Annotated in this window: 55 protein-coding genes, 4 tRNA genes, 4 rRNA genes and 1 pseudogene (2 of these 64 only partly in view); 43 read left to right on the top strand and 21 right to left on the bottom strand. The window is 50.9% G+C overall.

The features are described from left to right. On the bottom strand, positions 1-747 hold the 5' portion of the coding sequence (locus BN4275_RS06475; RefSeq protein WP_066455687.1) for a TRAP transporter substrate-binding protein. It extends 318 nt beyond the left edge of the window; only the first 747 of its 1065 coding nucleotides appear in the window; it begins with the start codon at positions 745-747; its stop codon lies beyond the left edge, outside the window. A 291-nt stretch (positions 748-1038) separates the two neighbouring features. Between BN4275_RS06475 and BN4275_RS06470 the strand changes: the two genes are divergently transcribed. The 3 genes from BN4275_RS06470 (at position 1039) to BN4275_RS06460 (ending at position 2352) form a co-directional block, all read left to right on the top strand. Further along, positions 1039-1458 carry an HIT family protein gene (locus tag BN4275_RS06470; RefSeq protein WP_066455685.1) on the top strand — a complete coding sequence of 140 codons (420 nt, stop codon included), beginning with the start codon at positions 1039-1041 and terminating at the stop codon, positions 1456-1458. A 268-nt stretch (positions 1459-1726) separates the two neighbouring features. Further along, a complete protein-coding gene (locus tag BN4275_RS17900) occupies positions 1727-1930 on the top strand; it encodes an RNA polymerase sigma factor (protein WP_066455683.1) in 204 nt (67 codons plus the stop codon). 41 nt (positions 1931-1971) lie between these two features. Then, on the top strand, positions 1972-2352 hold the full coding sequence (locus BN4275_RS06460) for a ParB-like helix-turn-helix domain-containing protein (protein WP_066455677.1): 381 nt from the start codon (positions 1972-1974) through the stop codon (positions 2350-2352). A 780-nt stretch (positions 2353-3132) separates the two neighbouring features. Here the strand turns inward: BN4275_RS06460 and BN4275_RS06455 are convergent. The 3 genes from BN4275_RS06455 to BN4275_RS17000 all read right to left on the bottom strand — a co-directional run bounded on the left by BN4275_RS06455 (position 3133) and on the right by BN4275_RS17000 (position 4082). After that, positions 3133-3489 (bottom strand): hypothetical protein, encoded by a 357-nt coding sequence (locus tag BN4275_RS06455; protein WP_066455674.1) that lies wholly within the window; start codon positions 3487-3489, stop codon positions 3133-3135. A 67-nt stretch (positions 3490-3556) separates the two neighbouring features. Then, on the bottom strand, positions 3557-3814 hold the full coding sequence (locus BN4275_RS06450; RefSeq protein WP_066455671.1) for a hypothetical protein: 258 nt from the start codon (positions 3812-3814) through the stop codon (positions 3557-3559). A gap of 82 nt (positions 3815-3896) precedes the next feature. Then, entirely contained in the window at positions 3897-4082 is a 186-nt protein-coding gene (locus tag BN4275_RS17000) for a helix-turn-helix domain-containing protein (protein ID WP_242863583.1), read from the bottom strand. Positions 4083-4469: 387 nt separating this feature from the next. On the opposite strand from BN4275_RS17000, the gene citG reads away from it, so the two are divergent. The 16 genes from citG to BN4275_RS06370 all read left to right on the top strand — a co-directional run bounded on the left by citG (position 4470) and on the right by BN4275_RS06370 (position 20568). Then, entirely contained in the window at positions 4470-5843 is a 1374-nt protein-coding gene (gene citG / locus BN4275_RS06445; RefSeq protein WP_161940187.1) for a triphosphoribosyl-dephospho-CoA synthase CitG, read from the top strand. Between the two features lie 123 nt (positions 5844-5966). Further along, a complete protein-coding gene (locus BN4275_RS06440) occupies positions 5967-6410 on the top strand; it encodes a HutP family protein (protein WP_066455668.1) in 444 nt (147 codons plus the stop codon). Positions 6411-6848: 438 nt separating this feature from the next. After that, on the top strand, positions 6849-8057 hold the full coding sequence (gene madB, locus BN4275_RS06435; protein ID WP_066455665.1) for a Na+-transporting malonate decarboxylase, carboxybiotin decarboxylase subunit: 1209 nt from the start codon (positions 6849-6851) through the stop codon (positions 8055-8057). A 17-nt stretch (positions 8058-8074) separates the two neighbouring features. Continuing rightward, positions 8075-9739 (top strand): malonate decarboxylase subunit alpha, encoded by a 1665-nt coding sequence (mdcA, locus tag BN4275_RS06430; protein WP_066455663.1) that lies wholly within the window; start codon positions 8075-8077, stop codon positions 9737-9739. 12 nt (positions 9740-9751) lie between these two features. Further along, complete coding sequence (mdcC, locus tag BN4275_RS06425) at positions 9752-10075, top strand: malonate decarboxylase acyl carrier protein (protein WP_066455661.1); 324 nt, start codon at positions 9752-9754, stop codon at positions 10073-10075. Beyond that, positions 10075-11037, top strand: coding sequence for a biotin-independent malonate decarboxylase subunit beta (locus BN4275_RS06420; RefSeq protein ID WP_066455658.1), 963 nt, complete (start codon positions 10075-10077; stop codon positions 11035-11037). Before mdcC ends, BN4275_RS06420 begins: the two co-directional genes overlap by 1 nt. A 1-nt stretch (position 11038) precedes the next feature. Further along, positions 11039-11917, top strand: a complete 879-nt coding sequence (gene mdcE / locus BN4275_RS06415; protein ID WP_066455655.1) for a biotin-independent malonate decarboxylase subunit gamma — start codon at positions 11039-11041, stop codon at positions 11915-11917. Beyond that, positions 11914-12993, top strand: coding sequence for a hypothetical protein (locus BN4275_RS06410; RefSeq protein ID WP_066455653.1), 1080 nt, complete (start codon positions 11914-11916; stop codon positions 12991-12993). Before mdcE ends, BN4275_RS06410 begins: the two co-directional genes overlap by 4 nt. Before the next feature lie 2 nt (positions 12994-12995). Next, positions 12996-13667: a malonate decarboxylase holo-[acyl-carrier-protein] synthase gene (gene mdcG / locus BN4275_RS06405; RefSeq protein ID WP_242863703.1), complete on the top strand. Its 672-nt coding sequence runs from the start codon at positions 12996-12998 to the stop codon at positions 13665-13667. Positions 13668-13690: 23 nt separating this feature from the next. Next, a complete protein-coding gene (locus BN4275_RS06400) occupies positions 13691-13900 on the top strand; it encodes a biotin/lipoyl-containing protein (RefSeq protein ID WP_066455648.1) in 210 nt (69 codons plus the stop codon). 408 nt (positions 13901-14308) lie between these two features. Beyond that, a complete protein-coding gene (locus tag BN4275_RS06395; RefSeq protein WP_066460247.1) occupies positions 14309-15415 on the top strand; it encodes a TRAP transporter substrate-binding protein in 1107 nt (368 codons plus the stop codon). Positions 15416-15647: 232 nt separating this feature from the next. Beyond that, the gene (locus BN4275_RS06390) at positions 15648-16142 is read left to right on the top strand and encodes a TRAP transporter small permease (protein ID WP_066455640.1); all 495 of its coding nucleotides are present in this window, start codon (positions 15648-15650) and stop codon (positions 16140-16142) included. Next, positions 16143-17429, top strand: coding sequence for a TRAP transporter large permease (locus BN4275_RS06385; RefSeq protein WP_066455638.1), 1287 nt, complete (start codon positions 16143-16145; stop codon positions 17427-17429). A 37-nt stretch (positions 17430-17466) separates the two neighbouring features. Beyond that, positions 17467-18243: an SGNH/GDSL hydrolase family protein gene (locus tag BN4275_RS06380; protein ID WP_066455631.1), complete on the top strand. Its 777-nt coding sequence runs from the start codon at positions 17467-17469 to the stop codon at positions 18241-18243. A gap of 121 nt (positions 18244-18364) precedes the next feature. Beyond that, complete coding sequence (locus BN4275_RS06375) at positions 18365-19309, top strand: AEC family transporter (RefSeq protein WP_066455626.1); 945 nt, start codon at positions 18365-18367, stop codon at positions 19307-19309. 59 nt (positions 19310-19368) lie between these two features. Continuing rightward, on the top strand, positions 19369-20568 hold the full coding sequence (locus BN4275_RS06370) for a M20/M25/M40 family metallo-hydrolase (RefSeq protein WP_066455618.1): 1200 nt from the start codon (positions 19369-19371) through the stop codon (positions 20566-20568). 165 nt (positions 20569-20733) lie between these two features. Here BN4275_RS06370 and BN4275_RS17245 read toward each other — a convergent pair. Together BN4275_RS17245 and BN4275_RS06365 are read right to left on the bottom strand one after the other, a co-directional pair. Further along, positions 20734-20883 (bottom strand): annotated as a pseudogene (locus BN4275_RS17245) (alpha/beta hydrolase); the annotation flags it as partial. A gap of 517 nt (positions 20884-21400) precedes the next feature. Beyond that, complete coding sequence (locus tag BN4275_RS06365; protein ID WP_066455614.1) at positions 21401-22261, bottom strand: MurR/RpiR family transcriptional regulator; 861 nt, start codon at positions 22259-22261, stop codon at positions 21401-21403. A gap of 293 nt (positions 22262-22554) precedes the next feature. Here BN4275_RS06365 and BN4275_RS06360 point away from each other — a divergent pair, with 293 nt between their 5' ends. The 8 genes from BN4275_RS06360 to BN4275_RS06325 all read left to right on the top strand — a co-directional run bounded on the left by BN4275_RS06360 (position 22555) and on the right by BN4275_RS06325 (position 30633). Continuing rightward, entirely contained in the window at positions 22555-23481 is a 927-nt protein-coding gene (locus BN4275_RS06360) for a dihydrodipicolinate synthase family protein (RefSeq protein WP_066455611.1), read from the top strand. Between the two features lie 15 nt (positions 23482-23496). Further along, complete coding sequence (locus BN4275_RS06355) at positions 23497-23991, top strand: TRAP transporter small permease (RefSeq protein ID WP_066455608.1); 495 nt, start codon at positions 23497-23499, stop codon at positions 23989-23991. Then, positions 23992-25254, top strand: coding sequence for a TRAP transporter large permease (locus BN4275_RS06350; RefSeq protein WP_066455604.1), 1263 nt, complete (start codon positions 23992-23994; stop codon positions 25252-25254). A gap of 11 nt (positions 25255-25265) precedes the next feature. Beyond that, complete coding sequence (locus BN4275_RS06345) at positions 25266-26633, top strand: FGGY family carbohydrate kinase (RefSeq protein WP_066455601.1); 1368 nt, start codon at positions 25266-25268, stop codon at positions 26631-26633. Positions 26634-26683: 50 nt separating this feature from the next. After that, positions 26684-27751, top strand: a complete 1068-nt coding sequence (locus tag BN4275_RS06340) for a DctP family TRAP transporter solute-binding subunit (protein ID WP_066455598.1) — start codon at positions 26684-26686, stop codon at positions 27749-27751. Between the two features lie 94 nt (positions 27752-27845). Next, complete coding sequence (locus tag BN4275_RS06335; RefSeq protein ID WP_066455595.1) at positions 27846-28805, top strand: phosphoglycerate dehydrogenase; 960 nt, start codon at positions 27846-27848, stop codon at positions 28803-28805. Between the two features lie 36 nt (positions 28806-28841). Further along, complete coding sequence (locus BN4275_RS06330) at positions 28842-29855, top strand: zinc-dependent alcohol dehydrogenase (RefSeq protein WP_066460245.1); 1014 nt, start codon at positions 28842-28844, stop codon at positions 29853-29855. 19 nt (positions 29856-29874) lie between these two features. Beyond that, positions 29875-30633 carry an SDR family oxidoreductase gene (locus BN4275_RS06325; protein ID WP_278276519.1) on the top strand — a complete coding sequence of 253 codons (759 nt, stop codon included), beginning with the start codon at positions 29875-29877 and terminating at the stop codon, positions 30631-30633. 174 nt (positions 30634-30807) lie between these two features. Here the strand turns inward: BN4275_RS06325 and BN4275_RS06320 are convergent, their stop codons facing one another. The 4 genes from BN4275_RS06320 to sleB all read right to left on the bottom strand — a co-directional run bounded on the left by BN4275_RS06320 (position 30808) and on the right by sleB (position 34036). Beyond that, positions 30808-31116, bottom strand: a complete 309-nt coding sequence (locus tag BN4275_RS06320; protein WP_066455593.1) for a hypothetical protein — start codon at positions 31114-31116, stop codon at positions 30808-30810. 79 nt (positions 31117-31195) lie between these two features. Then, on the bottom strand, positions 31196-32809 hold the full coding sequence (locus BN4275_RS06315; protein ID WP_079988119.1) for a PH domain-containing protein: 1614 nt from the start codon (positions 32807-32809) through the stop codon (positions 31196-31198). Beyond that, positions 32787-33242: a PH domain-containing protein gene (locus BN4275_RS06310; RefSeq protein ID WP_066455583.1), complete on the bottom strand. Its 456-nt coding sequence runs from the start codon at positions 33240-33242 to the stop codon at positions 32787-32789. Before BN4275_RS06310 ends, BN4275_RS06315 begins: the two co-directional genes overlap by 23 nt. A gap of 128 nt (positions 33243-33370) precedes the next feature. Further along, positions 33371-34036: a spore cortex-lytic enzyme gene (sleB, locus tag BN4275_RS06305; RefSeq protein WP_066460240.1), complete on the bottom strand. Its 666-nt coding sequence runs from the start codon at positions 34034-34036 to the stop codon at positions 33371-33373. A gap of 504 nt (positions 34037-34540) precedes the next feature. Here sleB and BN4275_RS06295 point away from each other — a divergent pair. From BN4275_RS06295 to rrf (BN4275_RS06255), 8 genes are all read left to right on the top strand, one after another. Beyond that, positions 34541-36067: ribosomal RNA gene (locus tag BN4275_RS06295) — 16S ribosomal RNA — on the top strand. A gap of 162 nt (positions 36068-36229) precedes the next feature. Continuing rightward, positions 36230-36305: transfer RNA gene (locus tag BN4275_RS06290), tRNA-Ala, on the top strand. A 143-nt stretch (positions 36306-36448) separates the two neighbouring features. Next, positions 36449-39279, top strand: a 23S ribosomal RNA gene (locus BN4275_RS06285). 213 nt (positions 39280-39492) lie between these two features. Beyond that, a tRNA-Lys gene (locus tag BN4275_RS06275) sits at positions 39493-39568 on the top strand. Positions 39569-39809: 241 nt separating this feature from the next. Continuing rightward, positions 39810-39884, top strand: a tRNA-Glu gene (locus BN4275_RS06270). Positions 39885-39900: 16 nt separating this feature from the next. Beyond that, positions 39901-40017: ribosomal RNA gene (gene rrf, locus BN4275_RS06265) — 5S ribosomal RNA — on the top strand. Between the two features lie 37 nt (positions 40018-40054). Further along, positions 40055-40130, top strand: a tRNA-Asn gene (locus tag BN4275_RS06260). Between the two features lie 3 nt (positions 40131-40133). After that, positions 40134-40250: ribosomal RNA gene (rrf, locus tag BN4275_RS06255) — 5S ribosomal RNA — on the top strand. The 16S, 23S and 5S rRNA genes sit together here with 4 tRNA genes alongside, the layout of an rRNA operon. 36 nt (positions 40251-40286) lie before the next feature. Here the strand turns inward: rrf (BN4275_RS06255) and lexA are convergent. The 9 genes from lexA to BN4275_RS06210 all read right to left on the bottom strand — a co-directional run bounded on the left by lexA (position 40287) and on the right by BN4275_RS06210 (position 47598). Then, complete coding sequence (gene lexA, locus BN4275_RS06250; RefSeq protein ID WP_479722610.1) at positions 40287-40859, bottom strand: transcriptional repressor LexA; 573 nt, start codon at positions 40857-40859, stop codon at positions 40287-40289. 278 nt (positions 40860-41137) lie between these two features. Beyond that, complete coding sequence (locus BN4275_RS06245) at positions 41138-41896, bottom strand: SH3 domain-containing protein (protein WP_066455565.1); 759 nt, start codon at positions 41894-41896, stop codon at positions 41138-41140. 50 nt (positions 41897-41946) lie between these two features. Continuing rightward, complete coding sequence (locus BN4275_RS06240) at positions 41947-42708, bottom strand: heparan-alpha-glucosaminide N-acetyltransferase domain-containing protein (RefSeq protein WP_066455562.1); 762 nt, start codon at positions 42706-42708, stop codon at positions 41947-41949. 491 nt (positions 42709-43199) lie between these two features. Continuing rightward, positions 43200-44369, bottom strand: a complete 1170-nt coding sequence (locus BN4275_RS16995) for a GmrSD restriction endonuclease domain-containing protein (RefSeq protein WP_242863594.1) — start codon at positions 44367-44369, stop codon at positions 43200-43202. Positions 44370-44848: 479 nt separating this feature from the next. Further along, positions 44849-45061 carry a helix-turn-helix domain-containing protein gene (locus BN4275_RS06230; RefSeq protein ID WP_242863592.1) on the bottom strand — a complete coding sequence of 71 codons (213 nt, stop codon included), beginning with the start codon at positions 45059-45061 and terminating at the stop codon, positions 44849-44851. Next, complete coding sequence (locus tag BN4275_RS06225) at positions 45051-45491, bottom strand: RNA polymerase sigma factor (protein WP_066455556.1); 441 nt, start codon at positions 45489-45491, stop codon at positions 45051-45053. The genes BN4275_RS06230 and BN4275_RS06225 overlap by 11 nt, the downstream gene beginning before the upstream one ends. A gap of 371 nt (positions 45492-45862) precedes the next feature. Beyond that, entirely contained in the window at positions 45863-46483 is a 621-nt protein-coding gene (locus tag BN4275_RS06220; RefSeq protein ID WP_066455553.1) for a CatB-related O-acetyltransferase, read from the bottom strand. After that, positions 46480-47199, bottom strand: a complete 720-nt coding sequence (locus BN4275_RS06215) for an Ntn hydrolase family protein (protein WP_066455549.1) — start codon at positions 47197-47199, stop codon at positions 46480-46482. The genes BN4275_RS06220 and BN4275_RS06215 overlap by 4 nt, the downstream gene beginning before the upstream one ends. Positions 47200-47334: 135 nt before the next feature. Beyond that, positions 47335-47598, bottom strand: a complete 264-nt coding sequence (locus BN4275_RS06210) for a CD3324 family protein (RefSeq protein WP_202614985.1) — start codon at positions 47596-47598, stop codon at positions 47335-47337. Positions 47599-47971: 373 nt separating this feature from the next. On the opposite strand from BN4275_RS06210, the gene BN4275_RS06205 reads away from it, so the two are divergent. From BN4275_RS06205 to BN4275_RS06195, 3 genes are all read left to right on the top strand, one after another. Then, positions 47972-48313, top strand: a complete 342-nt coding sequence (locus BN4275_RS06205; RefSeq protein ID WP_066453415.1) for a plasmid mobilization protein — start codon at positions 47972-47974, stop codon at positions 48311-48313. 117 nt (positions 48314-48430) lie between these two features. Continuing rightward, the gene (locus BN4275_RS06200) at positions 48431-48631 is read left to right on the top strand and encodes a hypothetical protein (protein WP_066453412.1); all 201 of its coding nucleotides are present in this window, start codon (positions 48431-48433) and stop codon (positions 48629-48631) included. 76 nt (positions 48632-48707) lie between these two features. Next, positions 48708-50351: a recombinase family protein gene (locus BN4275_RS06195; protein ID WP_066455541.1), complete on the top strand. Its 1644-nt coding sequence runs from the start codon at positions 48708-48710 to the stop codon at positions 50349-50351. Between the two features lie 77 nt (positions 50352-50428). Here the strand turns inward: BN4275_RS06195 and BN4275_RS06190 are convergent, their stop codons facing one another. Continuing rightward, positions 50429-50938 (bottom strand): DUF4358 domain-containing protein, encoded by a 510-nt coding sequence (locus BN4275_RS06190; protein WP_066455539.1) that lies wholly within the window; start codon positions 50936-50938, stop codon positions 50429-50431. Between the two features lie 224 nt (positions 50939-51162). Then, positions 51163-51393 carry a hypothetical protein gene (locus BN4275_RS16990; protein ID WP_079988118.1) on the bottom strand — a complete coding sequence of 77 codons (231 nt, stop codon included), beginning with the start codon at positions 51391-51393 and terminating at the stop codon, positions 51163-51165. Between the two features lie 226 nt (positions 51394-51619). On the opposite strand from BN4275_RS16990, the gene BN4275_RS06175 reads away from it, so the two are divergent. The 5 genes from BN4275_RS06175 to BN4275_RS06155 all read left to right on the top strand — a co-directional run. Further along, on the top strand, positions 51620-52288 hold the full coding sequence (locus BN4275_RS06175) for a nuclease-related domain-containing protein (RefSeq protein WP_066455518.1): 669 nt from the start codon (positions 51620-51622) through the stop codon (positions 52286-52288). A gap of 264 nt (positions 52289-52552) precedes the next feature. Continuing rightward, entirely contained in the window at positions 52553-53638 is a 1086-nt protein-coding gene (gene serC / locus BN4275_RS06170; protein WP_066460237.1) for a 3-phosphoserine/phosphohydroxythreonine transaminase, read from the top strand. Then, positions 53638-54804: a phosphoglycerate dehydrogenase gene (locus tag BN4275_RS06165; RefSeq protein WP_066455515.1), complete on the top strand. Its 1167-nt coding sequence runs from the start codon at positions 53638-53640 to the stop codon at positions 54802-54804. Before serC ends, BN4275_RS06165 begins: the two co-directional genes overlap by 1 nt. Before the next feature lie 182 nt (positions 54805-54986). After that, entirely contained in the window at positions 54987-55946 is a 960-nt protein-coding gene (locus BN4275_RS06160; protein ID WP_066455511.1) for an AAA family ATPase, read from the top strand. After that, positions 55946-56757, top strand: the 5' portion of a protein-coding gene (locus BN4275_RS06155; RefSeq protein ID WP_066455509.1) for a DUF58 domain-containing protein. The gene runs 487 nt beyond the window's last position; only the first 812 of its 1299 coding nucleotides appear in the window; it begins with the start codon at positions 55946-55948; its stop codon lies off the right edge, out of view. The genes BN4275_RS06160 and BN4275_RS06155 overlap by 1 nt, the downstream gene beginning before the upstream one ends.

Below are 56757 nucleotides of genomic sequence, written 5' to 3'. Positions count from 1 at the left end.
GGCAACTTCATACCAACTGTAGGAATAGTAGATGTTTACGTTATTTTCCGCACCGTCCACAACGCCCGTTTGCAACGCGCTGTACACCTCGCTGCCAGAAACTGAAATTGAATTACAGCCAAGTGAATCACACAGCGCCATCATCAGGTCACTGGACTGGACGCGTACCTTCATGTTCTTCATGTCCTCCACACTGTTGATGGGTGTCTTAGAAAAGAAGCAACGACTGCCGTTGTCCATAAATCCGATGCCCTCCATGTTAGCATCACGCAGTTTGTCAAGCATCATGGAGCCAAAATCGCTTTCCAGCACCTTCCACATCTCGGCCTGGCCCTTGAAAATGTAGGGCATGGCGAACACCTGGTAATCGGGCACTATATTCGCCAGAGGAGCGACGCTGATTTTGCAAAAGTCGATTGCGCCGAATGTCAGCTGCTCTAAGTATGCACTTTCATCCCCCAATTGGGAGTTGTCATAGATGTCAATTTTAATGCGGCCTTCGGATTTGTCGAAAACATCGTCGACAAATCCCTGCAATGCGATGCTGGTTGGATAATCTGCCGCAAAGTCGGTCGCCAGACGGAAGACGCGGGTGTTCGCCGAATTTGTGGACGCTGTTTCCGACGCGGAAGCATCAGCGCCTACGCCCCCTGACGAGGAGGCACTACTCCCAGCTGTGGAGCCTGAACAACCAGATATACTGATGATGAGTGTAATTGCCAGCAAAATGGGTAACAACTTTTTCATATTGCTTCTCCTTTGACAATGATTTTTTAGTGCCTGTGCCAACAACTTGTATGACGTGTGTGGTGATATTATTTTTGAACAAAAGAAAGCAAATGTCAATATCATATAAAAATTTTGTATAAAATACTAAATTTAAAAATAAATATATATCAATTTATCCAAAAAACAATTAAATAAACAATAATATAATATTTTTACTTGATTTTTTTAAACTTTACTTTACAATATAACTTGTATGATGTGTTTGGTTTTTCGAATCAGCTTGCTACATACATGAGGAGGAATATTCAGATGAGCCAGGCAGCCTGTCCCTATTGTAAGAAAGATGAATCTCTTGAAAAGTTTGCGATTGAAATTACTCAGATGCGTGTGTCCACACTTTATCTATTCAAAGAGCAAAGCCACAAAGGTCGGATCGTCGTGGCATATAATGGGCATGTCGGTGATTTGACGGAGTTGAACGAATCTGAGCGCAACGATTTTTTCGCGGATGTGGCACAAGCTTCTACTGCCATTCAAAAGGCATTTGCACCCGACAAAGTGAACTATGGTGCCTATGGGGACACCATGCATCATTTGCATTTCCATCTTGTACCTAAATATCAAAATGAATATGAGTGGGGTGGTTGCTTTGAAGGGAATCCGGGCCTTGTATATTTGTCCGAAAGTAAATATCACGATTTGATTAAAACACTTTTATTATATCTTTGAATTTGTTGGGTTAAGGTCTATCCAAAACGTATCCATATCGAGTGTAAGACTTATTAGGAAGAAAAGATTTTGCTTTGTTTAGTTACTGAATGATATGATAGCGGCGGTAACCAACTAAAAATATAAATGTTAACAAAGCGTAAATACCAATTCGCTTGATATTTCTTTACCAGGCCGGGAGGATGACGGAATCACATTGCTTGACGCGCTGGAAAGCCCGGAGCCGTCACCGGCTAAACGGATAGAAAACGGTGAATTGTAGGAGCAGTTGAGGGCAGCGATAGGCACATTATCCCCACGGCAGAAAGAGATCATCCGGCTGCGGTACATAGACGGGATGAAGCTGCGCGAGATAGCCGAGCGGATAGGGATATCCCATCAGGGAGTGCTCAGCGCGGAGCGTCACGCATTGGAGAAGCTGAGAAAATCTTTGCGGGCCGCGCCTCCATCGAATGCAATCAGGTTGACCTAAAGGGTCTACAGACCGAGCTTGCGGAGATCGACGAGAACCTTGTGCGACACAACCTGAACCACATCGACGAAGCAGATCAGCTTTTGCGGCGCAAGGAGATTTACGAAGAGCTGCATCCAGAGACAAGGCAGACAAACCAAGGAGGGGCATTCCGAGGAAACCAATATACAAAAGTGGTCACGGAAACCGCTTCCGGGACCAAATCATTTTCAGTGGATACGGCTGCAAAGACCGGAATTACAGAGAGGGCCGTTAGAGGCAAAATTCAGGTCGCAAAGAACCTGACCCCGGAGGTTAAAGAGGTCATTCGGGATAAGGACATCAGCGAACGAAACGCGGCGAAGCTTGCGCGGATCAAAGACGAGGACAAGCAGAAAGAGGCGGCGAAAAGGCCCTTCCAACCTTGTTGTTTCCACTTTTGATAAAGGTTACGGCCAGACCGCCTAAAGGCCGCTACGCGGGCTTGCAAGCCGTCCACGCGCTAAGATATGGCTTTGTCACAACCGAAAACATATATTTGGCAGAGAGTTTTTATCTGATGGACACTGTAAGCCTGTCTTACCCCGTCGTGGGATGACAAAATGTTACCTCATCGATTCAAGCTGAAGATCACACCATCACCGGCTAACCGGGACAAAATCGGTATTTCTATTGCCCTCAGCTTATCAGTGCGACCGACACGATGTCGCCCGCATAACGAATTCCTTTGGCGTGGATTATGCCCCGGTCATTTTTGCCCCCCTTAAACAACGGTAACAGTTGCCGTTGTTCAAGGTTCGACCGACACGGTATCGCCCGAAGGTTATTCGATTAAAACGAAACCGTTTCGTTCTGATATTCTGGTGGGCTCTGCTCCTTGTGGCAGAAAGTCTCTTTGTGGGCACGCCCGTCATTTTTGGCGAGCGTCACCGATGCGGTTTCGCTCACGCTGATAGCAGGAGCGAACAACCGACAATCTGTCGTCTATTCCCGGTGCAGCAGTTCGACGGCAACAGTTGCCGCCGAATTACAGCGACGAACCCGGATTCCGCTGCGACCGAAAAATTTTCGTTTGCATGGTTAAGTGACATCGTGTCGGTTGAGCAGCATGTGAGAGAACCCGTTTCGACGGCATCTGGCGTGTCTCTGTCGCAACGGCAACTGTCGCCGCATACCCAAAATATAAAAACAACGGGCAACCCACGGAGGGAAGCCCGCTTTCTTTAATTCCTAGGAAGATTAAGCACACAGACGGCACGAGATTCACACATGGAAAAAAGTATGGGAACCCGTCGGGAAAGATTGATCCCGCTGATAATCACATTGTGAGAATCCAAAAGCAGTTTATCGATAAATCCACAGAGCATTTTTTGTGTAGCTGTACGACCTTTCAAAAAATCGATATCTTCAATGACCACGTTTTTAGCATTAAGTCTCTCGCATGACTTCCGGCCCAATAGGTAATCAATAACAGATTCTGATGTCAAAAACAGTGTGTCGGCTTTCTTGTAGCTGGACGCTATCAGCCGCGTTTTTCCACTACTGCTTTTTCCCTGAATAAATGTCAACTGACCTTTCATTTTGATACCTCACAACAGATAATAAGGCGAAAAATGGCGCTAAGATCATCACCTAGCGCCATCTGCTTTATTGAGCCTTTTTATACAATGGAATCTTGACTTCGATCTGTGCATCCTCTGCCCAGTCCAGCAGGGTATTAACAGATGCGCGTGTGACTTTGGTATCCTCTTTCAAAATTTCTAAATCCTCTTGCATTTTGTCAAGTCTAGCGTCTACTTGGTCGAACCGTGCGTCAACGGAATCTAAGCGCTTGTTAGTTGCCTCTTGCCCTTCTTTTAAGGATTTCAATTCCAAAAGGATCTGCTGAAAAATATCCTGCTCCATAATTTTAACCTCCTACCTGTGAATCTGATTATACCACGTTAAGGATTAGCCCACAATGGGCGATATTGCCAAAAGAAAACGGTTATTCTTCCGGTTCATATTCGAGAATATCTCCCGGTTGGCAGTTCAACAGTTTGCAGATTTTGGACACATTATCAAGTGAAATCATCCGGCCATCTCTCAAGGCCTGAATGACCCCTTCGGAAAGCAGTTTCTCTCGACGTAACTTTGTGGTATTAAATCCGTTTTCTTTAAGTGCAGCCAACACATTGATTTTGTACCGAATGGGTATTGTCTCCACATCCTTTCTATTTGGGAATTTTTATTAGGGCTTTCTTTTCCACTGTAGAGAGTATAACATAGCATTACACGTATTTCAGTGTAAAACATGGACTAAATAGCACATGGATAATTGTGTAATAAATCAATAGAAATTATTACACAGAAAGTGCGGGGCTTTTGACACTGCCGGACTTCATTGCATCATGGCCCGCGCTGGAAATGATCTTTGAAGCATTCTCCCGATAGTATTGTTGAATTCATCCAGACAGGTTATAATAAAGGTGTCCTATAGGGATGGAACTGTAGAAAAAGCTGTCCTGGGAAGCGTAAAACTGCAAATCCAATGCGCCTCAAAAATCGAGGAGGGAAATGTGTGAATTCAAAACAAATTTCTGAATATTCCGGGGGAAGCTTAGGCCCGGAGACATCCGAACAGCAAGTCCGTGCGGTACGGCAAAGGGCTTTGCTGCGCCAAGGCGGGAAATGCCTATTAACTTTCACTCTGAACATTCCTGAGTCGAATAAATGCTCTCCTCTGGCGAAAAAGGGGATCGAAGAAGGGATTCGGGAAATTGAGATCGCACTGGACCCTCGGGTAATCTTGAAGCAAAAGCGTTATGAAACGGCAGCGGGATATGAAGCTGATCTTCTATTGGACATGCCGGCTTCCGAGGTAAAGCGGCGGATGGTTTGTCTGGAGGACCGACACCCAATCGGCGATCTGTTCCATCTGGAGGTATTCGAAAACAATGGGGAGCTGTGTACCCGCAAAAAATTGGGGCTGCCGCAGCGAAAACGCCTGCCGTGCAGTTTGCCTGCCAGTGACTGCACTGGAAACCACACCTATGCTTCGGAAACCTCGCGGCGGGAGACGGCTTGCCTTTTGGCGGGATATTTCCAGAAAAAATGGGCAAATCAAATTGCCGCATGTGCCACACGGGCACTTTTATATGAGGTGGGAACAACGCCCAAGCCCGGCTTGGTAGACCGAAATAATTCCGGTTCGCACATCGATATGGATATCTTCACCTTTTTTGACAGCAGCGCCGCACTGACTCCTTGGTTTCAGGCTTTTGCCGAACTCGGCTTGCAGTGGTGCGACTGTCCGCCACACACGGTCTTTTTGCAGGCAAGGTACATAGGCGAACGGGCGGAGCGTGCCATGTTTGCGGCCACCGGAGGGGTCAATACGCACAAGGGGTTGATCTTTTCCCTGGGCCTATTGTGTACAGCTGCAGGGATGCTCTGCGGCAGAGGAGGGACGCGGGATTCGGAAACGCTTACGGCTCTGTGCGGACAGCTAGCGAAAGGGGCTTTAGATGACTTCTCCGAATTGCCTCAAAAAGGGGGGCTCTCACATGGGGAACGCATTTATCAGACCCACCGCATTACCGGTGCACGCGGGGAAGCCGCAGCGGCATTTCCCTCCGTGCGGCATTATGGCCTTCCGGCACTTAAAAAGGCGCTGCGCGAGAATTTCTCCATCAACGATGCAGCCGTCATCACGCTGATGACATTGATTGCAAATGTGCAGGACACCAATATGATCGCCCGATCTGACATCCAGACACAGGAACAGGTCCAGAGGGAGATCAAAGCACTTCTGGACACGCTGGATAGAGAACATTTGAACGCGCAGATAGCAAGACTTGATCAAGCCTTTATCGAAAAGCACCTCAGCCCGGGTGGGTGCGCGGACCTTTTAACCATCACACTGATGCTCCATTTTTGGGAGGAATGCAGTTGAATTTCCATTCTCTTGTGTTGTGTGGGAATGCCTGCCATTCCCTGGTGTGTAAAATCTAGGATTGCTCATCAGGCGGCAACTATGATATACTGTTACTATTCAAACACAGTAAGGAGGGGGCCTATGGAAGAACAGGTATACCAGCCATCAAATGACGACTATGACGGCATCGGTTATTATGCCCTTCGGCTTGCAATGACGCGCACATTGGCAGAAGAAATGGCGCTCAAACAGGAATACCTCACGGGCGGTCTGAGTGTCGTTGTTACGGAGGCCGGCGGCAGCACCAAAAAGGATTTCCAGCAGAAAACAAGCCGCGCCGTGCTGGGCGCGGCGATGAACGCGGGGCTGGTTAAAAAATCTTCCTACGAAATCCATGCCCTGCTCCACGCGACCGAGGAGGCAAAGCGCGGAGCGATTATCAATACGTCTTCGGAGGCGAATTTAGCGGTAAAAATTGCAATCGTACGCAAATCTCATTGGATTGCCGTGGCAATCTTTGGAGAGTCCGCCATTCATCCCATGACAAGTCACGAACGTTGTGGCCTGGGTGTGATGAATATCTGAGCGTTCTGCACACCTTACAATGAAGCGTCGGATTTTTTGTCTTTTTCGTCAATTTTCAAGCTTCCTCTTGACTTCCTTTTCCACATGCTGTATGATGTGGAAAAAGACAGAGTGTCTTTTATGAGAGTAATAGTTTCTAAGTGAATTTTAAGAGGACATCCAGCGCTCATCCGATAAAGAACAGGTTTTTATCTGTGAAATAGAGAGTTTGAGAGAACAGAAATTTTTTCTGTTCTCTCTTTTTTTGAGATCGGTGCGGCAGCTGTCAGCCATTTTTGTCGTATCACAATATTACAGAATGGAGAGATTGTATGAATCCGGTTTCTTATGCTTTGTTCGCCTATGTTTTGACTGCGGTCATTTCTTTTGTAGTCACTGGAATTATTGTGGTTATCAACCACGTGATGAGCCACAGTGATAGGTCGGAGGAGAATTGATATGGAATGGTTACTGTCACTCTTCCCAGGCATTGGAACATTTTTTGCAGTGGAACCTGCGATTGCTGTTGCGCGGATCTTTCTTATCTGTTTTGGCTTTCTTCTCGCATATATGGGCTTCCAGCGGAAATTGGAGCCTCTGATTATGGTCCCGATGGGGATCGGTATGATCTGCGTCAACGCGGGCGTTTTGTTTCTGGACGGCGGAGTGATCGGTACGCTGATTCTCGACCCGCTTGTCAGCGAACCCAGTGCGTTAATCAACATCCTGCAGATCAATTGCCTGCAGCCAATCTATAACCTGATGTTTTCCAACGGTCTGATCGCATGCCTTGTATTCATGGGCATCGGTGCTCGCAGCGAAATCAGTTTCCTGCTCGCCCGGCCCTGGACCAGCATCACAATCGCCCTTTTTGCTGAACTGGGCACTTTCGTCTCCTTTATCGCAGGTACACTCTTTTTGGGATTGGGCGCCGGGCAAGCGGCGGCGATTGCCACGATCGGCGGAGCCGACGGACCGATGGTGCTGTTTTCCTCCCTTATTATGGCCCCGGAACTATTTGTTCCCATCTCGATTATCGCCTATTTGTATCTGAGCCTCACCTATGGAGGATATCCCTACCTCATCCGCCTGTTGGTCCCCAAGAAATATCGGGGAATTGATGTTGAGGTCTATCCGCCCGAGGTGCCGCAAAAAACAAAGTTCATTTTTATCGTCACAATCTGTGCTGTGCTTTGTCTGCTGCTTCCGATGGCCGCTCCGCTCATTATGTCTTTCTTTATCGGGGTGGCAATCAAAGAGGCGGAAATCGGTCCCTATCAGGAGATGCTGGAAAATGGGATCACCTATGTTTCCACATTCTTTTTGGGACTGACGCTGGGAGCGCTCTGCGAAGCGTCCACTATTCTGAACCCCGTAGTTATCAAAATATTAATCCTGGGGATTCTTGCCCTTTTGATATCCGGTATCGGCGGGCTCCTGGGCGGCTGGGTCTTTTATAAAATCAACAAGGGTAACTTTAATCCTGTCATTGGAATCGCAGGAGTCTCCTGCGTCCCCACCACGGCAAAGCTGGCGCAGCACGCAGCGGAAGAGGAGAACCCCTTTGCGATGATCCTACCCCTGGCCATGGGCGCCAATATCAGCGGCGTGATTACAAGCGCGATTGCCGCGGGTGTATTTATCACAACCATTTCGCTGGTCATTTGACAGAGAGGAGAATTTCTATGCAGGAAGCAGGTTCCTGGGATCAGATCCAGCAGGACACCTTGGCGCGGCTGCAGTGTGCAAGGCAGGTGGCGGGTAAAGAAAAGGTGGTTGCCGCGCGCGACACCGTCCGTCTTTTAGAAGCTGTGCTGCGTCCCGGCGATAAAGTGAATCTGGAAGGGAACAATCAGAAACAGGCGGACTTTCTCGCAGAGCAGCTCTGCCGGGTCGATCCCAAGAAGGTATACGGCTTACATATGGTGCAGTCCTCTATTTCCCTGGACAGCCATATCAAGCTGTTTCAAAAAGGGATTGCGGAAAAGATCGATTTTTCCTATGCGGGTGCTCAGGCGGGACAGCTCGCGGAAGCAATCAAAAGCGGACTGGTAAAGTTGGGGGATATCCACACCTATCTGGAGCTTTTCGGCCGGTATTTTATGGATTTGATTCCGCGAGTTTCCCTAACCGCTGCCTATCAGGCCGACAGGGAAGGTAATTTATATACCGGCTCCAATACGGAGGATACACCCGTAATCGTAGAGGCGACAAAGTTCCGGCAAGGCATCGTTATCGTGCAGGTGAATGAAATCGTGGATCACCTGCCCCGAGTTGATATTCCTGCAGATTGGGTGGATTTTGTAATCCAGTCGCCGCGTCCGTTCTATCTGGAACCTCTGTTCACACGTGACCCAGCACTCATCACAGAGGCCCAGATCCTGCGCGCCATGATGGCCATCAAGGGCATTTATGCTGAATACGGCGTACAGACGGTCAATCACGGCATCGGCTTTGACACCGCCGCTATCGAGTTGTTGCTACCTACCTATGGAGAACAGCTCGGGCTAAAGGGAAAGATCTGTTCCGCCTTTTCACTGAACCCCCACCCCACCCTAATCCCCGCGATCGAAAGCGGCTGGGTAAAAAACATCTACTGTTTCGGTGGCGAACTCGGCATGGAAGAATATGTGAAAGCGCGTCCCGATATTTTTTTTGTCGGTCCCGACGGATCCCCCCGCTCCAACCGTACCTACGCGCAGATCGCGGGCCACTATGCCGTGGATATGTTTATCGGAGGGACGCTGCAGATCGATGAGGACGGCAACAGCTCCACTGCCACGGCAAACCGCATCGCCGGCTTTGGGGGCGCTCCGAATATGGGATGTGATCCGAAAGGCCGCCGTCACGCCTCTAAAGCGTGGCTGAAATGCGGAGAAGAAAGCGGTATGCGCGAACAGCTTATCGGACAGATGCCGCGGGGAAAACGGCTGGTTGTACAGCTTCAGGAAACCTTCCGAGAAAAAATGGCCCCCGGCTTTGTGGAACGGCTTGACGCGTGGGATCTCATGAAGAACGCCGGTCTTTCGGCGCCGCCTGTCATGATCTATGGCGACGACTTGACCCACATTGTGACCGAGGAGGGCATCGCCTACCTGCACCGCTGCCGCAGCCTTGAGGAGCGCCGCGCCGCGATCCGCGCGGTGGCGGGCTTCACTGACGTCGGCCTGAAGGCAAAGCCGGAGGAGACGAAACTGCTCCGCGAACGCGGCATCGTAAAGACCCCGCAGGACCTAGGGATCGATCCGGCGCAGGCAAACCGAAAACTCTTGGCCGCGCAGAATATTCATGACCTTGTCAATTGGTCAGGCGGTTTATATCAACCACCCGGAAAATTCAAAAACTGGTAGGGGGATAGAAAAATGGCTTTACAGCATTTGAATTTTTCGTTTCAAGGAATCCCCAGCGCATCTATTCCAAATGAGTGGGCCCACAGTGGCGTCGTGGGATCCGGTGACTTGGAGCTGCTGATCTATCGCAGGGATCAGCAGGGCCTTGTCAATGTAAGAATTTGTACACCTGTACGGGGGTTTGACCACGTTTGGGAGCTTGTGCTTGGCCGCTTCGTAGCGGAAAGCGGCTGCGGCGATCTCGATATCGAGATCAACGATAATAACGCCACCCCCTTTGTCGTAAAACTGCGTCTCCAACAAGCTTTGGCGGAAGCCAGAGGGGAGGATCTCTGATGCGTTATTCGGATATTCAGGCACAGAGCTTTTTGAATTCCACCGCCCGCATCCGCGTGATTGGGCTTGTCGACGAGGGGAGTTTCACCGAGCTGGCCGGACCGCAGGATAAAATTACAAGCCCGCACCTACCCGCTTTAAATGAGGCGGTTGCTTTTGACGACGGGGTTGTGACCGGTGTCGGCTTGGTGAAAGATCGCCCGATTTTTGTGATTTCCCAGGAGGGACGCTTCATTGGCGGTGCAGTCGGAGAAGTGCATGGGGCAAAAATGGTGGGGATTTTCCGTCTTGCTTTGGCCGCCTATGATCGAGCAAAGCAAAACCATCCGGAGGATCTGGAGCGGTACCGTCCCGCAATCGTCATCTCCTTTGAAACCGGCGGCGTCCGGCTGCACGAGGCAAACGCCGGCCTTTTGGCGCATGCGGAAATCATGGACTTGATTCAGGACACCAAAGGAAAGCTTCCTGTCATTTCCATTATCGGGAGCAAAGTGGGCTGCTTCGGGGGCATGGGTTTTGTTGCCGCAGCAACAGATGTAATCGTTATGAGCCCTCAGGGACGGCTAGGCTTAACTGGTCCCGAGGTGATTGAGCAGGAGATGGGAAGAGAAGAATTTGACGCCTCGGACAAATCCTTGATCTCCCGCACGACAGGTGGAAAACACAAATATATCATGCGGGACTGTAACCGTCTGGTGGAGGACCGCGTCGGAGCTTTCCGGGAATGCCTTTGCGCACTTTTGGAGGAACCTTACGATACGCTGTGCGGCTGCCGCAGGATCGGTTCCCGCGAACTGGTCCGGGAACAGATGCGTCTGGTAGCCTTGGCGGCGGAACAAAACCCCTCCGATGCGCAGGACGTGTGGCGGTATTATGGAAACGAACATCCGGAACAGATCCCCGAAATGGATGTTCCAGCGTTTCTGGAATCTGTCCGGCGCAGGCCGCGGGAGGTGGATTGAGATGGAAGAGACAATGATCGGGCGCGGCCGCGATGCGATCCAAATGATCGTTGACGACGGCAGCTTCTTTGAAAACACGGTTGGGACGGAGCGCTTTGATCCCGATTATGGCTCTGGCGCGGTGGTTGGGACCGCATGTGTCGGTCAGACAACAGTGACCATGATTGCAAATGACGCGGAGGCGGTCAGCGACCGATTCCCTGTGGTTTATTTTGGCGTAATCGGTATGGAGGAAGCATATAAAATGGCCTTGGCGGTATATGCAACCATTGATGCTGATAAGGACAAGCCCATCTCGGAAAAACGCCCATTTGTGCTGGTCGTCGACACGCCGGGAAACGCACCCGGCAAGGTGGAGGAAATTTTCGGCATGAATAAGGCGACCGGCGCTTATCAACTTGCGCTGGCACAGGCTCGTAAATGCGGACATCCCATCGTTGCAATCGTGATCGGTCGGGCAATCAGCGGCGCGTTTCTCTGTCACGGATTGCAAGCAGATCATATTCTTGCTCTCCCAAAACAGTTCGGCACAGTGATCCATGTCATGCCTTTGAGCAGCATCTCCAGAATTACTAAGATTGATATTGAGCAGTTGGAAGAACTCTCTGTGGACAGCCCCGTATTCGCATCTGGCGTGGAATTTTTTTACCGATTGGGCGGTATCGAAGAAATTGTCCCATCTCCGGAAGAAATGTCCGCTGTAATTGCCCGGCACATCGCAGAAATCCGCTTCTGCAAGGAAAATGGGCAGAACGAAAAAACCGGTCCCTGCGGGCGGGGCTTGCTGGGAGCCGAACGCAAGGGACGGATTGCCCGCCCGATGGTCCTCGCAAAGATGAAGGAGGAGTTTTGCAAAGTGGCGGGGCAGTATCTGAAATGAGCAGGGCCGAAGAACTCAAGCGGATGCAACAGGATCTGCTGGCCTTCGGGAACGGGCCGCTGTTCTCGCAGATGCCCCATTATACGTTGGAGGACAAAGGGATCGCGGGCCCCACCGCGGCGCACCGGATCGAAGAGGTGCACACGCCGCTCAACCTGGCCTATCTCACCTTCACCACCGGCAGTTCTGCTTTCCAGAATATCGTCGGCGTTACCCACCAGGAGCTTCCCGCCCGGATCGCAGCCGGAAGGCAGGCTCTGGCGTTGGCCGGGATCGCCCCCCAAAGCAGAATGGTTATTACATATCCCCCTCTGGTCAATGTGTTTACCAGGCAGGCATTGGAAAGGTCTGGCGTTTTCGTTTCATTTATTGAGCGTCCCAGCCGGGATGCTTTGCTGGTGGCACTCCTCACACAAAAACCCGCCGCAGTGATTGGCGAATCCTCTTTTTTGCGTGCAGCCTTGGTTGATATCAGACGGCTTGGATTCTGGAATGAACTTCCGGAAAATCTGATTTTCATCGCAGCCGGCACGGTGCTTGACGGACAGCTTCAGGAAGAGGTTGCCCAGATTCCGGGCGCCACCTTGCATGACCTTTACGGATGTCAGGAATTTGGATGGCTCTGCTTGGATGGGCGCCCATTGCGGGAAGACATCACCCTTTGGGATTCGGGACGCCCTGACGGCCGACGGCATATGATCGTCGGCGGCCTGGCAACGGGTGACTGCTTCCTTGTCAAAAAAGCGGCTGAGGGCCTACGAGTTCTGACCGATACCTGCCTGCGCACAGAGGAGCCCCCGGAAACGATCCTGATGGCCACAACTGCCGCTGATCGAAAAACCGCGTCCCGTACCGCGCGGAGCATCCTGCGGATCAAAGGACGGATTGTCCGGCTCCTGCCAGACATGCGATGTAAAGCCGGACACACCGCTCTTTTGGTTGCGCTCTCTGGTGAACCCGCCTCGCTGACGCTTGACGGTCCGCAGGCAACGCAACTGTTCGACAGTTTGCTGGAAGCGCAAAAAGCTTACCAACGGGAGGATAAGACTGATCCGGTCTGGAACAAGTCACTTTGAATATGAATTTTTGCCGTCACGATTTGTTATTTCTTACTGAACAGGGACGAAAAACGGCTTGGGAAAACCGTTTTATCCCCAACACAGAGGACCGTGAACCATGGGAACAGTTTTCAAACATTCCTGCAATCTTTCGCACACAGCGAACCAAAACACCCGCTGACTGGGTGGACGTGGGATTTTCCTATCCTCTGCGCCGTAACGGCGCCCGATACCGCATCGCGGCGTCGGTCCCACGTATGGAAGTCATACGGCGGATAACCCCTTGGGAAATTTCCGCGCCCGTACAAAGTGGGGGTATGCCTGCGCTGATCCTCGCTTGGACACTTCAGGAAACAGCCGCGAGCATGGGAATCCGCATTGGCTTTTTTGGATCGGCCGCTCTGCAGATTGTGACCGGCGAGGCTTATCTGCACCCCGACTCCGATCTGGATTTATTGCTTGATCGCGCTCCGCCGCAACAGCTGCAGGCCTACTTAAAGCTTGCCCAAATAGCGGAACGCCGCATGAGGGGGCGCACGGACATTGAACTGCATATTGGAAACGGACAGTTTATAAAACTCAAGGAGCTTTTTCAAGAACAGAAAACCATTCTTGTGAAAAGTAGCCAAGGCCCCACACTTGTATCCCGTCGCAGAATTCTGGAGAGCCTGGATGCGACCGATATAAAATAATTTTTAGGAGGAAAAGCTGCGCTATGGAAATCAAAACGAGAGTGCCCAGCATTGTGGAAGAAATTTTAGTAAAAGAAGGAGATCAGGTTGCCGCGAAAACCGTCCTTGCAAAGGTGGAGGCCATGAAAATGTCCCAGGCGATCCCCTGCCCAATTGACGGCGTGGTCACTGAAATCAAGGTCGAAAAAGGTGATCGCATTCGCGCCGGAGCAGTGTTGATGATCGTCGAATGACAAAACCCGCTCCGCAAAGGCAGGCGAGAATAAAAGTGCCCGCCGCTGACGGTCCTTTTAGAAATTGAGCGGAAAATTGGCGTTTTTTTGGAAATATGGGCAGTCATGAATCATAACATGCGAACAAAGCCAAGGAAGGAGGGAAACAGCTTTTTTCAGGATGCTTACGGCACCGCGCATCCTTTTTCAAGACTCATCAAACCTTAAACCTTTTCGGCGCTTCGCTCATGAATGCGGCGCTGCCGCTCTGATTTTTGAAAAACACGCCGGCGGACGTTCCCGGACACACTGCGGATTTTCGTGGTGCGCCCACCTTATCAGGATACTCAAATAAAATAATGCCGCGCAGCAGGCGCTTGCGTTACGCTTTTGTGTTTTGCAGCGCGGCGGAAAGGTATGGTTCCAAATATGAAAAAGAATCTTTTTGCTCTTTTACTGGCTCTTTCCTTGGTTCTGTCCCTGGTTGCCTGCGGAGGCTCCAGTGCACCCGCAGCTTCCAGCGCGCCCGCAGCCTCCAGTGCTCCGGCGGCTCCCGCCGAATCCACTGCTCCCGCCTCCGGTGAGGCTGACTACACCCAGGGCGACCCCGTAATCATCAAGTTCTGCACAACCACTGCGGAGAACCAGCCCAGCGCGCACTTCGGAAAAACCCTGCAGGCGCGCCTGGACGAACTGACCGGTGGACGCATCAAAGTGGAGGTTTATTTCAACTCCGAAATGGGCAAGGCCGCTGAGCTGCTGGAAGGCCTGCAACTGGGCACCGTTGAAATGACCGTTTCGACCTCCGCCAACCTGGGCGGCTTCACCGACGCCGTTTCCCTGCTCGACCTGCCGTACCTCTTCAGCTGCGGTGAAGCCGCAACCGAAGCGATGGATGGCGAAGTGGGCGACGAAATCTTGGCTGAACTGGAGTCCAGCGGCTTCCACGGGCTGGGCTGGGTCACCGGCAACACAAAGCTTTGGCGTCTGCTCACCGCCAACAAGGAGATCCATGTGCCCTCCGATCTCGGCGGCATCAAGCTGCGCGTCATGAATAACGCCATCCATGAAACCACCTGGAACACCCTCGGCGCCTCCGCCATCCCCATGGCGTTCAGCGAGCTGTACAGCAGCCTGCAGAACGGCACGGTGGACGCGCAGGAAAACCCCTGGGGACAGATCCAGGGCAGCAAGCTCTACGAAGTGCAGAAGTACATCATCAAAACTGAACACAGCTACGACTTTTCGCCGATCCTGATTTCCAAGGTTTTCTGGGAAGGACTGTCCCCCGCGGATCAGGAACTGATCCAGACCGTCGTGGATGAGATCATCCCCGAAGAGCGCGTTTATACCGATGAACTGCAGGATATGGCGGAAAAAGAAGCGACCGATTACGGCTGCACCGTCATCGAACTGACCGACGAGGAGAAAGCCCAGTGGGTCGAGCTTGGCCGCAGCATCTATGACCAGTTTGCCGATAAGGCTGGCCAGGACCGCATCGACAAATGCATTGAGATCAGCGCCAAGTACGCCTGACGCCGTCCCCAAAAAACAATAAGTCAAAGGCTTACTGCAGCCCTCCAGCTAATCGGAGGCTTGAATGGGATCGGGCATGCTTCCTAATTGACGTCTTTAAAACCCCTTGCATTCGCTTCACCAGCAGGACTGGTGGTTCTCTTCGTTGAAGATATCCAACGGGAGCGATCTCCCGGCAGGCGTCCCCTGCCGGGAGATCGCCCGAAAGTATAGCTAGGAGGGATACAAGCCTATGGAAAAACGCCCCTTTTACAACAGGATCGAAGAATTCATTATGATAGCGCTTTTGGCAGCTATCGTGGTGATCCTTTTTTTCAGCGTGATCACACGCTACGTTTTTAACTTTACCTTTTCGTGGGCCGAGGAAATCTCCCGTTTCTTCTTGGTGTGGGCCATGTGCGCCGGCATCAGTTGGGCGGGTTATGTCGGCCAGCACCTTGTGGTCGACGCTCTGGCCACAGCCTTTCACAAAAAAGCCCCCAATCTGGAATCCGGGATTTTCTGGATCGGAGATTTCCTGAACGTCCTATTCGGCGCTTATATGGCCTATCGGCTTTGGATTATCTCGGAAACGGTGATGAAATCCAACCAGGTTTTCACCTCCATGCCCTGGCTGCCGAAGTGGCTGATGTATTTTGCCGGCGTGCTCGGCATGAGCGGCATGTGCATCCGGATTATTCAGCGGCGAGCCGAACTGCTGTTGAATAAAAAAAAGGAGGCGAAATAAATGCTTGCTACCTTATTGACCGTAATGCTGGTGACTGCCCTTCTGACGGTGCCCATCGGCAGCGCCATCGGCATGGGATGCCTGGCCGCATTTCTGTTTATGCCCAACGGCGAAGCGATGTCCACGATGCTCAGTCAGACGATCGTCACCGCCATCGATAACTACAGCATGCTTTCGATGCCGTTCTTTATGATGGTCGGCACACTGATGGCCCGCGGCGGCCTTGCCAAAAAGCTCATTAAGGTGGCCGACGTGCTCACCTGCAAAATGCCCGGCGGCCTTGGGATGGCGGCGGTTGTATCCTGTATGTTTTTTGCGGCCATTTCCGGTTCGGGTCCCGCTACCTGCGCCACCATCGGAGGCATCATGATCGAAGCCATGCGCGAGCAGGGCTATGATGAGACCTATGCAGGCTGCCTGTGCGGCGCCGGTTCCACCATCGGCCCGGTCATCCCGCCCAGCATCCCGATGATTACCTACGGCGTCGCCATCGGCGTTTCAATTTCCGACATGTTTATGGGCGGCATCGTCCCCGGCGTTCTCATGGGCGTTGCGCTGATGCTCTACAACTATTTCGTCTCCAAAAAACGCGGTTATAAGAGCGCGGACAAAAAAAACTACAGCGCGCGCGAAGTGCTGTCCATCCTGAAGGACGGTTTCCCGGCGCTGCTGATGCCCATTATCATCCTGGGCGGAATCTATTCCGGTATCTTTACGGCCACCGAGGCCTCTGTCGTGGGTGTGGCCTATGCGGTGATCGTCAGCGGTTTTATCTATCATTCCCTGTCCTTTAAGGACTTCTGCACGGCAACGTTGGACGCGGGTATCGCCTCCGCCGCCATCTTCTTTACGTTCGGCGTGGCCAACATGTTCGCCCGCATCCTCTCGATGAATAATGTGGCTCAGATAATCAGTGACGCGATCCTTTCCATCACCGATTCCCGCTTTGTCATTATGCTTATTCTGAACATTCTGCTGATCATCATCGGCATGTTCGTCAACACAAACTCCGCTATTGTTCTGTTTGGTCCGATCATGGTCACTATCGCGGCGGCGGTTGGCGTCAACTCTCTGGCATTCGGTATCATCATGGTTACCAACCTGTGCATCGGTATGGTGACGCCACCGGTGGGCAGCTGCTTCTATATCTCCCAAAAGCTGTCGCACTCCACTTTTGACAAACAGATTAAGGAACTGTGGCCGCCGGTGCTCTGTTTATATGCAGTGGTCATTTTGCTCAGCTGTTTCCCACAAATCATTACCTTCTTGCCAGATCTTCTGCGATGAGGAATGAGCAGGCAGAATAACAGGAAGGAGTAAATCTATGATTTCTGTTCAGAATATCGGCACGGCACTCGAAAAGAACGATCTGAACGAGGCTGTGTCCCTGTTGTCACAACTGTGCGCGATCCAGCAGGAAGAGCTGGCAATGCTCAAATCATGGAATCCTTTGTACGGAAAAAGAATCTATTTTCTAGGTTCTTCCTGGACCTACGGCATGGCCTGCGATGGGAAGGATAACTTTGCGATGCGCATTGCACGCAAAAACCATATGGAATATGTCAACGAATCGGTCAGCACCACCACCTTTGTTCTGCGCGACGGGCGAACCGATAGCTATTATGAACGCGCGGACCGTTTTCCTGACGCGCGGCCAGACTATGTGCTTATCCAGCTGTCGTCCAATGACGCGCGCCACACTGACGCGCCCGTGGGCCACGCTGCCGGCTTCTATCTGGAGAATCCGCGGGTGGGTCAGGCATTCGACACTCACACCATTGCGGGCGCGATGGAAGCTACCATCTCCAAGCTGATGGCTCGCTGGCCCGGTACAAAATTTGCCTGGTACACAGGGTTTCGCGGCCCTGTTTTGGATTCGGAGAAGGCGCGTGAACGCTGCGGCCAAACTTACAGGCTGTTGATGGAGGAGATCGCACCTAAATGGGGTACTCCCGTTTGTGATTTGACGTGCTGCCTGGGACTGAACACCTTTATGCCAGGTAACAATACGCTGCTCACAAAGGGTGACGGACAGCACTGTCTGACGCCAGGTTATGCCGCATGGGAAACCGCCATCGACGCATTTCTCAAGACACTGTAACGGACATGGGGCGGGGGGGCCCCCGCCCCATGTCACTTTTTCTAACGGTAACAGGCAGCGCCGGCGCCAAGTCCAAAAAACGCCCACAAACGGGTGGGATTAGATAAGGAAGAGTGATCCTGTGAACAGTTTTCAAACCTCCTTAAGCGCGATACTCCCCATCTTTATTTTTATGGCTCTGGGCGTTTTGCTTCGGAAGATCAAAATGCTGGGCGTGCCGACGCTGAACCAGCTCAATGTACTTGCATTTAAAATTTTTCTGTCGGTTTCTTTATATTACAACATCTGCACGGCAGATATCGCCACGGTCTTTGACGGGAAGCTGCTGGCCTTCGCACTGCTCTCACAGCTTGCAGTGCTTATGATCGCGCTGCTGTTCGCCCTGCCGTCCGAACGTACCAAAAAACGGCGCGGCGCCCTAGCACATGGGATCTTCCACACCAACTTCGTCATTTTCGGCACCCTCATCGGAACCGCGCTGTGCGGGGAGGGCAATCTGGGGAGCATATCCCTCCTGATCGCCACCGTTGTCCCCGCCCAAAACGTCCTCTCCGTGATCCTGCTGGAATTGTATCGGGAGGGCGGAAAACTGAACTCCAAAAAGATCTTCGGCGGCATCATCAAAAACCCCTATGTGATTGCCGCGCTGCTGGGCTTTGCGACACAATTGTTGGGGGTACATTATCCCCCTGTGCTGCTCAATATTTTCCGGGACATTGGCCGGTGTGCCACACCTGTTGCCCTGATCGTCATGGGTGGGCTCTTCAACTTCGGTGCCATACACCAAAATCTGAAGTCAATCTGTATTGGAACTTTCACGCGGTTAATTGCCGTGCCGTCGATCATGGTTCCCATCGCGGTTTGGATAGGATTTCGCGGAGCCGATATGGTTGGGTTGATGTGTATCTTTATCGCTCCCTGCGCAACCTCATCTTTCACTTTGGCCAGCGTTATGGACTCCGACGCGGACTTGACTGCGCAATTGGTTTTGTTCACCTCTATTTTTTCATTGGCTACCATTTTCTGCTGGATTTTTGGCCTGAGTCAAATCGGGGTGCTGGTATAGCTTTTTCGTGAACGCATACGTAAGGCTCCGCGAATCTTATCATACAAGGAGGATTGCTTATGAATAAGTACTATGATTCCGTAATCGCTTTTGTGCAAGCACATCGCGAAGAAATGCTGGAAGAGTGGGAAACTCTGGTCAATATGGAGGATCATTTTTCCGATCCCGCGGCCACACGGAAAGTGCGTGACTGGCTGCAGGGCCAGATGGAACGGGAAGGGTTTTCCTGCCAGACCTTCGATGATTTAGCGCCAGGCTATACTGGTCCGCTGGTAGGCATCCTGGGCAAAGACCGTCCAGGAAAACCAGTGATATTCTCAGGGCATCTGGATACCGTACAGCCAATGGGCTCTTTCGGAGAAAAACCATTCTTTATAGAAGATGGAAAGGCTTATGGCCCCGGCGTCCTCGATATGAAGGGCGGCATCATCATCGCGCTCTATGTGGTCAAGGCGCTGAACAGTCTCGGCTATCGGACGCGGCCCATCAAATTCGTCTTTGCGGCGGAAGAGGAGAGTTCCCACACCGAGGAAGCCAACCGCGTCACCCCTTTCTTTACCGAGCAGGCCGGTGGCGCGCTGTGTGCCTTCAATATGGAGACCGGGCCCATCACCAACTGCCTGTGCACGGGGCGTAAAGCCAAATACGAGTGGTTTGTGACAGTGCACGGCGTGGGCGGCCATGCCGGCAACGACTTTGCGCGGGGCCGCAACGCCCTGCATGAGGCGGCGATCAAAATTGCCGCGCTGAGCAAGCTGAGCGACCCGGAAAAAGGGACGACCGTCACGGCGAGCGTCTGCCACGCGGGCACAGCGGAGGTGATCTGCTCGATCCCGGAAGTGTGCGAATTCATCGTGGAGACCCGCTTCACCTGCACGGAGGAACAGGAGCGCATCCTGCGGGAAATGACGGCCATTTTAACCGAGACGTACATTGAAGGCACCTCCACAGAATTCCGACGGAATACCCCCCAGTTTTTGGCGTTCCATCCCACTGGACCCATCCTGGAATTCCTGGATTTCCTGAACAGCGTGGCGAAGGAAAACGGTTTTCCGGAATTTGGATCGGTCCAGCTGGGCGGAGCTTCCGACGCAGGCGCCATTGCCGCTTCCGGGATCCCCACGCTGTGTTCCTGCGGCGTAATTGGGCAGTTCAATCACAATCCAAAGGAATATGCCGTTGTTGAATCCCTGTTTGACCGCACGAAACTTTACACGCTAGCCGTGCTTTCTCTGCCATCCGCCGACGCATTTGTCTGATGATGCGATAACGTCGTCCTTTTTACAGGAGACGGACAGGCCCAAAATCGACCAAATGAAAAGGGCGGGACTGCATTTGACAGTCCTGCCCTTTCCTGTGTGGTTATCCAGCACTGACACAAAGCGGCCCCCTTCTTGTTTATAACACGCGCTCCCCAAATTGGATCAAACCATGTACTTCTCGAAGAATGCCGCCATTTTTTCAAAGGGGATTACCTCCATTTTATCATAGAGGTCGGTATGAACGGCATCTGGAATGACCATCAGCTCCTTGTTGTCCCCTTTCAGCATTGCATAAGTATCTTTGCTGAAATAGGTGAGCCGCCCGAGCGCGATGCCGCGGATTTCATCGAAGGATCGATAGCCCTTCGCATCCGTCCAGATCCTTCAAAACCTTTGTGATCACACCATAGCCGTTTAACATAACCAGAAAGAACCAGCGAATGATCTGCTGCCCTAAAAAAGAGATTAACGTTTTCCCGATATATGTAAGCAAATTTAACGCTTATTTTACGCTTATTTACGCAGAAAACAACTGCAAGTTGTGGAAAATTATGAGAGGTAGAAGCTCGTAAACCCGCATAGAATTGGCGTTTATGTTACAAGAAAAAAGATATAAAACGATATCTTTCCGGTTCGAATCCCGTACAGGTCACCAAAACAAACTCCCGCAGACTGGTTTTCTAAGCCAATCTGCGGGAGTTTGTTTTTTATAGAAGGCATATGGCGCCAGTTGGCGCCATATGCCTTCGCTTTTGTGTTAACTATGTATTTGAACCTGCGTTTGGGAGCAAAATGCGCATGCGAAGGCATTTGAATGACCCCATAGGGTTTAGAAGCGCTTGGTCGCCAGGGCGCTCCGCGTTTTCTGCAAATTGTTCAGAACGGCGTCCGGTCGGGTAAGAGCAACGCCAACTGAAAGCACGTCAATAATGGCCAGCTGCGCGATCCGGCTTGACATTGGTTCGGGCTTATAGGACTGCTCCTTGGAAACCACCATTAAAACGATATCGCTGACTTTTGTGATCGGTGATTTAAGACCGCCGGTGATGCAAATTGTGGTGGCGCCAGCTTTTGAAGCGATCTCCAGATTTTCAACGATATCTTTGCTGCTGCCGGTGTGGCTGATGCCGAAAGCCACATCGTCCGGCCCCATGGTGGCCGCGCTCATGGCCTGCATATGCGGGTCGGTGTAAGCGATACAGCTAAAACCGTATTTGAAAAATTTATGCTGGGCATCCAGCGCAACTGATCCAGAGCCGCCCATGCCGTAAAATTCCAGGCGCCGGGTTTTGGAAATGGCATCGATTGCAAGCTGCACCTGCTGAGAACTGAGCACCTGCATGGTGTCCTCAATCGCTTTGATATTGGAGGACATCACTTTTTTAATAATATCAGCAGTTGAATCCTGGTTGGTAACCGCCTCATGAATTTGCTTGCTCGGTTCAATAATTGATTTTGCGATATTGATTTTAAAATCCTGATAACCTTTATAGCCCATGGCCTTGCAAAGACGAATCACAGAGGTTTCGGAGGTGTGGCATTCGTTTGCAAGGCTTGTGATGCTCAGATAAATGATCTCATCCGGGCGGCTGAGGATGTAATCCGCAATCCGTTTTTCGCTTGCCCGTAATGTACTGTAGTGGGTTTGCAGGTGCAGCAGGGCGTTTGCATTGTTCTCAATTTCTACCATATGAAACTTCCATTCTATATACCTGTTCCAGGTAATAAATCAATTTTTGTTATGCTTCCATTATATTGAATTCCAACATGTAAATCAAGTGCATCAAAAGGTTTTTTACTGGACGAAATTTACAAGATGCGGAATGGGTTTGTGGTAATTTTACATGAAAATTAAAATCGTGTAAAAAATATACAAAAAACTAGTGACAAGGGTTTCTGGCTGTGCTATCATAAGCGCATGGAGATAAGATACAAAAATTATTCTTATCTTAAATAAAATCTACATATCAGGAGGAAATACAGATGATCAAAGGTTCCCTGGTGCCCAATATCACGTTTTTTAAAAAGGATAATACCATCGATTACGACAAATGCCGCTGGCATATGAAGTGGATGTTTGACAATGGCGTACATGGTCTTTTCCTGACCGGTTCCTACGGCGCCGGGCCGCTGATGACCAATGAGGAGCGTATTTCGATCTTTAAGCTCGCGAAAGAAGTGAAGGACCAGTATGAAGGGAAATTCCTGATCGCGCATGTAGGCTGTGCGGATACCGACTCCACCGTTGCGCTGGCCAAAGCCGCCGAAGAGATCGGCGTCGACGCGCTTGGCGCGGTTCCGCCGTTTTATTACACCTATACCGAGGACCGCGTGATCGAATACTATCGCGCAATCGCCTCGGCTGTTAAGATCCCGGTATATGCCTATAACAACCCCTTTACCACCAAGACGACCATGACCCTCAAGACGGTCCTTAAACTCCAGGAGGCGGGCGTCAAAGGGGTGAAGGACAGCTCGATGAACGTTGCTTTTATCACCAACGTTTTTTATGACGCGAAGATCAACCGCAAGGATTTCAAAACCATCATTGGTACCTCGACCGGATGGCTGCCTTTTTCTACAATGGGGATCGACACGATGATCGCCGGGATGTGCAACTACGCGCCGGAAATTATCTCCGCGATGTATGAATATACGATCAAAGGCGATATGGAGAAGGCGGAAAAAGCCTATCGGATCATGATGGAATATTCCGGAAAGTGTAAGTTTGTTGACAGCACAATCGCCTCCCACATGATCTTGAAGGCGCGTGGATTCGACTGCGGCCTGCCGCGCCTGCCAATGTCGCTGCCGCAGGACAGCGACCCGAAATACGCTGAACTCAAGGCGGATTTTGAAAAAGCGTACGCGGCAATTAAGGCGCTGGAGGGATCGGAAACAGCCAGATAGAGGAGGGGAATCGATATGAACTGGGAGAAGATTCGCAGTGTATCGCTGAAAGCGCAGACGATCGCGTTTACAATTTGCGGCGGGACCATGGTAATTCTTCTTACACTCAACGGTTTAGGACGTTATCTGCTTGGTATGGGTTTGAGCTGGGCTGATGAGGTGACAAGGGTGATGTTTGTATGGGGATGTTTTATTGGCATGACCTCAGCCTTTATCAGCGACGCGCATATTGGATTTGATTCCTTTGCAAAGATGAATCGTACGACCAGCTTTATTTCACAGGTTGTAAACGGTATCTGTCTGGTCCTCCTAGGCTTGATGATTATGATCTACGGTGCGCAGTTTACAATGAAGATGGGAAAATTCCCATTGCCGGCATCCCGGTGGCCGATAGGGATCCTCTACAGCGCGGGTGTAGCCGCAGGTATCGCCTGGATTGTGATTGGAGCTGTCAAACTGGTCACATTGATAAGAAAAGGATCGCAGAAGAAAAAGGAGGTGAACGGCTAGATGACGGCGCTGTGGATTTATCTCAGTGTTTTCGGCGCGTTTTTCATCTTGGGGGTACCGGTGGTTGTAGCGCTGGGGGTAGCAGGTATCGCACTGCTGCTGACAAATCAGCTCAGTTTTTTTATCTTCGCACAGCAATGGCTCATGTCCACCGATAACTATTCTCTGACTGCGATCTTTTTCTTTATGCTCGCGGGCGAGATCATGAATACCGGCGGCTTGACAAAGCGAATTGTTGGATTGGCCTCCAAACTGGTGGGAAAACGCCCGGGCGGACTGGCAATCATTGTGGGACTGGGCAGCATGTTTTTTGCGGCAATCAACGGATCGGCGATCGCGACTGCCGCGGCAATGGGCAGCATTATGATTCCGGCCATGAACGACGAAGGCTATGCCCCGGAATTCAGCGGCGCCGTTGTGGCTGCGGGCGGTGTTGTTGGGCCGATCATTCCGCCGAGCATACCGATGATCCTCTATGGTACAATTACTGGCCTGTCGGTTGCAAAACTTTTCGCAGGTGGGATGTTTTTGGGGATTCTCATCGGTATCACACAGTTTACAATCAGCTATTTTGTTTCCAAAAAGCGTGGTTATACAGGGTCTGGGAAGGTCTATGGGACGGTTCACGGTTCCATTTGGGCACTGTTGCTGCCGGTCTTTATTTTTACAACGATCAGCTTTGGCGTTTTGACCCCGACCGAAGCCTCTGCATTTTCAGTCGTCTACTCGCTGATCATTTCGATGTGGGTGTATAAGGAAATGAGCTGGAAAGATCTTCCTAAAATTATTGAAAAAAGCTTTATCAGCACGGCGACCGTCATGGCGGTTGTTGGTGCGGCGTCGGTTTCGGCCTGGATTTTGACCTCACAGCAGATCCCGCAGAAGGTCGCGGAATTGATTGTGAGCATTGTGCATACGCCGACACAATTCCTGCTGCTTTCGTTCTTTATCCTGATTCTGGTTGGAATGGTGATGGATCTTACCCCGGCCGTGCTGATCCTGGCACCGGTATTTATCCAGCCTGTTGCGATGCTGGGTGTTGATCCGATCCATTTTGGCATTATCTTCGTATCGGTTCTGGTTGTCGGCCTGATCACCCCGCCGGTTGGAACCCTGATCTACACGTCCTGCAGCATGACAAAACGCAGCTTTATACAGGTTTCCAAGGAGCTAATGCCCTATACGCTGGCAAGTTTGGCAATCATTCTCCTTTCAATCTTCATTCCGCCAATTGTCACCTTTATCCCGTCCCTGATCCGTTGAGGAGGCCGCATATGAAAGAAGGACGTTTGGTTGGTTTGGATATTGGAACAAGCGGGCTCAAGATCACGCTTGCTGACGACAGCGGACGGATTACAGACCACCTGAAATATAAATATGAACTTGTGGAATGGGCCCCAGGCGTGGTGCCGCTCACCTTTTATTTTGGCATTGTGCAGAAAGTTCTTTCCAGCCTGGCGCAAAAGTATTTTCTCATCAGTATTTCGGTCAGCACACAGATGTATTCCATCTGCCGGTGGACGAAAGATGGCATTGCCGTATTGCAATGGAACTGTATCTGGCCGCGCGCGCGGGAGGAAAGTGATTTTGCAAAGACACTGTTCCAATCCGGCTGTCCGGCCGATACGCTCTATGGAGGCTACAAGCTGCTTTCTACTCCACCGGGGGAACGAAAAGATTTTCTAACCTACGGTCTGAAGGAAGCGCTTATTGAACTGCTGACAGGGGAATTGGCCACGGATTATACGACTGCGTCGGCATCCGGACTGTTCAAACTTGCGGATATGGACTGGAACCGCGAAATCCTGGAGCAAAATGGATTCGACCCCGCGCGGCTTGCGCGGGTGTGCCGACACAACCAGCCGGTTGGAAATCTGCGAGGAGAAGCGTTTGCAGGTGCGGACGCCAATACCCTTGTCGTGCCCGGATTGGGCGACGGTCCGTCGGCGAGCTATGCCTGCAGGGATGTCAGCAACTTCTGTGGGAATATCGGCACCTCCATGGCATGCCGGGTATTTACGGAAAGTCCGGACCTTTCCCAAGCGGACAAAATGTGGATCTATGCGGTGGATCCGCAAACCAGTATCGTGGGAGGGATTTCTTCGAACAGCTGCACAGTATTTCACTGGGCAAACAGGCTGGGCTTCGATACGATTGACCAGCTTTGTGAAACCGGGGATCTGATGCTGGTTCCATGGATTTATGGCGAACGGATGCCATACTGGTCCTCGGATCTGAAAGGCGTTCTGCTGGGCCTGATGGCGGATACCTCCCGTGAGCAGATTTCCTGTGCGGCGCAGAAGGCGGTTGCCTTTACGATGGCCGCAATGGTTCACTGTCTGAACCCCTTTAATAATAACGGCGACCCACTTGTGCTGGCGGGTGGAGGGACGCATTCCAAAGGGGTGCTTGAGGTGATTGCCGGAAGCGTGCAGAGCGATCTGGCAATTTTGGAGGATGCCGATTACCTCTGCTCGACCGGATCGGTTATTTCCGCGGGGGAAGGCGTGGGCATTCAGGTTCAGCCGAAAAACAAACTGACTCGGCTGATACATGCCGATGGGTCCTATCTTACGGAATATACCAGATGGCGTGCAGCTTGTGAAGCGATGTCGAATTTTTACCACGCAAAACAGTTTTAGAACGGCGACCGGCCGAAGAAATGAATGATAAGAAAGTGGAGGGAATTTTTATGAGAAAGATTTTAGCACTGGTTTTGGCATTGAGTATAGCGCTGAGCCTTGGCGCGTGTGGACAGTCGGCTCCTGCCCAGAGTAGCACTCCCGCGGAACAGCCCGCCTCATCGGCGGCTCAGCCGGATGCCTCTGCTCCAGAGGCATCCGGTAAAGCGGAATATATTATGAAGGTCGGTTACGGCACGAATCCAGGCCACCCGATCGACCTTGCGAGCAACAAATTGAAAGAACTGGTGGAGGAGCGTTCGGGCGGCCGTATTGAGGTTCAGCTTTATCCTGCTTCCCAGCTGGGCAGTGAGCGCCAGCTGGTAGAGGGCCTGATGGCTGGGACAATTGAGTGCACGCCAACCACAACCGGCCCGATGTCCAATTTTGATCCGCAATACGGCCTTTTTGACCTGCCCTATCTGTTTGCCAGCAAGGAAAAGGCATACGAAGTGCTCGATGGACCGATCGGGACCGGGTTGCTTGAGGGGCTCGATTCGCTGGGCCTGGTCGGCGCGGCTTGGTGGGAAACAGGATGGCGCGAGCTTTCAAACGACAAACATGAAATTGTTACGCCCGCTGATGTCAAAGGCCTGAAAATCCGTGTCATGGAAAACGAAGTCCATCTTGCGTTTTTCCAAAGCCTGGGCGCGGTTCCGACCCCCATGGGTTTCGGCGAAATCTATATGGCAGCCAAGACAAAGACCATCGACGGCCAGGACAATCCCACCTCGATCTTCACTGTGAATAATTTCTTTGAGGTACAGAAATATCTGACGATTAACGATTACGTTTATTCCCCGGTGGTGGTGCTGTTCTCCAAGCAGTGGTTTGATACCTTGCCGGAGGATCTACAGAAAATCTGCTCTGATACAGCCTATGAACTGCGTGAATACCAGAGGCAGGCGGTCAGCGACTTGGATGAGGAATATCTGCAGACCTGCAAAGACAACGGCGTGCAGATTACCGTTTTGACGGAGGAGCAGAAAAAACCGTGGCAGGAAGCGGCACAGGCAATTTATCCACAGTTTGCTGATAAGATCGGAAAAGAATTGCTTGACAGCGTAATAAATGCGTAACACAGAGTGTGAAGGCGGCCTGCAGGGCTGGAAAGCTCTGGCCCTGCGGACCTTTCCCAATTGTTAGAAAAATCATGCACATAGAGGTATCATCATGGGTGAAACCAGAAAATACAAAGTAACGATTCTGTCACGATCGTTTTCCGCTTGCTCGAATGAGCCGTTAGAGCTGTTAAACCGCTACTTTGAAGTCAATCTGCAACGAAATGACCTGCCTGAGGATACTCGACGGATTGCGCGTCTGATCGGAGATTCGGATGGGATTATCACCGGTTCGGATGTGGTAGACCGCTATGTTATGGATCATTGTCCCAACTTAAAGATGATTTCCAAGCATGGGGTGGGGCTTGACAGCATCGATTTGGAACTGGCGAAGGAACGGGGAATCAAAGTAACCACGACGCCAAATGCAAATAACGAATCGGTGGCAGATCTGACGCTGCTTTTGATGCTGAATATACTCAGGCAGCTCAGGCGTAACGAAATTCATTGCGACACACCGGACTGGACGAGCAAATCGCTTGCGAATGATCTTTATGAAAAAACAGTGGCGCTCATTGGGTTTGGCAATATCGGCCAGGCTGTTGCGCACCGTCTTCAGGGGTTTTCCTGCAAGCTGTTGATTTACGACCCCTGTGTCGAACCCGGCGCTTTTGCGCAGGAGGATGCCGTGGCCTGTTCTTTTGAAGAGGCATTGCGGCACGCGGACATCATATCTCTGCACCTTCCGTTGACCGAAAAAACCCAAAAAATGATCAATCGCGATACGATCTCCCTGATGAAGCCGGAAGCGGTGCTGATCAACACATCGCGGGGCGGCATTGTCGATGAAGACGCGCTTTACGAGGCGCTTGTTTCCCGGCGCATCCGGGCGGCCGGACTGGATGTTTACGCACAGGAGCCGCCTGTTGGGAACCGTTTGCTGGTGCTGGACAATGTGGTTGCCACTCCGCATATTGCGACCCATACCCAGGAATCGAACTACCGCATGGGGGTTGCCGCGGCGCGCAATCTGATTGATTTTTTCAGCGCTTATGAAAAGGAGAGAAACTGACAGAGAGAAGGGAACGGTTTGAAGGCACTTACCTATATGGGCAGCGGCGTTTTTGCTACGCAAGAACGGGCTTTACCTGTGCCTGGTCCGCAGGAGGCTCTGATCCGGGTCAGTTTTGCCGGAATTTGTGGAACAGATATGGCGATCGTATCGGATAAGCACCCCCGGGCGAAACCGCCGCTGGTTCCCGGGCATGAGATTTCCGGACGGGTAGAATCCGTTGGAACAGCCTGCGTCCGGTTCCATCCGGGAGATCGAGTGGTAGTAAACCCGCTGATCACATGCGGACATTGCCTGCCCTGCCGGACGGGGAACGAGCACGTCTGCAACACCTTGAAATTGATAGGGATCGATTGTGACGGCGGAATGCAGGAGTATGTCGCCATACCGGAGAGAAACTTGCTTTTGATGCCGGGTGAGCTGGCGGACGACGAGGCCGCGATGGTGGAAACACTGGCAGTCATTGTACATGGGGTGAGAGAAAGCGGATTCCGGTTTGGGGATACCGTAGTTGTCACAGGGGCGGGGCCGATCGGCCTGCTCAACGCGGCCGTTCTGCAGGAGATGGGCGCTTCCCGGATTTTTGTAACGGAAATTGACGATTTTCGGCTGGCACGCTGCAAAGCGTATGGGTTTGCGGCAATTGACCTGAAAACCCACGACCCGGTGGAGTTGATCCGTTCGCAGACCGATGGGGAGGGGGCGGATTTACTGTTTGAATGTTCGGGGAACGCGGTGGCGGTGAGGAACATGATGGAATATGTGCGCTGCAAAGCGACGGTTGTGATGATGAGCGTTCCCAAGCAGCCATTGCCGGTTGATCTGCGCGCATTGAATTTCAAAGAAATTCATCTGATCGGCTCCCGCGTATATTCGACAGTCGACTTTGAGATCGCCGCGCGTTATGCGGTTCGGCTCAAAGCCCAGCTTGGAGAGCTGATTTCGCACAGAATTCCAGTCGGCCAGGGCGCGAGGGCCTTTGCAGTTGCACATGATCCGGAAGAACATCCGCTCAAGGTTCTAATTTCCTGTCATGATGGAAATGAATGAAGAGAAGGGAAGGAAGCTTTTGGAGAAACTATTTGACATCTCTGGCAAAAGGGCAATTGTTACCGGCGCGAGCCGCGGCTTGGGAAAAGGGATTGCCAAAGGCCTTCACGATGCCGGCGCGGATATTGTCGTCATGGGTACGAATGAAAAAGTGACGCAGACTGCACGGGAACTGGCGGGTGAAAAATCAAACGTATGGCCTGTAGTCAGTGATTTTTCCGACCAGAGCAGCGTGAACCGCGCATTTGAAAAAGCAATGTCTTTTTTGGGCGGGATCGATATCCTGGTCAACAATGCCGGGATGCAGATTCGCCATAAATGTGAAGAGTTTCCGCTTGAAGATTGGAATCAGGTTTTGCAGGTCAATTTGACCTCCGTTTTCCAGCTGTCCCAGCTTGCGGGACGCATCATGCTGACGCAGGGACACGGAAAAATCATCAACATTGCCTCGCTTCTCAGTTTTCAAGGCGGGTTTACGGTTCCCGCCTATGCTGCGGCAAAGGGAGGGATGGCGCAATTGACCAAGGCGCTTTCCAATGAATGGGCCGCGCGCGGAGTCAATGTCAACGCAATCGCCCCAGGCTATATGGCGACTGATAATACGGCGGCTCTGCGTGACGATCCGGTGCGCAGCGAACAGATTAGCGTGCGGATTCCCGCCGGGCGATGGGGAACGCCCGAAGACTTGGTCGGCCCGGTCTTATTCCTGTCTTCGGCGGCTTCCAATTATGTCCATGGTTCTATTATATTGGTTGACGGCGGGTGGATGGGCCGATAGGTCAAAAAACGGGATGATCTATCAATCAAGAACGGGAGCGTTGACAGGTTGGGCCCCAATCGAAAATAATTGGGCGATACGATTCCTTACGAGTCGTACCGCCCGATTTTGCGTAACTGAAAAAACCGCCCGCGCGCAGAGCGAACCTGCTCCCGCGCGGGCGGTATTTGGCGTTCAGGATGCAGGACTGTTGCTGCCGCGCAGGTCAAAATCGATCTCGCCCATTGCGTTTGAAAGGCCCTGCATACTGTCTGTGAGGCTTTTGGAGCTGGGGATGATCCGCTCCTGGATCAGGGTGAGGAGCTGGATACTGATGCCGACCAGCCCTTCTTCGCTCGGCTGGTACTGCGGCGCGTTGGAAAGGGAAGCAAGCTGCATATAGATATCGGACAGCTGGTTGACGATCGTGTCGTGGTCCGTGCTGATTTTTTTCAACTCCTCGTAAATCGGGCCCATCAGTTGAGTCGCCTGCTTATAGGTCATTTTGTCGCTCCTTTGTTTTTTGTATCATAATACCAGATCAGGGTAAAAAAGGAAAGAAAAAGTTTTATGCGAAAAAAGGTTACCTTTTGCTGCCATCTTTGCGTCCGGCTGTACGCCTGTTCCAAACAGCGAGCGCCCGCTGGAAAATCCGTTCGTACCAGTTGGGGATCCCCGCGTCGGCTGGGGCCCAGGCATCCTGCGCTTCAAAGAGCGCGACAGTTTCATCCCAGCCGATATTCCGGATATGGTGGCGCATCCGGCCCTCGGCGCGGGTGGAAACAACGAGGTCGCATTTATTGTCGCCGCGTTGCAGAATGCTTTGCCGGATGTTTACCAGAGCGATTTTGTCATAAGAAAAAACTACTGTGTGTAGATAATATAAATTTGAATAACGAAGTGTATAATGTTTTCCGCTGCGGGAAACGCCTGATGAGAAGAAATCCATAAGCCGCACCCCCAAAAACCAGAAAGCCGGCAGAGAAAGCATAAAGCCTGCGAAGCGCAGAATTTCCGCCCAGTTCGGCAGCAGCCAGATTCCCAGGAAGGTAGCTGCGGGAATCAGCAGGCAGGGCCAGAGCGGATCGATGATAAACTTGAAGATAGCGCCGCCGTTTGGTCTCAGCTGGCGCGGAGTCGAACAGTATTCTGGCAGCAGCAGCCCAAGCTGGCGCATGGCGCGGCTTTTGGTGGAGAAGGGGATGATGGCCGCGATATCAGACTTGTCTTTTCCAATGCCGATCGCGTTGACAAAGACCGAATAGAGCCGTAGTGTCCGGGTGACGAGGCTCTGCCGGATGTCCACAAAACTGATATCCCCGGTGCGCAGGGAGTAATCCTTTTCTACCAGTATGCCGCCGCTGATCCGGAGGCGGTCGTTTTTCCGCTGGACCCGGAGGTTTTTCGTCTGCAGAAGATTCAAAAGGAAAGCGACCAGCCAGCCGCCAAGCAGTGCGATTGCCACACCGGCAGCAATCGGCGGCAGCCGGATGGCAAGGAAGCCGGCGGTCAGCAACGGCAGGGAGATCGCAATCTGCCGCGCAAGCTCCTGGAAGGTGGCAAAAAGCAGCTCGGAAAGCTGTTCCCCCAAAATCTGGCCCGCCTGTGAGATGAAGGTTGCAACAAAGACAATTCCAAGGAATGAATTCGAAGTGAAAAGGGATAGGAACACCACGCCGAGCACAGGCGGGCGGTATTCGGCCGAAATGTCGGGTGAAGCTTGCTGCTCATGCGCAGCGCCATGCAGCCGCATCAGCCGTTCGGCCTCATCGGCACGCAGGTAGAGCGAGAGATCCGCCTTTCCGGGATCACCCGCGATGGTATCGATCCGGACCTTGACCAGATGGAACGGTTTGAACCAAAAAGGGCGCAGGATCGAAAAGGTAGAGATCTTCTGCATTGGAATAAAAGAATTGCGCTTAAAAAATATACCAATAGTAAAATATATCCCGGAAGAATCCATATGGTATTTGAATTGATCCCATTTCGCATAGGCCAGTGCAAGAATCACAGCCACCACGATGAGATCAATCCACGCACCGCGCAGCCAGGCCAGCAAACCGCCGGTCAGCGCGGTGATAAAACCACGCCCCACCGGGATCAGCAGCAAAAAGAGGAACCGGTACAGGAAGGCGGCAATCGAGATGGGATGAGTACGCACGAGCAGTTCCTTATTATGCAGGCTCCTCACCTCCATCCGGCAGCACCGGGGTGAGCAGATCGCGCAGTTCGTCCGCTTTGTCCGGCGCAAGCCCGGGAATGTAGGCGTTGCTCCCGGCCGTGAACACAATCAGCGAGCAGATGCCGAACAGCCGCTGCAAGGGGGTGGTGGCGATCGAAACGTACTGTACAGATGTCAAGGGAATTGCCTTCACACGGGTGTAGATGACGCCGCAGTGGATCAGCAGGCATTTTTCGTTGACCGAATAAGCCAACTTGCGGTATTTGATCGGGTAATAGAATATGTAAAAGCCCAGAAAAGCAAAAATCCACGCAGCAGTAAAGACCCACCACACCAAGCCGATGTGCGGGGCAAAATAAGCGGACAGGAAGGAGGGCAGGATCGCAACCAGCAGAAGGCGCAGCCGCCAGACGGTCAGCACATGCAGGTCGGGTTTTTGTAAGGTCATGGGCAGGTCACCGGTTCCTTTGCTTTGTTATGATACTATATTATATAGGAAAGCGGGCGAAAAAAACAGCGTTTTCGCAGAAAAAGCGGCACGGCGGGCGAAAAAAGCCACACCGTGCCGCCGACGGACTATTTGCAGAAAAGATGCGCGCCGATCCGCTTGATGACCGGACGGGTACGGATCCATTGATTTGAGGTCTTATCCGGATTGTAATAGTAGATGGCGCCGCCGGAGGGGTCCCATCCGGCCAGTGCGTCGCGCGCCGCCCGACGCGCGGATTCCGCGATGGCTTCATTAATTTGGCCGTCCGTGATTGCGGTGAAGGCCCCGGGCTGGTAGACGACGCCGGCGAGCGTGTCAGGGAAGGAGGGATGCTCCACGCGATTGAGCACAACCGCGCCGACCGCGACCTGCCCTTCATAGGGTTCGCCGCGCGCCTCGGCTGAAATGATGTTCGCCAACAGGTTCACATCGCTGTCGCCATAACCGCCGGTTGTACCGGTTTGCTGGGAGGAGTAGATCCCCATGGCCTTGAGGGTAGCTGGCCCCGCAATCCCATCCGCGGCCAGCCCGTTTTTCTTTTGAAAGGAGAGCACCGCCTTTTTGGTCTGCACGCCGAAGATTCCGTCGATGCTTCCATTATAATAGCCCCACTGTTTGAGACGCTGCTGGATTTGCCGGACCTCCTCTCCGCGTGAGCCGCTTTTGGAAAGGACCGTATCGGCCCGGCCAAGCTCGACGGTGTAAGCCACCAGGCCGAGCAATAGAAAAAGCGCGATGGAAAAAGAGATCATCCGAATAATGAAAATGGAAACCGTAATCTGTTTGGGTTTGGAGTTGGACACGCGGTGTGGCCTCCTTTAGAAAAGAGAGATACCAAAAGTATGCGCCGCTGCACTATTATATATGTATTCTGTACATAACAAATTTCGGCATTCCGGGCGGGGAAAGGTCAAAAGGGCCGGTTTTGTGGGGAAGTTTAGAAAAAGAAGGCCCATATTCAAATTTTTTTGCAAAAAGGTGTTGACAGCCTTGGCGAAGTGTGGTATTATAACAAAGCTGTCCCGTGAGGACGGGGAGCACAGCACCTTGAAAAATGAACAACGAGAGAAAGAACAGAAGCTTGTAGATTGGCTCTGGGAGCCGGTTTATGGGCAGAAGTAACCCTTGAAAATTTTTTTGAGTACACTCATGGAAACGTGAGCGTACAAACGCGAAAAGCGAAACCAGCAAAGGTAACTTGGCTGGGTCACACTTTGTGAAGTGAGATTGAAGCGCCTTCGGGCGATTTAATACAATAAACAAAGAGTTTGATCCTGGCTCAGGACGAACGCTGGCGGCGCGCCTAACACATGCAAGTCGAACGGAGTTTATCCGACTGAAGTTTTCGGATGGAAGATGGATAAACTTAGTGGCGGACGGGTGAGTAACACGTGAGCAACCTGCCTTTCAGAGGGGGATAACGATTGGAAACGATCGCTAATACCGCATAACATTATGAGGAGACATCTTCTTATAATCAAAGGAGCAATCCGCTGAAAGATGGGCTCGCGGCCGATTAGCTAGATGGTGGGGTAACGGCCCACCATGGCGACGATCGGTAGCCGGACTGAGAGGTTGAACGGCCACATTGGGACTGAGACACGGCCCAGACTCCTACGGGAGGCAGCAGTGGGGGATATTGCACAATGGAGGAAACTCTGATGCAGCGACGCCGCGTGAGGGAAGACGGTCTTCGGATTGTAAACCTCTGTCTTAGGGGAAGAAAATGACGGTACCCTAAGAGGAAGCTCCGGCTAACTACGTGCCAGCAGCCGCGGTAATACGTAGGGAGCGAGCGTTGTCCGGAATTACTGGGTGTAAAGGGAGCGTAGGCGGGATGGCAAGTTGGATGTTTAAACTAACGGCTCAACTGTTAGGTGCATCCAAAACTGCTGTTCTTGAGTGAAGTAGAGGCAGGCGGAATTCCTAGTGTAGCGGTGAAATGCGTAGATATTAGGAGGAACACCAGTGGCGAAGGCGGCCTGCTGGGCTTTAACTGACGCTGAGGCTCGAAAGCGTGGGGAGCAAACAGGATTAGATACCCTGGTAGTCCACGCTGTAAACGATGATTACTAGGTGTGGGGGGACTGACCCCTTCCGTGCCGCAGTTAACACAATAAGTAATCCACCTGGGGAGTACGGCCGCAAGGTTGAAACTCAAAGGAATTGACGGGGGCCCGCACAAGCAGTGGAGTATGTGGTTTAATTCGAAGCAACGCGAAGAACCTTACCAGGTCTTGACATCGGATGCATACCATAGAGATATGGGAAGTCCTTCGGGACATCCAGACAGGTGGTGCATGGTTGTCGTCAGCTCGTGTCGTGAGATGTTGGGTTAAGTCCCGCAACGAGCGCAACCCTTATTATTAGTTGCTACGCAAGAGCACTCTAATGAGACTGCCGTTGACAAAACGGAGGAAGGTGGGGATGACGTCAAATCATCATGCCCCTTATGACCTGGGCTACACACGTACTACAATGGCACTTAAACAAAGGGCAGCAACGTCGCGAGGCGAAGCGAATCCCGAAAAAGTGTCTCAGTTCGGATCGCAGGCTGCAACCCGCCTGCGTGAAGTCGGAATTGCTAGTAATCGCGGATCAGCATGCCGCGGTGAATACGTTCCCGGGCCTTGTACACACCGCCCGTCACACCATGGGAGTCGGTAACACCCGAAGCCAGTAGTCTAACTGCAAAGAGGACGCTGTCGAAGGTGGGATTGATGACTGGGGTGAAGTCGTAACAAGGTAGCCGTATCGGAAGGTGCGGCTGGATCACCTCCTTTCTAAGGAGAACGCCAGCATGAAATAAGGCTGGGTACTCTGGTCAGGCAAGGAAAGTTACAGTCGTTCGACTCGTTGTTCATTTTTGAAGGCGCTGCCTTCAAATGGTAGATAAGAGAAGCGAAAGCTGACCTGACTGCCAGCAGCGCACTTTCATAATAAGTGGGGGTGTAGCTCAGCTGGGAGAGCACCTGCCTTGCACGCAGGGGGTCAGGAGTTCGATCCTCCTCATCTCCACCACCGCACCTTGAAAATTGAACAATGAAAACAAATATCTGCAGAAGTTTTATGAAAAGATTTTTTACTTTAGGGTAAAGAAACTACAATAAAGCCGAGCGATTATAGAAATCGCAAGAAAACAGCGAGAACCAAGATTCAAGCATGGTCAAGCTACAAAGGGCACAGAGTGAATGCCTTGGCACCAGGAGCCGAAGAAAGACGTGATAAGCTGCGAAAAGCCACGGGGAGCCGCAAATAGGCTTTGATCCGTGGATGTCTGAATGGAGCAATCCGGCGGATGTAACGATCCGTCATGGTATGGTGAATCCATAGCCATATCAGGGGAACCGCCTGAACTGAAACATCTAAGTAGGGCGAGGAAGAGAAATCAACCGAGATACCGCAAGTAGTGGCGAGCGAACGCGGCAGAGGCCAAACCGGGGGCAGCAATGTCTCCGGGGTTGTGGACTGCATTTAGCATTGCTGAGCGTTAGGAGAACTGCATGGGAAGGCAGACCGGAGAAGGTGAGAGTCCTGTATCCGAAAACACGAGGCAGCGAGCAGTATCCAGAGTACCGCAGGACACGTGAAACCCTGTGGGAAGCCGGGGGGACCACCCTCCAAGCCTAAATACTCCCTGGTGACCGATAGTGTATAGTACTGTGAAGGAAAGGTGAAAAGCACCCCGGGAGGGGAGTGAAATAGTACCTGAAACTTTGCGCCTACAAGCACATAGAGCGCGTCAACGCGTGATATGGTACCTTTTGTAGAATGGTCCGGCGAGCGTATGCATGTAGCAAGGTTAAGTCCTTAAGGGATGGAGCCGAAGGGAAACCGAGTCTGAATAGGGCGAAGAGTTTCATGCATAGGGCCCGAAACCGGGTGACCTATCCATGTCCAGGTTGAAGTGGGAGTAAAATCCCATGGAGGACCGAACCGACCTCCGTTGAAAAGGCGGCGGATGAGGTGTGGATAGCGGAGAAATTCCAATCGAACCCGGAGATAGCTGGTTCTCCCCGAAATAGCTTTAGGGCTAGCGTCACGTTAGATTACCGGAGGTAAAGCACTGAATAGGCTAGGGGCCGAGAGGTTACTGAACCTTATCAAACTCAGAATGCCGGAGAATTGATGCGTGGCAGTCAGACTACGTGAGATAAGTCTCGTGGTCGAAAGGGAAAAAGCCCAGACCCACAGCTAAGGTCCCGAATACACGTTAAGTGGAGAAGGATGTGGAGTTGCACAGACAACCAGGATGTTGGCTTAGAAGCAGCCACTCATTTAAAGAGTGCGTAATAGCTCACTGGTCGAGTGACTCTGCGCCGAAAATGTAACGGGGCTAAACGTGTAACCGAAGCTTGGGATGATGTAAATCATGGTAGGGGAGCGTCGTATAAGGGGTGAAGTCGTAGCGAAAGCGGCGGTGGACTTTATACGAGTGAGAATGCCGGAATGAGTAGCGAGAATTATGTGAGAATCATAATGGCCGAAAGTCTAAGGTTTTTGGAGGAAGGTTCGTCCGCTCCAAGTAAGCCGGGAGCTAAGGTGAGGCCGAAAGGCGTAGCCGATGCACATACGGTAGAAATTCCGTAGCTGTCGAAAGATTTAAGCAAGGGGACACTGTCAAAGGGCATAACCCAGGCGTTGGTAGACCTGGGCGAAAGGGACCGAAATTTAGTAGGGAAGTATGCTTAGCGGCAGGCGAGAAAAGCCTTGTGTATATCTGAGATACCCGTACCGCAAACCGACACAGGTAGACAGGAAGAGAATTCTAAGGCCAACGGGAGAAGGGTTGTTAAGGAACTCGGCAAGTTGACCCCGTAACTTAGGGAGAAGGGGTGCTCCTGAAAGGGAGCCGCAGAGAATAGGTCCAGGCGACTGTTTAGCAAAAACACAGCTCTATGCTAAATCGAAAGATGACGTATATGGGGTGACACCTGCCCGGTGCCGGAAGGTTAAGAGGAGGAGTGAGAGCTCTGAATTGAAGCCCCGGTAAACGGCGGCCGTAACTATAACGGTCCTAAGGTAGCGAAATTCCTTGTCAGGTAAGTTCTGACCCGCACGAATGGTGTAACGATCTGGACACTGTCTCAACAGCCCGCCCGGCGAAATTGTAGTACCGGTGAAGATGCCGGTTACCCGCGACAAGACGGAAAGACCCCATGGAGCTTTACTGTAGCTTAATATTGGATTTCGGTATTTCATGTACAGGATAGGTGGGAGACTGAGAAACCTGGACGCCAGTTCAGGTGGAGTCACCGTTGGGATACCACTCTTGAGGTACTGAAATTCTAACCTGCGGCCGTGAATCCGGTCGGGGGACATTGTTAGGTGGGCAGTTTGACTGGGGCGGTCGCCTCCTAAAGAGTAACGGAGGCGCTCAAAGGTTGGCTCAGCATGGACGGAAACCATGCTTTTGAGTGTAAACGCGTAAGCCAGCCTAACTGCGAGAGAGACATCTCGAGCAGTAACGAAAGTTGGAGTTAGTGATCCGGTGGTATGTGAGTGGAAATGCCATCGCTCAACGGATAAAAGCTACCCTGGGGATAACAGGCTGATCTCCCCCAAGAGTCCACATCGTCGGGGAGGTTTGGCACCTCGATGTCGGCTCATCGCATCCTGGGGCTGTATTCGGTCCCAAGGGTTTGGCTGTTCGCCAATTAAAGCGGTACGCGAGCTGGGTTCAGAACGTCGTGAGACAGTTCGGTCCCTATCTGTCGTGGGCGCAGGATATTTGAAAGGAGCTGTCCCTAGTACGAGAGGACCGGGATGGACGCACCTCTGGTGCACCAGTTGTCGTGCCAACGGCACAGCTGGGCAGCTAAGTGCGGATCGGATAAACGCTGAAGGCATCTAAGCGTGAAGCCGGCCTTAAGATAAGATATCCCACTGGATAACCAGGTAAGACCCCTTGAAGACTACAAGGTTGATAGGTCACATGTGGAAGCGTGGCGACACGTGCAGCAAGGTGATACTAATCGGTCGAGGGCTTGACCAAGCGAATTTTGGTCTCGCAGGGTATGAAGTTTTCATTGTTCGATTTTGAGGGTGCGGGGCGCACGAAGGATGTGCGCAGCACACCGAATTCCAAATCCATGGCCAAAGGCCATGGGTCGTCGCAGACGACACAAGCCAGGATCCAAAGGGTGGAACCCTTTGAGCGGCCGTCGGCGAAGCCGCTCCGGACAGAGTCTGGGAAGGCCGCCAATATGCGCCATTAGCTCAGTTGGTAGAGCAGCTGACTCTTAATCAGCGGGTCCCGGGTTCGAGTCCCTGATGGCGCACCAGAAAGTGAGAGGTGTGACCGGAGGGCAGAAAGCCCGGAAGGGGAAAGCACCGCATAGATAGAGGAAGCTTTTAGAAGGCATTCTGTGCCGCAGGCACACCTTATCCCGAATCCGCGGCCGAAGGCGGCGGGTCGTCGCAGACGACACCCAACGGGGGATCCAAAGGGGGGTATGTAACCCCTTTTGAACAGCCGTCGCCCGAAGGGCGCTCCGGTCCAGCAGGGCTGGGAAGGCTGTCCATGGCCCGTTGGTCAAGCGGTTAAGACACCGGCCTCTCACGCCGGTAACGCGGGTTCGATTCCCGCACGGGTCACCATTTTAATTGCATATTGGCTGGTGTTTATGACGCTGAGGTCCCACCTGTTCCCATTCCGAACACAGTAGTTAAGCTCAGCGGTGCCGAAGATACTTGGGTGGTGACGCCCTGGAAAAATAGGTCGATGCCAGCTCTGACCACAGCAGGGGTGACTCTGCTGTGGTTTATATTCCTCCTTAGCTCAGTCGGTAGAGCATGCGGCTGTTAACCGCAGGGTCGTCTGTTCGAGCCAGACAGGGGGAGCCAATTACTGGTGTTTATGACGCTGAGGTCCCACCTGTTCCCATTCCGAACACAGTAGTTAAGCTCAGCGGTGCCGAAGATACTTGGATGGTGACGTCCCGGGAAAATAGGTCGATGCCAGTATAAAAAGATCCCATCCGTAAGGATGGGATCTTTTTTTCAGTACTCCCGCTGCAGAGCCACTACGCGCCCCAGAATCGCCACATGGTCGGTCAGGATCGGCTGCATGGTGTCATTTTCCGGCTGCAGGCGATAACCGCCATTCTCCTTGTAAAACCGTTTGACGGTCGCTTCATCATCGATCAGCGCAATCACAATTTCTCCGTTATGTGCGGTGGTACACCGGCGGGCAATCACAAGATCGCCGTCCAGGATGCCCGCGTTGATCATGCTTTCCCCGCGCACCCGAAGCGCAAAGAGCTCTTTCGCATCGCCCGGCAGCGAAACAGGGATATAATCTTCAATTGCTTCGACGGCAAGAATCGGCTGCCCGGCGGTGACCACCCCAACGACCGGGACGCGCGCCACCTGGGCATTCGACAACCGGATTGACCGGTTGAGGTTGTGGTCACGCAGAATATAGCCCTTTTCCTCCAGGCTGTTCAGGTAGCGGTGGACGGTGGAAGTGGATTTAATCCCGAGGCGCGTGCAAATTTCCCGCACGCTTGGGACTACGCCGCAGTCGATCGACTGGCGTACCAGATCAAATATAGAGGCTTCTTTTTCGGTCAGTTCCCGCATGGGACGCCCTCCTTTATGTGGTTGCTCCAAATGTCTCTGAGAATAGTATATCATTTTTTGAAGAGAATGACAAACAAACGTTCGTAAAAGCGCCGGAAGGAAAAGACAAATTTCTCCACTATCAATAGTTTATTCAGAGAAAATAGCACAATTTTTTAAAATTAGGACACAAGTCATTCACAACTTTTGGAAAAGAAGGGGTATAATAAAACTGTACTCAAGATAAGCCGCAAACATTTTGAGTATCTCTACCCTCCTCAAAACACACCTCAAACAGATTGGACCGGATGTGCCGCATCCGGTCCTTTTCCTTTTTCCAAATTTTCTTTCAGCAGCTCCAGTCCCGCCTTATCCAAATCTGGAGGCGGCGTAATTTTCAGCTCTGCATTGACATCGCTGTAGACGATCCGATAATAATGCTGGTAATGGGTTTCACCATTCTGGTCAAGCTCCGAAATTGTAATCCCGATCGATTCGAAGTCTCCGTCCAGGCTGATCTTTGCGGTTAGCGTATACCGCCGGTTAGAACCAGGCGCCTGTGTGGTCAGATAGCCAAAGAAGGAAAAGTCCTGATAAAATACCTCGTCCCGCACGATGGGATAATCCTCCAGGATGAAAGTAGGAATACCCATGAAATCCTGACGCAGATGCTCGGTGAACCGGTTGTGCAGATCGATGAACCAATCGCCGTTGTAGGAATAATAATAGTTGTTGCCATCATAATAATCCGCTTGCGGATAGTGCCAGAATACAAACGGCTGCCGGGACCGATAGGTCAATTCCAACTTGCCGTTATCGTTATTATGAAAGGAGATTTCCTCCTGGGTGTAACTTACAAAGTCATAAAGGGAATCAAACCCAATTTCGGTGCGAATGATCTGTCCGCTTGCCAAGCGGCTTGAAAAATCTTCATAGAGCGCGAGACAGGACATTCCGGGCATCAAAACCGGTTCCGCGGCGGCAATCCGGCCGCTGGCACTTGTGGAAAGCAAGAGGATGGATAAGCAGATCAGAAGGACTTTACGCACAGCCGGTCATCATCCTTTCAAAAACTGGATTTTGCCGCGGAACCGCATGGCTAGGCCGCTGGGAACAGACGGAAATAAATCCATAAAAACGCATACACAATCGGCTGATGCAGCATATAGACCCAGATCGTGTGCCGTCCAACCCATGCCAACCAGGAAAACCGGGTCCGATAGCAAAATTCCGGAATCTGACCGTTTTTGGCGTAGACACCAAGGTAAGTAGCGCCAAAGAAAAGGAATAGATTTGGGATAAGCGGGAAATAGTCGGAGGAGAAAAATCCGTCCGACGGGAATCCCAGCGGAAAGAGAAAGCCAGTTTGATAGAGCATGTCCGGAAGCGGGGTCCAGAACGGCGGATACCCGAGCATCCCACGCGGAACATAAAGAGTCAGGATGAAGATGGCCACAAACAGCGGCGCGCCGAGGACGGTGGGGATTTTATCGAGCTGCTTTTCAAAGAGCGCGAACAGGATCATCGCGCTTCCAAGAAAATGCAGGATACCGAACATCACCCGCTGATCCGGCATCACAAAAAGAGTCGCGGCGGTCAGCAGGAGCCCAAGTCCCAGCACCTGCACACCACGGCGCAGGTTGTTGCGGGAAAAACGGGCGGACATCCCGGAGATAATAATGAACCCACAAGAGATAAAAGTTTGCAGCCACTGCATTGGCCTGGAGAAGAAGAACGGGAAATCCGCCCCAAAGATTACGGCCGCATCATAGGCGCCGTGATAATAGACCATCAGCAGGATCAGCAGGCCGCGCAGCTCGTCGAGCGCGCCGACACGGCGGCTCGGGCGTTTTTCATACATTGGCGTTTGACTCCTTTATCTTGCCTGGATATGGATCTGCCTGTCCGGAAACTTACGGGATTATGGCAGGAAAGAGGCGGCAGCGCCAAAGGCGCGGATCGTCCTGCGTAGAAGCTGGGAGAATAGGCCATCGGGCAGGGAGTCGGCTTTGCCGACGCATCTGCCTGGCCATAAACCGGTATAATAACCGCTCTGCGGCGATTGTACCACAAGTGCGAAGCGCGCAGTGGGATAATAGGCCATCGGGCAGGGAGCCGGCTTTGCCGACGCATCTGCCTGGCCATAAACCCGGTATAATAGCCGCTCTGCGGCTATTATACCACAGGATGCCGTCCGGCAAAAGTAATTTTATGGAATTTTACATTGGTAAAAAAAGGACGGCCAATGGTAGCTACTCATAAAACAGTATCACAACAAACTGAAATAGGGTAGCTGCCATACAGGGTGCAAAGAAAGGCATTGTATCCAATGAGGATACAATGCCTTTCTTGTCATTTTGCCTTTTTCGAAATTAAATCATTAAAAATATCGCGTCTATCTGTATTGGATTTATTAGTAAAGTCTACATCATCATACCATTTGATTAAAAAGTCTCTTGTTTCATCGTTGATGTCAAACCCATTAAACACAAAAAAACCAAGCAAATAATTAATATAATCGATTCTGTCTGGCTTTTTCAGCTCGTTGTTATCAAGAAAATCTAATACAACATCCAATGCTTCCAAAGTCAAAGAGAAACACTTGTTTAACTCCTCTGGTGTGAGGCTGCAAAGCTGATTTTCTTTTGTATCAGATGGCATGGGTGCGTAATTATTGGAATGGGCACGTCCTGTTACTATCTCATATGCGGGGTTTAGTGCCGCAATCGGATAAGACACAGTCGTTTTTTGAGGAGTAAAGAAATTATCATAGCCCACCTCTGACAATTTGCTCCGAAACAGGTTTGTATATTGTGTATAAATGTCAATACCATGTGCTTTTAATTTTGAAAAACGCATCTGAATAATGCTCACTCTACTACCTGCATTATTCAAGACCTCAAACCACTCTATTTGCTCATCTTCCGATAAGTCTTCAGCCGAATTGATTGTGTAATTATAGTTTTTAATTTTACTCTTAATTTGCAGCAATAAACTCACAACTTGCGGTGATTTTAGAGTGGACCTTTTTTGTGTATAGTCAAAAAGTGCCGTATCTTCTTTATAAAGTAGTATGCCTACAGGTATTTGATTGTTTCGTATTGCTCCCTGCACTTCTGTAAAGATACCCTTTCCTAAATCTAATACAATATTGCGAAAATCCTCGTGGTTAGTATAAGCTTTATAGTTAGTTGTTAACCTCTGCTGTCCATCGACTACGGAATATTGTCCTCGCTCTACTTTTTTGAGAAGTTCCCTATCAACAAATGAAACTTGCGGTACGCAATCCTCAGTATTCAAGATTACATTAATGGAAATAGGAGACACAGGTGCTTTACCCAGAAGCTGATAATTCAGTAATGATATACATTTTGCAATAGTCCAACTCAAATCTCTTTGATATAATGGCAATGAAATTGTTTGGTTATCGATTTTTTGACACATATCAATAATAGACATCTGGTGGCTTTTTTTTGTGGGGTTGAAAGAAGCGGCATTGACTAAATCTTTATTTATCCTCATAAATTCTCTTTCCTTTCTTGCTGCTATAAATAGCAGCTTTGTTAAATATAATTAAATTATATCAATACATTCTAAAAAGTCAATAGCTGCTACGCATTTTTCGTAATCGCATTAAAGATATTATCCTTCATTCAGAAGCTTCTTCCTTTACGCTGAAATGCCCCATAAGTCTTTTGGTATGCTAAGGTTTTAATATGTTCCTTTATCAACACTATAATAATGAAATTGTTACGCAGTAGAACGCCATTTTGAGGGGTACGAGTATAAAACCCTTACCTACCCTCATTTTGCCTTTGCAACGCCGCATGAATACAGGCTTTTTCAACCTCTATTGCGTGACAAAGAACCCCATAATTTAGAGAGGGCGCAAGCGGTCTATCCGTTTGCGCCCTCTTGATTGCCCCATAGCAAGGACATGGAAAACCGTCAAGGGCGGCGTAGCCGTTCATCTTGACCCTTGACGGTTTTTCATGGCTTTTCTACTTATGCGGCGACTGATACTCCAGTTGGAACTTCAAAACAGCCATAAGCAGCTTGGCGTTCAATCGCTCTTTCATATCGGCGTTCCCTCTGCTTAGTCTGCCTATGTAGGCTTTGTGCCGTTCCTGTACCGCAAGGAGCGCGGCGGTATCGCCTGTGATTGCCCGTTCAATCACTTCATAGGGAACAAGGTCGTATTTGCTATTTTTCATCATTATTCATCTTCTCCATTTCTGTCCGCAACTGCTTCAAAGCTGCGTTTTTCTGATAGTTGACCGTTGTGCGCGGTTTTCCCAATAACGCCGCAATCTGCTTATCTCTTAATTGCAAATAATAACGCATAAGGATAATCTCCCGCCACCGTTCCGATAGGCACAACAAGGCTTTTGCTAACTTCTCGCTGTCAACAATAACCGTCTGCCCGTTGACTTCAAAGGCAGTAAGCTTGTCCTGCAAGACAAAGTATTCGTCCATGCTGTGCGGTGCAAAAGACGTGTTCTCTTGCAGATACTCAAAGGATATTTCACGCTGCACCTTGCGCTTCTGCTCCCTGTAATAATTACAGGCTTCATTGTGCAATACGGCTTTGCAAAATGCGTGAAACCGGCGTTCAATACTTTCTCTGTATTCTGTGGATAACATTATGTTCACCCCCTTTCCGTTTGGAATGAGGGCTATAACAAAAACCGCCTGTACAGCGCAAAACTGAACAGGCGGCTATGCTATATGATATGACAAGGCATTTATGATGATGTGAGAGATCCTCTTGACAGCCGCAATATCCCGTAGGCAGGAACGGGCTTTTTTTGACAGGTAGCCGTTAGGCGGCATAAAGCAAATATATAAAGACATGGCAATACCTCCTTGATACCGCCATATCCCTGTAAGTCGTCATAGGTTTGCTTTGGACACAGCAAAACGGCGGCTCTGATTTTCTCAAAGCCGCCGCTTCAAATAGGCGTGTCAAATCATCTGCTGGACGACGGCTTTTTTCTTTTGCCGTCGTGCGGCAATTATATCAGGTGTTCAATTCTTCCCGACTGTATCTCGGCCATATGTTGTGTAATCTGTTCCTTAGACCAATCCCACCATTTTATTTTAAGCAGAGTATCAATCGTATCTTGTGTAAAGCGTTTTCTTATTGGTTTTGCCGGAACACCGCCCACGATTGTGTATGGTGGAACATCTTTTGTAACGACGGCGCGTGTTCCAATGATAGCGCCGTCCCCAATCGTAACTCCTGCCATGATAACAGCTTCATATCCAATCCAAACATCATTCCCAATAACAATATCGCCTTTGTTGTCCCACGCTTTCGTAATATTCTTTACATCTAATCCCCATTCTTCAAAAAAGATAGGGAACGGGTATGTTGAAAGTGAAGATAAGGTGTGATTTGCACTGTTAAAGATGAACTTCGCTCCGCAAGCTATCGAACAAAACTTTCCAATTATCAATTTATCTTTATTGATTGGATATTGGTACAATACATTGTTTTTTTCAAAGTCTTTCGGTTCGCGAACAAAATCGTTATACATCGTATAATCGCCAACTATAATATTGGGATTGGAAATAATACTTTTCAAATAGACTGTATCTTTATCTTTTGAGCGCGGATAAAGCTTCTCGGTCATAATTTCTCCTTTCCTGTGAGTGGAAATACAAATTTTTTGATATGGTCAAATTGATTATTTACCGCATAATACACCGCCTGCTCCTTTGCAGAGTAAACAAAAGAAACTCTGGTAGCCCATGCTCCCTCCTGCCGGACAGCATAAAGAAATGTAAATGCGTCTGAAACCGAAAAATCGTTTTCATAGTTATCCAATAATTGCAAAGCCCTTTCGTACCTGTCATCACCCGGTACAATATAGTTCTTCGTGCTTTCCGGTTTCAGCAAAGAATAATTCGTTATCAAAGAGTATTTTTTATGTTCTTCCCGATAACCAATCCCCGGCTCGATTATCAACACTCGTCCATGAACATCTGATAACATAGCCTGCATGGTGGCATCCGGCGCATATGTAATCTTCTTTGTTTTTACAATCCGAAGCGCATCATCAAAGGAAATTTGCGCCTTGATAAATTGTTCTGTCAAATCTGCAATCGTCATGCAGCCTGGGCTGTCCCTAAATGCTCCGGCAGGATTGCCATGTACATATAGCAATGTTCCAACATTTCCGTTTTGATTAACGCCATGATAAGAGTGATAAATTCCGTCTGGACGCAAAATTCCAATATAGAAACGTTCCTTTCCTTCAATCACTCTATGTTTCCATACGGAGAGGTCAATGTCAAAATTAAACCCTGTAATAATATCATTTCCATGATAAACAAATCTGGTACACATAATAATTGCCTTTCCTATAATCTTCGTATATTTTTCTTTTATATTACAGCTATTGAAACAGATATTCTATATACCGTATGACACCGAACCAATTTGTATAAAAATAAGGGGCTGCAACTTGGCAGCCCCTTACGATTACTTCTGATATATAATTTTCCGAACGGCATATAAAGATAAACAATATTTTTCAGATAAGCATTCCATAGAAATACCGCTTTGGTATTCTTCTTTTATCTGCTGATTACGCTGTTCCAATTCTTGCCGATAGCCGGAAACTTCTCCCCAACGCTTTTGCTGTTCCTGCTCAATAGGCACATAGATATACCCACCTTGAACATAGTTTTGCAACTCTTTTACCAATGCGTCAGGAAGAACAACTTGTGCATTTAAATATTTCATGCGGGCTTCCTCCTTGATATGATAGTCAAGTTGCAAAGCCAGCATTTTTATTTTGCGACTATTTTACTCCATGCAACCGTCGCAATCTACTGGCTTTGCATGGAGAAAACCTTTATTTTTCTTTTCGGTGTTGATGCACATATAAATCACTTCTTTCGTCCTAATCTAAAGGCTGATACAAAATTAGTGTAGCATATCATTAGTTCTGTATCAACTAAATTGTGGTTTATTTTGCCTCTTATTCTGCCTCTGTCTTTGGCATTTTTCGATTTTCCCCGTATTAAGAAGTGAGAGAACTTTTTTAAAAATCTTCTCTGAAACTTCGTCAAAATCGCCCCCTGCGGTGTTGTAGGTAGTGAAAGGAGAAATGCGAATGGAGAATAGGAAAAGGAATGTACAAATCATTGTACGAGTAACAGAGGAAGAACGGGCGTTGATTGAAAAAAAGATGAAGCAAATACCGATGATAAATCTATCTGCTTACTCTCGAAAAATGCTTATCGACGGGTACATTATTGTTTTAGATTTGCAAGAGGTCAAAGCGCATACGGCGCAGCTTCAGAAAATCGGTGTAAACGTCAATCAGATTGCAAGGCGTATCAATGAAACAGCGCACATTTACACCGACGATATGGACGAGATAAAGCGGCTCATGAAAGAAGTGTGGCGATTGGAGCGTCGGCTGCTTCTGCAATTCAAGAGGCTTACAAAATGAGGGTTTGGGATACTTCCCAACAAGCGTTTTGCAGGGCAAAATACGGAACAGGCTATCCGGTTCCTATGCTTGCTACGAAACTGTAAACCCCGATTTCAAAGGAAAGGACGGAAAGGAATGGAACGGAAACGAATACTTAAAAACGGGCATATCGTGGTAAAAAATCCGCTTGCCTATGAATTGCCAAAGCGAGAAGTCGCGATAAAATCCGGCAGGACACTTTATCGGTTTACGGGCAGCTATGACGGGGAAAGGAGCCTGCCCCATAAGGTTTTACGGCTTATGGAACAGGAAAAAGCGAAGAAAGATGTTGATTAAAAACGCCGGAGCCGATACAATAGATACAAGCAATCCTGTATTGGCAGACTGCCCGCCGATAAAGGAGGAACATTCTATGTTAAGGCAGTCTGACAAAATTACCGCCCTCTATTGCCGCTTATCACGCGACGACGAATTACAGGGCGACAGCAACAGCATTGTAAATCAAAAGGCGATTTTGAGTAAATACGCAAAGGAAAATGGCTTCAAAAATATCTTGTTTTTCGTGGACGACGGGTATTCCGGGGCGAACTTCGATAGACCCTCTTGGTGTGAACTTGTTGAGAAAATCGAAAACGGCGAAGTAGCGACCTTGATTGTTAAGGATATGTCCCGTCTTGGGCGCGACTATCTGCGCGTGGGACTTTATACGGATGTTCTTTTTCCCGAAAAGGGCGTGCGGTTTATCGCTATCAGCAATGGCGTAGACAGCGCAAACCAACAGGAAAACGACTTTACCCCATTTTTGAATATCATCAACGAGTGGTATTGCCGCGATACAAGCAAGAAGATACGCGCTGTGATGAAGTCCAAAGGGGAAGCGGGGGAACATCTTTGTACCAACCCGCCCTACGGCTACATAAAAGACCCCGACAACAAAAAGCGTTGGATTGTAGATGAAACCGCCGCCGAAGTAGTCAAGCGGATATTTGCTCTCTGCTTAGAGGGTTACGGGCCGTCGCAGATTGCCCGCATTCTGAAAGATGGAAAAGTCATAACGCCGACTATTCATTTTCAGCGGACAGGCAGGGCAACGAGGAACACGCCGCCGGACAATCCGTACAACTGGACGGGCGACACCATAGCCGATATTTTAGAGCGTCCAGAGTATCAAGGGCATACGGTAAACTTCAAGACCTCCAAGCAGTCCTACAAGAGCAAAAAGACCTGTTACAATCCCAAAGAAAAACAGCTTGTGTTTGAGAATACCCATGAAGCAATCATAGACGCTGACACATGGGAACGGGTACAGGACTTGCGGAAGAATAAACGCCGCCCAACAAGGACGGGCAAGACCAATCTGTTCTCCGGCATTGTACGCTGTGCCGACTGTGGGGAAAAGCTGTATTACTGCACAAGTAGAAACTTTGAAGCGCGGCAAGACCATTTTGTTTGCTCTACTTCAAGGCTCAAAGGGAAAGAAGTTTGTCCGACGCACTTTATCCGCGCCGTTGTATTGGAACAGGGTGTCCTTGCTCATATGCGTCTTGTGATTGCCTGTGTGTCTACCCATGAAGAACGATTTAGAAAAGCTATGGGTGCGAAGCAGAAAGTCGAAGCGAAAAGGGAACTTACGGCGAAGCGGCGGCAACTGACGCAAGCGGAACGGCGCATTAAAGAATTGGACAGGCTATTTAAGCGTATTTATGAAGATAACGCCAACGGAAAACTTTCCGACAGCAGATTTCAAATGCTCTCTGACGATTACGAGCAGGAGCAGGAAGAATTGCGGGAAAAGCTGTTGCAACTGAACGAAGAAATTATACAGCAGGAAGAACAGGCAGAAAACATTGACAGGTTTATCGGTAAGGTACGGAAGTATTTAGACTTGGACGAGCTGACGCCCGCTATTCTGAATGATATGGTAAAGGCGGTATATGTTCACGCTCCCGACAAGTCAAGCGGGCATAGGGAACAGCAGATAGACATTTCCTATGACCTTGTGGGAATACTCCCCGCGACCTTGCTCTATGACCTATCAAACGGAGAAACGGCATAGCCGAAGCTACGCCGTTTCCCGAAAACATTCTTATGCTGTTTTATGAGTGCTGCCCTAACGGCCGTCCTTTTTTCCATTCAGCTTTTGGGGATATATTTGTCAATGATCCCGCGTGCTTTTTCGGTGTCCTCGAGCATAAGCATGATCACATAATCCCCTTGTTCAAAGATCTGCGCGTCCTGCGCGATCTGATAGGAATTATAGATGTCGTAATTTTCAAACTCCTTGACACGGCTGAGCTTCACCTTTTCGAGCGCTTCGCGCACAGTGAGCACCTCGTCCTCGACAGGTTTCAGGATGAACACATCGGCCACGCCGAACCGGCCGCTTGAATACTTGACCACGTAATCCTCCAGCATGTCCGGATCAATCAGAAACTTGTCCTGCAGCACCCTGTCGTCAGCATCGGATATTCCGGCCATCGTGATCTCCGCGTAGATTTCACGGATCGCCTGTTCCGGGTCGGCGACCTCCACGACCGAAATGGAGGAGATGGGCAGCTCGGTCACGTCCGCTGCCGGTTTTCCGCAGCCGGACAGAGCGGATAGGAGCGTCAGCGCGCACAGCAGCGCCAAAAGCTTCTTCATGGCAGCACCTCTTTCCCTTGCAACATTAGGTACAGGTATCCCGTACCTAACTAAGTATAACGGATTTTGCAGGTTAGTCAAGCAGACGGGCGGAAGCTTCAAACAATGTTTACTTTTCGGGGCGCCTGCGGCCGCGCCGCCTCGTTACGGGAAAAGCGCGGATATTTGGCTGTCCGCGTTTGGCGAAAATAGGAAAATGAAGGCAGCTGCCCGACAAAAGAAAGTCAGTTTTCTTTTTTGAAATACTCAATTGCCATTAAAACAATGCCTAAAAGCAGGAATACAATTGAAATCACAAAGTAAGGCATTATGCCAAATTCAGATATCGTAGTTAAAAATCTTCCCGGTGGTGTTGGCCATTCAGAAGTTAAATTATTGGCTGCCAGCAAAGTGATGGCCAACGTCCAAATGCTCCCAATCAATGAAATAAAACCACCAATTAAAACCTTTTTCATAGTGCTTAGCTCCCAACAACTTCCGATTTGTCTTTTTATTTACCTTATCATATCTTTCTGTTTCAATCAAGGCATAGCGAAATTGGTGAAGTCACTACCCATCAGTCCAAAAGTAAAAAGGGACGGATGCGTCAGGTCCTTGCAAAAAGAAGTCGAATTTGGTATCATGATAACAATATTCTTTTAAGGCCGGTGCGGCTTTATTTTCGGAAAGAGGTTCGATAGCATGACGACTATGGATAAGGTGATCGTCGGGATCAGCATAGCATGCCTGATTGGAGCAGTTCTGTACCAGTGCATGCTGGCGATGCGGGTTAAAGCCGGGCTCGCTGGTGAACATAAACGGGTTTCCAAAATCCTGCGCAGCTACGCCAAGCTGCGCGGCGCACAGGTCATTGATGACGCGGTTCTGGTAAACGATGGGCTTTCCGGCTGGGCGGACCACATCCTGATTGGTTATTTCGGGGTGCTGCTGGTCTATGACCTGACTTACCCCGGCATCTATTCCGGCAAGGCGGACGACGAGAGCTGGACGGTTGCCTTGGACGATTCGGTCGGCAGGATCAAAAATCCTTTCCCGATTGCGGGACAGTGTGCCGGAAGGGTCAATACCCTGCTCAAAAAGGAAGGGATCAAGGTAACTGTGGAACGCGCCGCGGTGCTCACCGGACGCGGGCGTAAGCGTACCCAGACCTATGTCATGAGTGAGGATGTAGTCCTGCTGCGCAATCTGCGCGGTTATCTGAACAAGACGAAGTTCGACGAGGACCGCGACGTGGACATTGAAAAGGTTGCCGCGGCGCTCAAGGCGGGGCTGAAGCAGCCGGAACCGGTACCGGAGAAACAGCCGGAGACAAAACCGGAGCAGGAAAAACAACCGGAACAGAAAGCGTGAATCCTGCGGGGCGGCCATCCGGCCGCCCCGTATCTGCCGCTCCCGAATATGAAAAAACGCGGGAGAAGGGCTGCTTTCCGTGGAACTGTTACAGGCGGTTCAACCAATTTGTGCGGCAGGGCTGCAATTTGGACTGTGCGATCATGCAAAATTTGATGGTTTTATCGAATTAAATCGTCAATTGCGTTGACTATCCCGCGGGATGGAAATATAATGAGAATAATGCGTCATTGACCGTTATTTTCAATTGGGAGGAAATGAATGATGGCAAGGGTTTATAACTTCTCGGCCGGCCCGTCGATGCTCGCGGAAAGCGTTCTGAAACGTGCCGCCGCCGAGATGCTTGATTACAACGGATGCGGGCAGTCGGTCATGGAGATGAGCCACCGCTCCAAAGAATTTGAAACGATCATCGCTGAATGCGAAGCGCTCCTGCGGGAGGTCATGGGGATTCCCGACAATTACAAAGTGCTGTTTTTGCAGGGTGGCGCCTCCACCCAGTTCGCCATGGTTCCGCTCAACCTCATGAACGGTTCCGGAAAGGCGGATTATGTCGTCACTGGCCAGTTTTCGAACAAGGCGTATCAGGAAGCCTGCCGGTTCGGTCAGGTCAATCTGGTCGCGTCCTCAAAGGACAAGAATTTCAGCTATATCCCGAAACTTGATCCCGCGGCCTTTACCAAGGATGCGGACTATTTCCACATCTGCATGAATAACACCATCTACGGCAGCGTCTACCATGACCTGCCCGAAACCGGGGATGTGCCGTTGGTGGCGGATATGTCCTCCTGTATCCTGTCGCAGCCGGTGGATATCTCCAAGTTTGGCCTTATCTACGCGGGCGCACAGAAGAATATGGCCCCGGCCGGACTCACCGTCGTGATCATCCGGGAGGATCTCATCGGGCATGCGCGGGAAAGCTGCCCGACCATGCTCAACTACAAGTCCCATGCGGACAACGGCTCGATGTACAATACCCCGCCCTGTTACCCGATCTATATCTGCAAGCTGGTTCTGGAATGGATTCGTGACGAGATCGGCGGACTGGCGAAGATGGAGGAACGCAACCGGAAAAAGGCAAAACTCCTCTATGATTACCTTGACGCTTCCGGACTCTTCAAGGCGCCGGTTGAGAAAGCGGACCGTTCGCTGATGAACGCGACGTTTGTCACCGGGGACGTCGAGCTTGACAAGAAATTTGTGGCCGAAGCGGCAAAAGCCGGGTTTGTCAATCTCAAGGGCCACCGTTCGGTCGGTGGCATGCGCGCGTCCATCTATAACGCCATGCCCATCGAAGGCGTGGAGAAGCTGGTCGGGTTTATGAAAAAGTTTGAAGAGGAGAACGCCTGATGTATAATATTCAGATCCTCAACAAGATCAGCCCCAACGGGCTGGATGTCTTTGACAAGAACAAATACCGCATCAGCGATGACGTCGGCAATCCGGACGGGATACTGGTGCGTTCCGCTTCGATGCACGAGATGGAGCTTCCGGAATCGCTTGAGGCGGTCGCGCGCGCGGGCGCCGGCGTCAACAACATCCCGGTGGACAAATGCAGCGAGCGAGGCATCGTCGTATTCAACACCCCCGGCGCGAACGCGAACGCCGTCAAGGAAATGGTCATCTGCGGCCTGCTCATCTCGGCGCGCAAGATCTATCCGGGCATGGTCTGGGTGCAGACGCTGAAGGGCGAGGGAGAAAATGTCCCGAAGCTGGTGGAAAAGGGCAAATCGAAGTTTGTCGGGCCGGAGCTCTACCGCAAAAAGCTCGGCGTCATCGGTCTGGGCGCGATCGGCGTCATGGTTGCGAACTTCGCACGACATCTCGGGATGGAGGTCTACGGCTACGACCCGTATATGTCGGTCGATACGGCGTGGAATGTCTCCCGCGACATCAAGCACGCGACCAGCCTGCGCGAAATTTATGAAAACTGCGACTTCATCACCCTGCATGTTCCGGCGACCTCCGAAACAAAAGGGATGATCAATTCCGAATCGATCGCCATGATGAAACACGGCGTGCGCATCCTCAACTTTGCGCGCGGTGAGCTGGTGGTCAATGAGGATCTGCTTGAAGGCCTCGAGGAAAAGCAGATTCGCTGCTATGTCACAGATTTCCCGAGCGAGGAACTGCTTGGCCAGCCTGGTGTGCTCGTCATCCCGCACCTGGGCGCGTCCACGCCCGAGAGCGAGGACAACTGTGCCAAAATGGCCGCCCAGCAGATGGTCGATTACCTCGAAAACGGAAACATCCAAAATTCGGTGAACATGCCGAGCATCCATATGGATCGCAGCGGAGATATCCGGGTGGCGATCATCCACCGCAATATCCCGGCAATGCTCACCAAGATCACTACCATCCTTTCGGACGAGGGGCTCAACGTCGAAAACCTCACCAACAAATCCCGGAGGGACTTCGCCTATACGATGGTCGACATCAACGGCGTTATCACCGATGATATCGTTGCCAAGCTGCGCGCGATTGAAGGTGTGATCCGGGTGAATATTTTCCACTAAACAGCAAATCAGAACCCAACCGCGCGGCCGGCCGGCCGCGCGGTTTTTTTATTTCATGGGGCAATATCCGGATGGGGAATTCACAGAATAGCCACGATTCGTGCAAAAAAACATGCTATAATGTACCATATTCGCGACATCATTAAACGTTTAATTAATTTTGGGAAAAGGGATGAGGAACTATGGCGGGCGTATCGATTCCTGCGCTCACAGGGGAAATGGTTGCGGAAACCGAAAAAATTATTGTGGGGAAAACAGCGCAGATCAAACTGATGATCATGACCATTCTGGCGGAAGGGCATATCCTGCTGGACGATATGCCGGGCGTCGGCAAGACGACGCTCGTCAAGACCCTTTCCAAGGTGCTCGGCTGCGATTCGCGCCGGGTGCAGTTTACCCCCGACCTGCTGCCGTCAGACATCGTGGGCATGAACATCTACAACCAGAAAAAGGGCGAATTCCAGCTGATGAAGGGTCCGGTCATGACAAATATCCTGCTCGCGGACGAGATCAACCGCGCGATTCCGCGCACACAGTCCGCGCTGCTTGAGTCGATGGAGGAAAAACAGGTCACGATCGACGGCGAAACCTTTCCGCTTCCCGTTCCGTTCGTGGTGATGGCCACCCAGAACCCGGTCGAATCCGAGAGCACCTTCCGGCTCCCGGCGGCGCAGATGGACCGGTTCATGATACGGCTGTCGCTCGGCTATCCGCAGCACGCGGAGGAACGAGCCATGCTCGACAATCTGGGCGACGCTGTCCCGCTCGAAGCGGTGCGGACCGTGACCTGTGCGGAAGAGCTGGCCGCAATGCAGCGGCAGGCGCGGGAAATCGCCATCGCGGGCGATGTGGCGGACTATATTGTTGCAATCGCACAGGCGACCCGTGTACATCCGCTGGTGAAGCTCGGCGTGAGCCCGCGCGGGTCGCGCGCTCTCTATAAAGCCGCCAAGGTCAGAGCCGCGATGGAAGGCCGGAATTTTGTCACGCCGGATGATGTGCAGGAAATTGCCGTCCCGGTGCTGGCGCACCGTATGATGCTCTCAAATGAGGCGCGTCTCTCCCATACCGGCAACGCGCAGATTATCGAAAAGATTCTGGAGGAGGTGCCGGTCCCGCCGGCCCGGAAGGACCGTTTCTGATGGCTGAGGAGCTGAGAAAGGAAAAGAAGCAGCGGATTGCGGGGCTTTCCAGTGTGATGGTCAGCGCCGGGTTTCTTGCTGGGGTACTGGTGGCCATCTGTCTGGCGGTGCTGGGAGGGCAGATGCTGCTGGCGGCGTTTCTGCTTTTCGTGCTGGCGATCTGCCTGATGTCCCGGTTTTGGGGACAGAAGGCGCTTAAAAACGTAATTGTCGAAATTGGGGCTGAATCGGCCAATATCTTTGCCGGGCAGGAAGTCGTGATCCGGTACCGGATCACGAACGGCAAGCTGCTGCCGCTTGTCTGGCTGGAGCTTTTGCAGCAGACCCCGCCGAACAACTGCCTTACCCCGGGCGACGACTTCGAGGTGTACGAGCTCACCGTGCAGGAAAAGGAGCTGGAGGACCGCGAGGTTGTCCGCACATTGCTCAAAAAGAAATTTGCTTTTATCATGTGGCACCAGACACTCGAATGGGACAGTTGCTGGACGGCGCGCCGCCGCGGTATTTATCCGCTTGACCATGTGCTTTTGCGCTCTGGGGACGGGTTTGGGCTCACCCAGATTGAAAAACCATATCCGGTGGAGCGCAGCCCGGTCTTTGTGGTCTATCCAAGGATTGTGCCGGTGCGCACCGACCTCTTTTTGCAGAACCTCTGGGATGCGAAATCGGGCGCGAAGGGATACTTTGAGGATCCGACCGTCATCCGCGGAGAACGCGCTTACCAGAGCACTGATCCGTGGAAACGGATCAACTGGCGGATGGCGGCGCGTAAGGAGGAGCTTGAGGTCAAGTTATATGAAACGATCATGCC

This window comes from Anaerotruncus rubiinfantis, assembly GCF_900078395.1.
Taxonomy (GTDB): domain Bacteria; phylum Bacillota; class Clostridia; order Oscillospirales; family Ruminococcaceae; genus Anaerotruncus; species Anaerotruncus rubiinfantis.
Note: the sequence above shows the minus strand (reverse complement) of the source record. Positions and strands in the feature narration are given on the sequence as shown.

What these genes read in the sequence shown, in the direction of transcription:
- BN4275_RS06455 (WP_066455674.1), bottom strand. Translation starts at nt 3,489, where the DNA reads ATGAAAGGTCAGTTGACATTTATTCAGGGAAAAAGCAGTAGTGGAAAA.
- BN4275_RS06190 (WP_066455539.1), bottom strand. Translation starts at nt 50,938, where the DNA reads ATGAAGAAGCTTTTGGCGCTGCTGTGCGCGCTGACGCTCCTATCCGCT.
- BN4275_RS06310 (WP_066455583.1), bottom strand. Translation starts at nt 33,242, where the DNA reads ATGACCTTACAAAAACCCGACCTGCATGTGCTGACCGTCTGGCGGCTG.
- mdcA (WP_066455663.1), top strand. Translation starts at nt 8,075, where the DNA reads ATGCAGGAAGCAGGTTCCTGGGATCAGATCCAGCAGGACACCTTGGCG.
- BN4275_RS06410 (WP_066455653.1), top strand. Translation starts at nt 11,914, where the DNA reads ATGAGCAGGGCCGAAGAACTCAAGCGGATGCAACAGGATCTGCTGGCC.
- mdcC (WP_066455661.1), top strand. Translation starts at nt 9,752, where the DNA reads ATGGCTTTACAGCATTTGAATTTTTCGTTTCAAGGAATCCCCAGCGCA.
- BN4275_RS06320 (WP_066455593.1), bottom strand. Translation starts at nt 31,116, where the DNA reads ATGACCTATAAGCAGGCGACTCAACTGATGGGCCCGATTTACGAGGAG.
- BN4275_RS16995 (WP_242863594.1), bottom strand. Translation starts at nt 44,369, where the DNA reads ATGAGGATAAATAAAGATTTAGTCAATGCCGCTTCTTTCAACCCCACA.
- BN4275_RS06315 (WP_079988119.1), bottom strand. Translation starts at nt 32,809, where the DNA reads ATGGAGGTGAGGAGCCTGCATAATAAGGAACTGCTCGTGCGTACTCAT.
- BN4275_RS06330 (WP_066460245.1), top strand. Translation starts at nt 28,842, where the DNA reads ATGGGCAGCGGCGTTTTTGCTACGCAAGAACGGGCTTTACCTGTGCCT.
- BN4275_RS06440 (WP_066455668.1), top strand. Translation starts at nt 5,967, where the DNA reads ATGGAAGAACAGGTATACCAGCCATCAAATGACGACTATGACGGCATC.
- mdcG (WP_242863703.1), top strand. Translation starts at nt 12,996, where the DNA reads ATGAATTTTTGCCGTCACGATTTGTTATTTCTTACTGAACAGGGACGA.
- madB (WP_066455665.1), top strand. Translation starts at nt 6,849, where the DNA reads ATGGAATGGTTACTGTCACTCTTCCCAGGCATTGGAACATTTTTTGCA.
- BN4275_RS06395 (WP_066460247.1), top strand. Translation starts at nt 14,309, where the DNA reads ATGAAAAAGAATCTTTTTGCTCTTTTACTGGCTCTTTCCTTGGTTCTG.
- BN4275_RS06370 (WP_066455618.1), top strand. Translation starts at nt 19,369, where the DNA reads ATGAATAAGTACTATGATTCCGTAATCGCTTTTGTGCAAGCACATCGC.
- BN4275_RS06450 (WP_066455671.1), bottom strand. Translation starts at nt 3,814, where the DNA reads ATGGAGCAGGATATTTTTCAGCAGATCCTTTTGGAATTGAAATCCTTA.
- BN4275_RS06345 (WP_066455601.1), top strand. Translation starts at nt 25,266, where the DNA reads ATGAAAGAAGGACGTTTGGTTGGTTTGGATATTGGAACAAGCGGGCTC.
- BN4275_RS06200 (WP_066453412.1), top strand. Translation starts at nt 48,431, where the DNA reads ATGGAACGGAAACGAATACTTAAAAACGGGCATATCGTGGTAAAAAAT.
- BN4275_RS06195 (WP_066455541.1), top strand. Translation starts at nt 48,708, where the DNA reads ATGTTAAGGCAGTCTGACAAAATTACCGCCCTCTATTGCCGCTTATCA.
- BN4275_RS06390 (WP_066455640.1), top strand. Translation starts at nt 15,648, where the DNA reads ATGGAAAAACGCCCCTTTTACAACAGGATCGAAGAATTCATTATGATA.
- BN4275_RS06350 (WP_066455604.1), top strand. Translation starts at nt 23,992, where the DNA reads ATGACGGCGCTGTGGATTTATCTCAGTGTTTTCGGCGCGTTTTTCATC.
- BN4275_RS06215 (WP_066455549.1), bottom strand. Translation starts at nt 47,199, where the DNA reads ATGTGTACCAGATTTGTTTATCATGGAAATGATATTATTACAGGGTTT.
- BN4275_RS06365 (WP_066455614.1), bottom strand. Translation starts at nt 22,261, where the DNA reads ATGGTAGAAATTGAGAACAATGCAAACGCCCTGCTGCACCTGCAAACC.
- BN4275_RS06420 (WP_066455658.1), top strand. Translation starts at nt 10,075, where the DNA reads ATGCGTTATTCGGATATTCAGGCACAGAGCTTTTTGAATTCCACCGCC.
- BN4275_RS06210 (WP_202614985.1), bottom strand. Translation starts at nt 47,598, where the DNA reads ATGAAATATTTAAATGCACAAGTTGTTCTTCCTGACGCATTGGTAAAA.
- BN4275_RS06205 (WP_066453415.1), top strand. Translation starts at nt 47,972, where the DNA reads ATGGAGAATAGGAAAAGGAATGTACAAATCATTGTACGAGTAACAGAG.
- BN4275_RS06230 (WP_242863592.1), bottom strand. Translation starts at nt 45,061, where the DNA reads ATGAAAAATAGCAAATACGACCTTGTTCCCTATGAAGTGATTGAACGG.
- BN4275_RS06165 (WP_066455515.1), top strand. Translation starts at nt 53,638, where the DNA reads ATGTATAATATTCAGATCCTCAACAAGATCAGCCCCAACGGGCTGGAT.
- BN4275_RS06470 (WP_066455685.1), top strand. Translation starts at nt 1,039, where the DNA reads ATGAGCCAGGCAGCCTGTCCCTATTGTAAGAAAGATGAATCTCTTGAA.
- serC (WP_066460237.1), top strand. Translation starts at nt 52,553, where the DNA reads ATGGCAAGGGTTTATAACTTCTCGGCCGGCCCGTCGATGCTCGCGGAA.
- BN4275_RS06385 (WP_066455638.1), top strand. Translation starts at nt 16,143, where the DNA reads ATGCTTGCTACCTTATTGACCGTAATGCTGGTGACTGCCCTTCTGACG.
- BN4275_RS06335 (WP_066455595.1), top strand. Translation starts at nt 27,846, where the DNA reads ATGGGTGAAACCAGAAAATACAAAGTAACGATTCTGTCACGATCGTTT.
- BN4275_RS06240 (WP_066455562.1), bottom strand. Translation starts at nt 42,708, where the DNA reads ATGTATGAAAAACGCCCGAGCCGCCGTGTCGGCGCGCTCGACGAGCTG.
- BN4275_RS06225 (WP_066455556.1), bottom strand. Translation starts at nt 45,491, where the DNA reads ATGTTATCCACAGAATACAGAGAAAGTATTGAACGCCGGTTTCACGCA.
- BN4275_RS06220 (WP_066455553.1), bottom strand. Translation starts at nt 46,483, where the DNA reads ATGACCGAGAAGCTTTATCCGCGCTCAAAAGATAAAGATACAGTCTAT.
- BN4275_RS06175 (WP_066455518.1), top strand. Translation starts at nt 51,620, where the DNA reads ATGACGACTATGGATAAGGTGATCGTCGGGATCAGCATAGCATGCCTG.
- BN4275_RS06360 (WP_066455611.1), top strand. Translation starts at nt 22,555, where the DNA reads ATGATCAAAGGTTCCCTGGTGCCCAATATCACGTTTTTTAAAAAGGAT.
- BN4275_RS16990 (WP_079988118.1), bottom strand. Translation starts at nt 51,393, where the DNA reads ATGAAAAAGGTTTTAATTGGTGGTTTTATTTCATTGATTGGGAGCATT.
- BN4275_RS06340 (WP_066455598.1), top strand. Translation starts at nt 26,684, where the DNA reads ATGAGAAAGATTTTAGCACTGGTTTTGGCATTGAGTATAGCGCTGAGC.
- BN4275_RS06400 (WP_066455648.1), top strand. Translation starts at nt 13,691, where the DNA reads ATGGAAATCAAAACGAGAGTGCCCAGCATTGTGGAAGAAATTTTAGTA.
- BN4275_RS06160 (WP_066455511.1), top strand. Translation starts at nt 54,987, where the DNA reads ATGGCGGGCGTATCGATTCCTGCGCTCACAGGGGAAATGGTTGCGGAA.
- sleB (WP_066460240.1), bottom strand. Translation starts at nt 34,036, where the DNA reads ATGATCTCTTTTTCCATCGCGCTTTTTCTATTGCTCGGCCTGGTGGCT.
- mdcE (WP_066455655.1), top strand. Translation starts at nt 11,039, where the DNA reads ATGGAAGAGACAATGATCGGGCGCGGCCGCGATGCGATCCAAATGATC.
- BN4275_RS06380 (WP_066455631.1), top strand. Translation starts at nt 17,467, where the DNA reads ATGATTTCTGTTCAGAATATCGGCACGGCACTCGAAAAGAACGATCTG.
- BN4275_RS06355 (WP_066455608.1), top strand. Translation starts at nt 23,497, where the DNA reads ATGAACTGGGAGAAGATTCGCAGTGTATCGCTGAAAGCGCAGACGATC.